This window comes from Acinetobacter kyonggiensis (genome assembly GCF_900107285.1).
GTDB classification, from domain to species: Bacteria; Pseudomonadota; Gammaproteobacteria; order Pseudomonadales; family Moraxellaceae; genus Acinetobacter; species Acinetobacter kyonggiensis.
This window is the reverse complement of the sequence record NZ_FNPK01000012.1, coordinates 57,672-99,608: the sequence shown is the minus strand read 5'-3', so window position 1 is coordinate 99,608 and position 41,937 is coordinate 57,672. Positions and strand designations below refer to the sequence as shown.

36 protein-coding genes, 2 tRNA genes, 3 pseudogenes and 1 CRISPR repeat array (1 of these 42 cut by a window edge) are annotated in these 41,937 nt (G+C 35.4%); of the genes and pseudogenes, 18 read left to right on the top strand and 23 right to left on the bottom strand.

Annotation, left to right across the window (positions count from 1 at the left end):
• Window positions 1–47: 47 nt before the first annotated feature.
• Window positions 48–386, bottom strand: coding sequence for a SirB2 family protein (locus BLV99_RS11165; protein ID WP_092690643.1), 339 nt, complete (start codon window positions 384–386; stop codon window positions 48–50).
• A gap of 13 nt (window positions 387–399) precedes the next feature.
• Window positions 400–711, bottom strand: a complete 312-nt coding sequence (locus BLV99_RS11160) for a BolA family protein (RefSeq protein WP_086164893.1) — start codon at window positions 709–711, stop codon at window positions 400–402.
• Window positions 712–945: 234 nt separating this feature from the next.
• Between BLV99_RS11160 and BLV99_RS11155 the strand changes: the two genes are divergently transcribed.
• Both BLV99_RS11155 and BLV99_RS11150 read left to right on the top strand, forming a co-directional pair.
• Window positions 946–1,021, top strand: a tRNA-Gly gene (locus BLV99_RS11155).
• A gap of 40 nt (window positions 1,022–1,061) precedes the next feature.
• Window positions 1,062–1,137 (top strand) — tRNA-Gly (locus BLV99_RS11150).
• Window positions 1,138–1,439: 302 nt separating this feature from the next.
• Here the strand turns inward: BLV99_RS11150 and BLV99_RS11145 are convergent.
• Entirely contained in the window at window positions 1,440–1,664 is a 225-nt protein-coding gene (locus tag BLV99_RS11145; protein WP_092690640.1) for a helix-turn-helix domain-containing protein, read from the bottom strand.
• Window positions 1,665–1,779: 115 nt separating this feature from the next.
• On the opposite strand from BLV99_RS11145, the gene BLV99_RS11140 reads away from it, so the two are divergent.
• The 5 genes from BLV99_RS11140 (at window position 1,780) to BLV99_RS11120 (ending at window position 4,789) form a co-directional block, all read left to right on the top strand.
• The gene (locus tag BLV99_RS11140) at window positions 1,780–1,989 is read left to right on the top strand and encodes a hypothetical protein (protein WP_004732663.1); all 210 of its coding nucleotides are present in this window, start codon (window positions 1,780–1,782) and stop codon (window positions 1,987–1,989) included.
• 11 nt (window positions 1,990–2,000) lie between these two features.
• The gene (locus BLV99_RS11135; protein ID WP_092690638.1) at window positions 2,001–3,164 is read left to right on the top strand and encodes an Arm DNA-binding domain-containing protein; all 1,164 of its coding nucleotides are present in this window, start codon (window positions 2,001–2,003) and stop codon (window positions 3,162–3,164) included.
• A complete protein-coding gene (locus BLV99_RS11130; RefSeq protein WP_092690635.1) occupies window positions 3,161–3,409 on the top strand; it encodes a hypothetical protein in 249 nt (82 codons plus the stop codon). The genes BLV99_RS11135 and BLV99_RS11130 overlap by 4 nt, the downstream gene beginning before the upstream one ends.
• A gap of 68 nt (window positions 3,410–3,477) precedes the next feature.
• Window positions 3,478–4,032, top strand: a complete 555-nt coding sequence (locus BLV99_RS11125) for a DUF1376 domain-containing protein (protein ID WP_092690632.1) — start codon at window positions 3,478–3,480, stop codon at window positions 4,030–4,032.
• 10 nt (window positions 4,033–4,042) lie between these two features.
• A complete protein-coding gene (locus tag BLV99_RS11120; protein ID WP_092690629.1) occupies window positions 4,043–4,789 on the top strand; it encodes an ATP-binding protein in 747 nt (248 codons plus the stop codon).
• 110 nt (window positions 4,790–4,899) lie between these two features.
• Window positions 4,900–6,548: a CRISPR direct-repeat array (repeat unit 29 nt; unit sequence TTTTCTAAGCTGCCTATCTGGCAGTGAAC).
• 131 nt (window positions 6,549–6,679) lie between these two features.
• Here the strand turns inward: BLV99_RS11120 and cas6f are convergent.
• From cas6f to BLV99_RS11085, 7 genes are all read right to left on the bottom strand, one after another.
• On the bottom strand, window positions 6,680–7,279 hold the full coding sequence (cas6f, locus tag BLV99_RS11115; RefSeq protein WP_092690627.1) for a type I-F CRISPR-associated endoribonuclease Cas6/Csy4: 600 nt from the start codon (window positions 7,277–7,279) through the stop codon (window positions 6,680–6,682).
• A gap of 2 nt (window positions 7,280–7,281) precedes the next feature.
• Window positions 7,282–8,304 (bottom strand): type I-F CRISPR-associated protein Csy3, encoded by a 1,023-nt coding sequence (csy3, locus tag BLV99_RS11110; RefSeq protein ID WP_092690619.1) that lies wholly within the window; start codon window positions 8,302–8,304, stop codon window positions 7,282–7,284.
• A gap of 36 nt (window positions 8,305–8,340) precedes the next feature.
• The gene (csy2, locus tag BLV99_RS11105; RefSeq protein ID WP_092690615.1) at window positions 8,341–9,330 is read right to left on the bottom strand and encodes a type I-F CRISPR-associated protein Csy2; all 990 of its coding nucleotides are present in this window, start codon (window positions 9,328–9,330) and stop codon (window positions 8,341–8,343) included.
• Window positions 9,327–10,595, bottom strand: coding sequence for a type I-F CRISPR-associated protein Csy1 (locus BLV99_RS11100; RefSeq protein WP_092690612.1), 1,269 nt, complete (start codon window positions 10,593–10,595; stop codon window positions 9,327–9,329). Before BLV99_RS11100 ends, csy2 begins: the two co-directional genes overlap by 4 nt.
• 9 nt (window positions 10,596–10,604) lie before the next feature.
• Window positions 10,605–13,967, bottom strand: coding sequence for a type I-F CRISPR-associated helicase Cas3f (gene cas3f / locus BLV99_RS11095; RefSeq protein WP_092690610.1), 3,363 nt, complete (start codon window positions 13,965–13,967; stop codon window positions 10,605–10,607).
• Window positions 13,964–14,926 carry a type I-F CRISPR-associated endonuclease Cas1f gene (cas1f, locus tag BLV99_RS11090; protein WP_092690608.1) on the bottom strand — a complete coding sequence of 321 codons (963 nt, stop codon included), beginning with the start codon at window positions 14,924–14,926 and terminating at the stop codon, window positions 13,964–13,966. Before cas1f ends, cas3f begins: the two co-directional genes overlap by 4 nt.
• Before the next feature lie 161 nt (window positions 14,927–15,087).
• Window positions 15,088–15,351: a hypothetical protein gene (locus BLV99_RS11085; RefSeq protein ID WP_092690605.1), complete on the bottom strand. Its 264-nt coding sequence runs from the start codon at window positions 15,349–15,351 to the stop codon at window positions 15,088–15,090.
• A gap of 310 nt (window positions 15,352–15,661) precedes the next feature.
• Here BLV99_RS11085 and BLV99_RS11080 point away from each other — a divergent pair, with 310 nt between their 5' ends.
• The 4 genes from BLV99_RS11080 to BLV99_RS11065 all read left to right on the top strand — a co-directional run bounded on the left by BLV99_RS11080 (window position 15,662) and on the right by BLV99_RS11065 (window position 21,743).
• The gene (locus BLV99_RS11080; RefSeq protein ID WP_092690656.1) at window positions 15,662–16,159 is read left to right on the top strand and encodes a hypothetical protein; all 498 of its coding nucleotides are present in this window, start codon (window positions 15,662–15,664) and stop codon (window positions 16,157–16,159) included.
• Window positions 16,156–18,336 carry a hypothetical protein gene (locus BLV99_RS11075; protein WP_092690602.1) on the top strand — a complete coding sequence of 727 codons (2,181 nt, stop codon included), beginning with the start codon at window positions 16,156–16,158 and terminating at the stop codon, window positions 18,334–18,336. Before BLV99_RS11080 ends, BLV99_RS11075 begins: the two co-directional genes overlap by 4 nt.
• Window positions 18,333–21,290: a site-specific integrase gene (locus BLV99_RS11070; RefSeq protein ID WP_092690600.1), complete on the top strand. Its 2,958-nt coding sequence runs from the start codon at window positions 18,333–18,335 to the stop codon at window positions 21,288–21,290. The genes BLV99_RS11075 and BLV99_RS11070 overlap by 4 nt, the downstream gene beginning before the upstream one ends.
• A 90-nt stretch (window positions 21,291–21,380) precedes the next feature.
• A complete protein-coding gene (locus tag BLV99_RS11065) occupies window positions 21,381–21,743 on the top strand; it encodes an antitoxin Xre-like helix-turn-helix domain-containing protein (RefSeq protein WP_092690598.1) in 363 nt (120 codons plus the stop codon).
• A gap of 508 nt (window positions 21,744–22,251) precedes the next feature.
• Here the strand turns inward: BLV99_RS11065 and BLV99_RS11060 are convergent.
• From BLV99_RS11060 to BLV99_RS18720, 5 genes and pseudogenes are all read right to left on the bottom strand, one after another.
• On the bottom strand, window positions 22,252–25,686 hold the full coding sequence (locus tag BLV99_RS11060; RefSeq protein ID WP_092690596.1) for an ATP-binding cassette domain-containing protein: 3,435 nt from the start codon (window positions 25,684–25,686) through the stop codon (window positions 22,252–22,254).
• Window positions 25,687–25,688: 2 nt separating this feature from the next.
• Window positions 25,689–26,372: a class I SAM-dependent methyltransferase gene (locus BLV99_RS11055; protein WP_092690593.1), complete on the bottom strand. Its 684-nt coding sequence runs from the start codon at window positions 26,370–26,372 to the stop codon at window positions 25,689–25,691.
• Window positions 26,373–26,380: 8 nt separating this feature from the next.
• Window positions 26,381–27,211 (bottom strand): TauD/TfdA family dioxygenase, encoded by an 831-nt coding sequence (locus tag BLV99_RS11050; RefSeq protein ID WP_092690591.1) that lies wholly within the window; start codon window positions 27,209–27,211, stop codon window positions 26,381–26,383.
• Window positions 27,211–27,753: a glycine-rich domain-containing protein gene (locus tag BLV99_RS11045; RefSeq protein WP_092690588.1), complete on the bottom strand. Its 543-nt coding sequence runs from the start codon at window positions 27,751–27,753 to the stop codon at window positions 27,211–27,213. Before BLV99_RS11045 ends, BLV99_RS11050 begins: the two co-directional genes overlap by 1 nt.
• 230 nt (window positions 27,754–27,983) lie before the next feature.
• Window positions 27,984–28,138, bottom strand: a pseudogene (locus BLV99_RS18720) (transposase); the annotation flags it as partial.
• Between the two features lie 399 nt (window positions 28,139–28,537).
• Between BLV99_RS18720 and BLV99_RS11035 the strand changes: the two are divergent.
• Window positions 28,538–29,230, top strand: coding sequence for a protein kinase domain-containing protein (locus BLV99_RS11035; RefSeq protein ID WP_092690582.1), 693 nt, complete (start codon window positions 28,538–28,540; stop codon window positions 29,228–29,230).
• A gap of 214 nt (window positions 29,231–29,444) precedes the next feature.
• Window positions 29,445–29,650 (top strand): annotated as a pseudogene (locus BLV99_RS18715) (hypothetical protein); the annotation flags it as partial.
• An 84-nt stretch (window positions 29,651–29,734) separates the two neighbouring features.
• Here the strand turns inward: BLV99_RS18715 and BLV99_RS11030 are convergent.
• The 8 genes and pseudogenes from BLV99_RS11030 to BLV99_RS10995 all read right to left on the bottom strand — a co-directional run.
• Window positions 29,735–29,875: pseudogene (locus tag BLV99_RS11030) on the bottom strand (transposase domain-containing protein); the annotation flags it as partial.
• A 562-nt stretch (window positions 29,876–30,437) separates the two neighbouring features.
• On the bottom strand, window positions 30,438–31,022 hold the full coding sequence (locus BLV99_RS11025; RefSeq protein WP_004649611.1) for a TerD family protein: 585 nt from the start codon (window positions 31,020–31,022) through the stop codon (window positions 30,438–30,440).
• Between the two features lie 12 nt (window positions 31,023–31,034).
• The gene (locus tag BLV99_RS11020) at window positions 31,035–31,757 is read right to left on the bottom strand and encodes a TIGR00266 family protein (RefSeq protein ID WP_086164895.1); all 723 of its coding nucleotides are present in this window, start codon (window positions 31,755–31,757) and stop codon (window positions 31,035–31,037) included.
• 9 nt (window positions 31,758–31,766) lie between these two features.
• Window positions 31,767–33,053 (bottom strand): vWA domain-containing protein, encoded by a 1,287-nt coding sequence (locus BLV99_RS11015; RefSeq protein ID WP_092690580.1) that lies wholly within the window; start codon window positions 33,051–33,053, stop codon window positions 31,767–31,769.
• A 105-nt stretch (window positions 33,054–33,158) separates the two neighbouring features.
• A complete protein-coding gene (locus BLV99_RS11010) occupies window positions 33,159–33,737 on the bottom strand; it encodes a TerD family protein (RefSeq protein ID WP_092690577.1) in 579 nt (192 codons plus the stop codon).
• Between the two features lie 21 nt (window positions 33,738–33,758).
• On the bottom strand, window positions 33,759–34,829 hold the full coding sequence (locus BLV99_RS11005) for a DUF475 domain-containing protein (protein ID WP_092690573.1): 1,071 nt from the start codon (window positions 34,827–34,829) through the stop codon (window positions 33,759–33,761).
• Window positions 34,830–34,849: 20 nt separating this feature from the next.
• Window positions 34,850–35,425: a TerD family protein gene (locus BLV99_RS11000; protein ID WP_086184167.1), complete on the bottom strand. Its 576-nt coding sequence runs from the start codon at window positions 35,423–35,425 to the stop codon at window positions 34,850–34,852.
• Between the two features lie 43 nt (window positions 35,426–35,468).
• Window positions 35,469–36,671: a TerD family protein gene (locus BLV99_RS10995; RefSeq protein ID WP_092690569.1), complete on the bottom strand. Its 1,203-nt coding sequence runs from the start codon at window positions 36,669–36,671 to the stop codon at window positions 35,469–35,471.
• Window positions 36,672–36,965: 294 nt separating this feature from the next.
• On the opposite strand from BLV99_RS10995, the gene BLV99_RS10990 reads away from it, so the two are divergent.
• The 5 genes in view from BLV99_RS10990 to BLV99_RS10970 are tightly spaced (each overlapping or abutting the next) and all read left to right on the top strand, a layout consistent with a single transcriptional unit that may run on beyond the window.
• Window positions 36,966–37,982, top strand: a complete 1,017-nt coding sequence (locus tag BLV99_RS10990; RefSeq protein ID WP_092690566.1) for an ATP-grasp domain-containing protein — start codon at window positions 36,966–36,968, stop codon at window positions 37,980–37,982.
• Window positions 37,982–39,103: a phosphoribosyltransferase domain-containing protein gene (locus tag BLV99_RS10985; protein ID WP_092690653.1), complete on the top strand. Its 1,122-nt coding sequence runs from the start codon at window positions 37,982–37,984 to the stop codon at window positions 39,101–39,103. Before BLV99_RS10990 ends, BLV99_RS10985 begins: the two co-directional genes overlap by 1 nt.
• Window positions 39,093–39,872, top strand: coding sequence for an HAD family hydrolase (locus BLV99_RS10980; protein WP_092690564.1), 780 nt, complete (start codon window positions 39,093–39,095; stop codon window positions 39,870–39,872). The genes BLV99_RS10985 and BLV99_RS10980 overlap by 11 nt, the downstream gene beginning before the upstream one ends.
• Window positions 39,865–41,025, top strand: a complete 1,161-nt coding sequence (locus BLV99_RS10975) for a cysteine protease StiP domain-containing protein (protein ID WP_092690562.1) — start codon at window positions 39,865–39,867, stop codon at window positions 41,023–41,025. Before BLV99_RS10980 ends, BLV99_RS10975 begins: the two co-directional genes overlap by 8 nt.
• A protein-coding gene (locus tag BLV99_RS10970; RefSeq protein WP_086184172.1) for an HpcH/HpaI aldolase/citrate lyase family protein crosses the window boundary here: on the top strand, window positions 41,022–41,937 show its 5' portion. The gene runs 17 nt beyond the window's last position; only the first 916 of its 933 coding nucleotides appear in the window; it begins with the start codon at window positions 41,022–41,024; the stop codon falls past the right edge of the window. Before BLV99_RS10975 ends, BLV99_RS10970 begins: the two co-directional genes overlap by 4 nt.

Genomic DNA, 41,937 nt, shown 5'->3' with positions numbered 1-41,937 from the left:
CAGGTTGGACATTTGATTTCTAGAGTTATTCGCATTTCTCTATTTTATCAAAATTCAACCTGCTTTGTTTCAGCATACTTTTTGAAACACCACCCATCTTTTTTATAAGCTTTGATTAAAGATGAAAATAAGACCAGAAATAATACGACTTTGGCATAAAACCACGATTGCACCTCAAAGTTTTTAATGACTAAAGAGGTCAGACCCGTCAAAACAATTAAAGTCATTGAAAGATGTTGTAATGCCACAAAAAGTTTACGTGCTACAGGATTCGGTTGATTGCCCTGAACGCCTACAAATAAAGTAAAAGCGCGCGCAATCACCACACCAATCAGTAAGGTCACACTGATCATATGCACAATTTTAACTGTCAGCTGCATGTCCATTTTTCAATATTCCTTATTTAGATTTGGGTGCATGCGCACATTCAGGGCTAGCAGTCGCTTGACCTTGCCATTCCGAAGCAACAAAAGCATGAATCGCCAAAGCATGAATCGCTCCAGGACTGAGTAAGTCGCCTGCGGCGGCATAAATTTTTTGATGACGCTGTACCAAACGTAATCCTTCAAAAGCATCACTCACCACAACCACTTTAAAATGTGACTCTTTACCTGGGAAATAACCACCATGACCAGATGATTCATTCACCACTTCTAAATGGCTTGGTGACAAACTTTGTAATCGTTGAATTAATTGCTGTTCTAAATTCAAAATAATACTCCCAAAGGCTCTAGTTCTCGCTTCAGTATAACGTGTTCTGATTCAATCTTTTGCCTGTCGTTCCAGAATCATTCATCATTTTCCAGCTCAAATTTTTCTTACGGCTATCAACTTTGCTGATAAAACACCCCACTTTGGGGAAAATGGTTTTATTTTATGCAATTGATACAAGTTTTTTCACAAAATGATTGACCACATTTTCACATGCTGTATTATACACGGCATGCGGGAATAGCTCAGTTGGTAGAGCATAACCTTGCCAAGGTTGGGGTCGAGAGTTCGAGTCTCTTTTCCCGCTCCAAATTTTTTAGTGTAAGTTTTTATTAAAAACTGCTCAATAAGCGGGAATAGCTCAGTTGGTAGAGCATAACCTTGCCAAGGTTGGGGTCGAGAGTTCGAGTCTCTTTTCCCGCTCCAAATTCAAAAAAGCCCTCATCGAAAGATGGGGGCTTTTTTTCATTGATTTTATTTAATTTTTTATCAGTGATTATGTTTATAACCACTGTAGTTGTTCTATTGTTTATATTCTCTCAAAAAATAATTGTGACCACGATGTGACCGAAATGTGCCCATCTTTTATAAATGATCTTAAATTACATTAAATTCTCTTAAAATATTTACAAAATATCCAGTCATTGCCTTTCATTTTCTTAAAGTCTATTTCTAAATAAAAATTTGTGACCATGACCATTTTTTTGTGACCATTTGTGCCCAAAATACTACCCAAGATTTTGATCTTTATTATTTTTTTCAAAAACAAATAAATCCCCGACTTGGATATTTAAATGCTCGCAAATGCGATCAATTGTATCTAAGTCGATTCGGGTCAACTCTCCATTATAAAGTTTATGCAAAGTCGTTTTATTAATTCCAGTACCACGAATTAAATCAGCAACCCGCATTTTTCTTTCTGCCAATAAAATTGGTAATTTACAAATAACCATTAAAAACTCCACTAATCCGATGAAAATTTAATTGCATTCAATTAAATTTAAGGTTATTTTACGTCTATGGATGAATAATTACTTACATCCAATGAATTCTTACAGGAATACAATTATGACATATACCTACCTTACCGCCCAACAACTGGCTGAAAAAATTCAGTACGACGCTCGTACTATTCGCAACCAACTTAAAGATAGCGTGTTCATTGAGGGTGTTCATTACATTCGCCCATTCGGTGGCCGTAAAATTCTTTTTGTTTGGGAACGTATCGAAACTGAAATGCTTAAGTTTACTGGTTTAAGCATGGAAGCGTTGCAATAGGAGTTTAATGTATGGCTACTATTCGTGAAAGAAGTGGAAAGCTCATTGCTGACTTCCGTTATATGGGAATGCGTTGCAGAGAAACCACAACGCTTGAAGATAACGCATATAACCGACGTATTTTAAAAAAACGTCTTGAACAGCTTGAAGCTGAGATTATTTTGGGAACTTTTGAGTACGAAAAGTACTTTCCAAAAAGTAAACGTCTTGAGGAGTTTAAAGAGAAAAGAAGTCAGCAAATTGCTGTGCAAACTAATGTTCCATTATTCAAAGATTATGCACACATTTGGTTCAATCAAAGACGAATTGAATGGAGAGGTTCCTATCAGGAAAAAATTCAAATTGTCATGAAGAAATATTTGATTCCTGCTTTTGGAAATCAGGTAATGACAAAAATTAAAAAATCAGACTTGCTGAATTTCCGTGCCTCCCTCGCCAAAGTGACACACGGAAATAATCAGACAACTCTGAAAGCATCGCGGATTAATCAAATCATGACGCCTTTACGTATGATACTCAATGATGCGGCTGAACGATACGAGTTTGAGTCGCCTTATAAAAATATTAACAATCTGAAGGAAAGTAAGATTGAAGTCACTCCCTTTTCTCTGGAAGAGGTGCATAAAATTCTCACAATGGTGCGTGATGATTTTAAGCCTTATTACACTATTCGTTTTTTCACAGGTATGCGTACCAGTGAAATCGATGGTCTTCAATGGAAAAATATCGACTTACAGCGTCGTGAAATCCATATTAGAGAAGCACTGGTAAATGGTGTTTTGGGTGGAACTAAAACTTATGGTTCTGACCGCACCATCCAAATGAATGATCGGGTTTATCAAGCCTTTCTGCAACAGAAAACCTTAAATAATGGTAAATCCAGTTTTGTTTTCTGCAATCGTGATGGTGGGCCTCTAGATTATCGTTTGGTGAATAAACGTGTCTGGCATCCGATCTTGCGCTTTCTAGGACTGAAGCCTCGAAGAGCCTATCAAACCCGCCATACCGCAGCAACTCTGTGGTTATCTGCCGGTGAAAACCCGGAATGGATCGCACGCCAATTGGGACATTCAACCACTGAAATGCTGTTCCGGGTCTATAGCCGCTACATTCCAAATGTTACCCGTCGTGATGGCAGTGCTTTTGAAGCCATGTTGGAGAGACTGAGCACATGAACAGTAAAGCTTTCTTTGGCGGCGTGGTAGTTAGCCCTGAAGCAGATATGGTCGCGCGTGAATTAATTCATGAGCTACATATTCCCAAACTGCACAATCTGGCTTTTTTGCTGGAGATCAACAAATGTTTCGATGATCACCAGGCGTTGAGACTTTGGCTACAACGACTGCTGGATGATGGACAAGCCCATTACGATGATTTAGCCAGACAGGCCCGCATCCGGCTAATGAGCCTAATTCCCTGATCAAACAAATATATAAGGTCATCTAATTGATGACCTTAGCCCTTCTATACCTATAAAAAGGTGAAAATATGCATAAAGATATTTCAATTTGGATGCCACTCTATATTGGCGACTTACAGGCAAAATTTGCACGAATGACCGCAGAGCAAATTGGTGCAGCACTGCTGTTAATGATGGATTTTTGGAAAAATGGGGCTATTCCTCATGATCTAGCGACAGTCTGCAGCATCACAAAATTACCGCAGCAGACAAAAGCTAGAACTTTGTTGAATACGCTGATGGCATTGGAATTGTTTGAAATCGAGTCTGAACAGATTCATTCAAATTTTTTGACCAGTTTAAGAAGCCAGGCTTTACAAAATCAGCAGATGAAATCTGATAAAGCTAAAAATGCAGCTCAAGCACGCTGGAACAAATCCGCAAGTAATGCTCAAGCATCTAACAAGCAAATGCAAAAAAATGCTCAAGCATCCTCTGAGGAGAACCCGAGCATTGCTCCGACCAATCTCAAGCAATGCCCTTCATCTTCATCTTCATCTTCATCTTCATCTTCATCTTCATCTTCATCTTCAAATTTTGAAGAAAAAAATGATAATTTTTTAGAAAATTCCAAATGGATTTAGGAGAATAACCATGAATATTATGCTTAAAACGCTCCAGATTCGCGCAGAAGAAACGAAAACACTTTGCTCTACCCATCATATACCCCTGATAGAAATTGCTGGTCACAGGCTCTGTAAATTGTGTGCGAAAGAAACCGTCCACCACTCCAATGCAGCTTATGAAAACGAAATGCAACAGCGCTTACTGCAGCAGAAAATCAAAAATTCAGGACTTAATAAACGCCACCTTGACTGTGGCTTCAAGAATTATGTGATTGCATGTCCTGCACAAGACAATGCCATCAAGCTATGTCAGGCCTTTGCACAAAAAATTATTTCTGACCATCATCCGAATCTGCTACTCATCGGCACACCGGGTACAGGAAAAACCCATCTGAGTGCATCAATCATTCGCAACATTCTGTATAACAGTACAAAATCTGCACGCTACTATACTAGTGCAGAAATTGCTCAAAAAATAATGGACACCTGGTCAGATGCTTCACGCTCTGAAAAAGAAGTAATCGACCATTTTTCTAGTTTTGATTTATTGGTGATTGATGAATATGGCCTGCATGACCGGCATGAGAAACGTCTAGAACTGGTACATAAGGTTTTATATAATCGTTATGACAACATGAAATCCACGTTGCTTATTTCTAATTTTACAGTGCAGACCATGCAGCAGGATTTAGGAGTTCGGTTATGGTCACGGTTACATGAAAACAACTTGATTGTAGTGCCGTGCTACTGGGATGATCGAAGAATAAGTAGATAAAAAAATCTTCACTCAAGCCAATTATAATACTGATATAATTTGATTTTTTATTTATAAAGTTCTCAAAATAGAACTAAATCCATTTGTCGTTTTTAACGCCTCTTGTTCGTCTTTTTAAGCTGCCTACATGGCAGTGAACGATAACCCAAGCCAAGCATACAAATTTAAAAACTTCTAAGCTGCCTATATGGCAGTGAACTTTAAGATCAGGTTGTTGTTTATTGATGATGATTTCTAAGCTGCCTATCTGGCAGTGAACTGGGCTAAAGATTTAGGCGCTTCATGGGTAATTTTCTAAGCTGCCTATCTGGCAGTGAACGGTGCGAAAGAGATTATCCAGAGCCATTGAGATTTCTAAGCTGCCTATCTGGCAGTGAACGTTTTACAAAGAAAGCGAGAAGGTTTACAAATTTTCTAAGCTGCCTATCTGGCAGTGAACAGATGGACATTCAACTTCATAAATAAACAAGATTTCTAAGCTGCCTATCTGGCAGTGAACAACTAACTTGGCGGGGTTTTTCTTTTCTTGTTTTTCTAAGCTGCCTATCTGGCAGTGAACGCTCGCGGCGGCAAAGTTAGGCCCACGAGGAATTTCTAAGCTGCCTATCTGGCAGTGAACCTCAGGCAACAACACGCGGTGAAATTGCAGACTTTCTAAGCTGCCTATCTGGCAGTGAACCTCAGGCAACAACACGCGGTGAAATTGCAGACTTTCTAAGCTGCCTATCTGGCAGTGAACACCTTTCTGTAACTTCCCCATACCTTTTGATTTTTCTAAGCTGCCTATCTGGCAGTGAACATTGCATCTGAGTTGGCTAAGAGTAAAGTTCGTTTCTAAGCTGCCTATCTGGCAGTGAACAATATCAGTATGTCCAGAATCAACATGATACTTTTCTAAGCTGCCTATCTGGCAGTGAACAATTTGATTCAATCGACATGAATAAATGCGATTTTCTAAGCTGCCTATCTGGCAGTGAACAATTTGATTCAATCGACATGAATAAATGCGATTTTCTAAGCTGCCTATCTGGCAGTGAACAAGCGCACTTATTCTGTAACCGAAGAGCTTTTTTTCTAAGCTGCCTATCTGGCAGTGAACCTGGCGCAGCCGCTCAAGGTGGATTGCTTAGTTTTCTAAGCTGCCTATCTGGCAGTGAACTCGCTTTACAGTTAGTTGTATTGTTTAATCTTTTTCTAAGCTGCCTATCTGGCAGTGAACGCCTTTCGGACATAAGACCGGATCTCACTAATTTTCTAAGCTGCCTATCTGGCAGTGAACCTAAATGGTAACGAAGCTTTTGCGGCATTGATTTTCTAAGCTGCCTATCTGGCAGTGAACTGATACCGAGCATTGGGACTACGCAGTTTTTTTTTCTAAGCTGCCTATCTGGCAGTGAACAATACACGCGACTCCCTCGCTGCGTAGATGTTTTTCTAAGCTGCCTATCTGGCAGTGAACTGAAACTATAAACAACTCTCTACGTCTGCGATTTTCTAAGCTGCCTATCTGGCAGTGAACGATTTAAACAATGCACTAAAGTATGGTCGAATTTTCTAAGCTGCCTATCTGGCAGTGAACAGAGGCCCCGAAATTCGGGGCGATAGGTTAAGTTTCTAAGCTGCCTATCTGGCAGTGAACCCAAAAAGTTAGTTGGCAATTTGAAATAATATTTTCTAAGCTGCCTATCTGGCAGTGAACCACCAACTCAAGTTTGTAAACCTAATCCAGATTTTCTAAGCTGCCTATCTGGCAGTGAACAGTAATTTTAAAGAAAAAAATAAAGTTATAACAGCAAGTTAAGACCAAAATCTAATAAAAGACCAAAGTTTTTACTCACTGTCATAACCTATTGATTTTATTAAGCTGTTAAAGAGTGAAAAAATATTGGGTTAAAATTCGGGTACTGATGATTCCGAACTTAAACCATAGGTACTAAAAACCTGAGTCTCAGATTGATTAGCATTTTTCTTTTCTATGAAAAGCTTAAAACTTTTGTCAGATGTTAAACTTTTCATTTGGATATAAGGTAAATCTGTAGTGGTAACTACATTGCTATATCGCGCCAATGCTTCATCAAAACCAATATCGCCACGCTTTACACGATGACGCGCCAAACGCTCAGCATTGGTTTTCACTTGCTTACGGCTATATGTTGCATAACCCTTAATATTTTCAGGTACTTCACGTATAGACGTAATATGAACGTAATCAGTTAAACGCTCTAACCACTGAAACATATTTAGGTTTTCTAAAGCTGCTTGATCTTCAGCAAAGATACGAAGTTTATCGCCCAAATGCACTTTTGATTTTTTAGCCTCATCACCATCCTCATAAATATATTTGGGGAAACTTATCCCAATATTTCCTTTTTCATTAGCATTTTTATGTTCCGCTAAGGCAATATGCAACTGGGCATAAAGTTTAGACCAAATGAAATATGGGGAAATTTCAGCTTGATCAATCAAGGTAATTTCCTGATAAAATTTCATAATTAATCATTTCCACCAAATACACCGCCACGGATTAAATTTGCAACAACAAAATGTTGGTCATCTTCAGAAATATCTTCGTTTTCTAACCAGTTAATCAGTAGTGTATAAAAATCGGTTTTACTAATACGATATGCCTGCCCACGATTTGGTACTGAGCCATATGGTTCAACTGCAATAGGTGCTTTTACTGATTCAATATTTTCTATTGTGTACCAATTATCAATCGTTCGAATGGCATTACCAATTTTCTCAGAATGAATACCTGCACACATACCTTGATTAGTTTTAACTTGATATAAGTATTTAGACTTTTGCCCTTTAGGTGTATCCATAACCATCTCTTGAGATGGGAAAATATGCTGTCCTTGCCCAACTCTAGCAAATACAGTTACCTCTAGTAATAAATAATCATCCTCACTAAAGCTTTTAGCAACTAATTCCGCAATCTCGATAACTTGTTTATCAGTAATTTCATCAAAGTTATTTAATGAGTATTGATATGCATCATCAAAACTCCAAATCTGACAAGTTTCAGTATTTTTAATTTCAACTGTTATTTTTTCTGCACCTAGTCGATTACGCCATAAAAAACGCGCATTCACTAAGTTTTGAACGTAACGTTTTGCTAATGTTAAAAATCCAATATTTTTTTGATAAGTTGAGAATTTTTCTTTTAATTTGACTTCAAACTCAGGTCGATTATGCGTAGTAGGCTCAGCAATATTACCTAAAAACTTCACTGTAAAGAAAACTTTTAAGGTATCTGCTTCAAATGGTAGACGCGCATCATCGCCCCAGACTAAATTTGGATCTGTTTTTTCCGCGTCATCAACACCATATTGACTTTTTGTACCCCGATTACGTTTTTCATGCAAATCAATATTTTTCCATGCAGTCGGATTCGCACGCTCTGACCACAAACCTGATTGCATTAATGCATCAGAAGGCTCAATTTTACGATTAAATGCAAGTACGCTTGGAACTTTTGCACTATCAGTTGCTACTTTAGGTTTCTTCGCCATTTTATTTTTTCCTTTTCAATTAATTAGAAAGAGTGTTTAAAAATCATAGTTAAATGCACCATCATTATTTGATGCTGGTTGTAGTTGTTCAATAGGTTCTATCTCAGTTTGAAACTGTTGATTCTGTTGGCATAAATACCATTCATCCTCGATGTGATATGTCCAAATCAAATCAGATAAATTTTGTATTCTATGTGTACTACGCCATTCACCAATACTATGCACAGACTCAACAAATCTAAATGGATATTGTGGATCGCGATGATGTTCCACATCCTGTCCGTTATACAATGGACTAATCCCTTTAAAACCAATCATCAATGGCACAAACCAATCTCTCGGATTTGGCTTATCCTTACGCACCCATTGCACAGTTTGCTGATCTTCATCAATTTTGGATTCAGCTTTATAGGCAAAAAAATCTGTCCATAAATCAAAAAAATCTGAATTTGGATGATTTATTTTCGATTGTTCGACATGCTTTTCTAAAGCGGATGTTGCATCAAGCAATACAAAACTAGGCAGAAGTTTTCTTTTTAATTTGTTTATGTTTGATTCTTCTGTCCAAAAACTAATATTTTTAATATTTGGAATACTTCCACCTGCTAAACGTGCTTGATAAACCCATTTTTTCAGAGAATTTTTATAAATATTTTTCTGTTCATCTGCACCTGATAACACCTGTTTACATTGCAAAAGTAAGGAAACTGTTAAATCCATTTTTCCTTCTTCAATAATTGGTGGTGTTTTATTAGCCTCAGCACGATATTTCTGACCTTGTAAAGTTACAGGGGGACGTTTACTTTGAATAAAATGAACATCATATTGTTCATTAGTATGTAAGGTAAAATCATGGCTAAAAATCGCACAACCTATAATTTCTATGCCGAACTCAGCATTAAATTTACGAGAAAGTACATGGGTAAAGCCTAAAAATCCTGTGATTGCAGGAAAACCATATGTAAAACCTGCAATACAATTTGCATCTTCAACTCTAATTTTTTCTAATAAAATATATGAAGTCATTCGGCTGATTCCACTGTTAATACCGCATGAAAATCTTTTAAAATAGGATGTAAAGTATTAAACCAAATGGCTTTTAATTCTCTACGCTCATATTTTTCCCCCATATTTTTATTAATCCATTTAGCAACTTGTTCTGTAAATTCATCGATATATTCTTTATCTTCATGTTGATTATTTTCAATAGGATCTAAAAATGAACGTAAATAAGGTTCAATTTCCATATCATTCGACCAACCTTTGGTATAACTTTGCTGTATCCATAAAACTTGATGAATGACTTCATCCGCAAGTGATTCGACCAATTCTGTTAAAATATTTCTACGATTTAAATTAATACTCAGGTTTTCTTTTTTCATCACATAAAATAAGCGTTTAATCTCTTTGAATATTTCTAAGCTATTACTTGTACGGCAACGTGCTAAAAATTGTGCCATTGTCTGAGGTGGTAAAGAATCTTTCTTCCATTGTGGCGGATTTGCTTGGAAAAAATATAAACCTCCCCGACGTGTACCATTTAATTTGGATGCATTTTGATGATTACTTTTCGTCACGCTTAAAAAAGCAGTTTTAGGAAAAAATGTATAAATACCGTCATAGCTAACATTCTGCTTTCTGGCTTGATTAACAGGTGTGTCTTTAGAACGACTTAGTGAAATTTTTTCAAAAATTTTATGTGCTAAAGCACTTGATTTAACAGGTGAAATAACATGATAGCTATGATTCACAGGAATATAGACTTGTTTAGCCAATACGTGACTACTTAATTTTTTAGCCACATAGGCTTCAGAAATTTGAGTTTTCCATTGTTTTCGCACCTCAGGATTATCTGAAATTTTACTTAAATAAATTTCATTTTCTGCTAAAAATTGCCCTAAATTTTTCCCCGAATCTATAACATTAAAACTTAGAAATTCAGCAACAGGTGCATAACTTGCATCCGTGTATGCACTATCTACTTCATCGACATTTGCAGTTTGTGTCGTCAGCAAGTAGTGATGTTTTTGTTGTGGAATAGAGTCGACTAAATTAATGGCTTTATTACTAGAATGTGTGAGTTTTGCGACATGACTGACATTCAAACTGACCTTACTCGCATTTTCAGCAATATAATTCATCCAAGATACAATTTCATGGTCACTATGAATCTTGGATAAATGCTCATCTGTAAATGCTTCTTTCAACTTTTTTCGCTCAGCTTCTACTTTTTTATCTATACGTTGCCTTAAAAAACTTTCAATACTGGCATGTACCACATCAACATTCATTATAATCTCCTATAATTTTTTATCTAAAAACACACCTAAAAAAGGGTGATAGTAATATTGAATATTTGCATCATCTAACAGTGACACTTCACCATAATTTAGAACAACTTGCCTTTGTGAGCTTTCTAAAATATCTTCAATTTCTTGATAACGTTGATTTTCATCTGCACCAAACCACATTTGACTATTTTGGTGAAAAGTTAATTTTTTAAAACTTCGAATTTCATCAACAATAGAAAATGTATAGGTTTTTTCATCGTAGCTATTCCATTGCATTTTTCCCGCGCTATTCGGAAGAAGATACAAACTCTTTTCAGCTTGAGATTTTCGAAATGGCTGACGTCTTTGTAATTCACCACTCCAAGACAGAGCATTACACCACCATAATCTTGCATGATTATCCTCATCACGTGCACCCAATAAAGTCATGGTATATGCAGTTTGCTCAAGCGTAACCAAATCATTAAAAACTGGAAGCTCTGCTTTTGATGGTGGTTTGATAAAACAAATACTCGGAACGGCATTAATATATTGGTACTGTTCTATTGCAAGTAAAGTTCGGATTTCCTTGTTTTCATTCAAGTTACGACCGCTTTTATCATTGCCTTCAAAACCAGGTTTGGTAAATGCAACTTTATTATTTTGTAAAGCACGAATATTTTGATTCAGAATAAATAAATTTTCTTTCATAACATTTTGCTTGCGATGTCTTTGAATACGCCCCGCTAACTGCACCAATGAACGCATAGAGCTTGGTTCAGCAATTGCCCAATCATAGTCGTGGTCTCGCCCAACTTCACAGACAGATGTCGCTAATACAATAAAAATATGTCTTTTAATGTTTGGGTATTGATTGATTGCACTCGAAATTTCAGGTTGTGTCCAAATTTTATCTGCAGTTTTTCGATTTAAAATTCTATCTAATTTTTCTTCAATAAAAGAGCGTTGTGCCAAGGTAAATTTACTATGATAAACACAGTAATGAAGCATAGTTTGATCATCAATAGGCTGAGTCAATAAATATTGGGCAACCTGAACAAGCGGATTAATATTGGCAAAACGAATGACACCTAAAGAGATTTCGATACCTTTTTCATTCGATTGATGATGATAAGCATGTGCTTCAGCAATTCCCTTTAGTAATGTATTGACTACTTTTTCTTGAATACTCTGACCTTGTTGAATATCTAATATTTTGGCTTTTCTTAATTTATTTTCATCTTCTCTAAGTTTTTTTATTCGATCATTGACGTAGAGAACATGGTGCTTACAAAATTCAGCCACATTTGAAGCTTCTATATCTTTTACAGCAAACTCATCAAACCAAGCACATACAATCGGTTTTTTTTGCTGATGTCCTAGCATCGCTTGTTGATATTTTTGCCGACCCGATACATAGGACTCATACAATGCAAAAGCCATAGCCGGTGGAATTGTCGCACTGGATAATAAAACTTTAGCACCTAACATCCCTGCCCAATTCACCAAACGAGAAAGTGCAGGTAAATTATCAAGTCCAAACTCATCAGGCTCATCTAAAATTAAATCGGAACTTAGTAATCGTAAAATCGGTGCTATTTGACGCCCGCCTCTTAAACTTTCAGTAGCGGGAATTAAATAATCAATGGTACTGACCAAAATAGGCGCATGTAATAATTTTTGAATTTTGGGATCTTTACTAAACCATGTTTTTAATAAGCTATCAGGTTCTATATTAGGATAATCAACATCAAAACAATCTTCTGTGTCTTCTAAACTCTCACTACCACGCATGGCAAATTCATTTTTTTCTAAATCTACTAATAACTGCTCTTGTTTTTGTGTACCTTTATCTTGTTGCATTGCCTTTTGTATACGTTGGATTGCACTTGAACCAATAATGGTTGCAATATCACTTTCATCCAACTTAAGGTTTTGTTTAAGTGCATCGCCTGTTTGCGTTGTAAGCGTTCTAAGACCTAAAGCAATACTAAAGCGAGTTCCTTTTTCAATATCAGATAAAGCATACATAATACGAGCATTCGCAATTGTCTTGCCCTTTCCTGTACTCGCCATATTAATGCCAAAGAAACCACACTCATTACTGCGTATATTCAATTTTTTGCAAAGTTTGACTGCTTTATCTTGCCATTCACTCAACTGTGGATCAGCATTTTCAAAACCCCGATCCAATATTTGATTTACTCCTAATTCAGGTAATTCAGCAATGAATTGTGGAAGTTTACGACTGTAAATATATGCATAAAAACCGACTGCTAAATTATGTTCATCTAATTTTTGTTTTAATTTTCGCTCACTATCTGTATTAGCATACGCTTGATAGCTTTGATCTTGTAACTCTCCCCTTGCATCTTGAGCAGAATACCAATGATCAGTCATCATCAACATTAAACGCGATAAATGCATAGTTAAAGGATCATTTAACCAATTCAATTGCTGAATTTGACTAATCTGGTTACAGCCTCTTTTTGAAAGTAATTGTGCTTTCAAACGCCATTCTTGACTACGAACAGGTAGACCAAAACTAAATGTCCAATTTTTATCTATTTCTGCTTGCGACCATTCATATTTAATACAATTAGGAGAATTCCATTTCACATCGCATTCAGACAACCAATATTGGGATAAATCTGCATATTGTAATGAACCTGACTTATTGATATTAAGCACAGGTGGTTGATCTTCAAAAAAAGGATAAATGGGTAAACGATGATGACTAACGATGAGCCACGCAACCAATTGTGCAAATTGTGGTAAATGGGAAAATATATCTCCAAGTTTTGATCTTGACTGCATTTTTACTAATTTTTCTAACCATTTATTTTCATCAGAAGACTGTAAATTTCCTAATTGTGCTAACCATTGTTGATCGTTTTGATCGGCAACAAAAGCTTCAAATATTTTTAATGAAATCCATTCGTGTCGGTACGGCTCATAACCTTTTTCAGTTTTAATTTCGGGATTGAGTTTCGCTTGAAATAGATCATTGGCTTTTCCAAAATCATGAAATAAGCCTGCTATTCCTGATGCAATAGCAACAAGTTCTAAATTCTGCCATAAATGTGATGATTTCCATGGCTGTAAACTTTTTGCAGTTCGATTCACAGGCACAATGCCTTCACTATTAAACTTATTACGATTCCCCACCACCCAAAGCAATTCACTTCTGCGTCGCCCACGAATCCAATGGCAACTCACTGCGGTATTTCTGGTGACAGTCTTACGTAACAGCTTCTTAACGGCAATGAAACCTTCTTCTGTAATCACGGTTTGCCAAGTGTTATCTCCAATTCGATCTGCAAAGGCATCCAACACACGATGGGTACGTGATATTGCTTTTTTTTCACATTGAGAAATAAAGGTCACGATCATGCCTCATCTCCATGCGCAGATGACAAAGCCGCAGCCTTCACTTGATCAAACATAAAGTCCAAACACTTATGCTCGGTAAATTTCTGCAAGATCTGCTGTCGAAATTCTTGCTCGGTCATTTTTTCTTTGGCACAAATAAATGCGTATGGCAAAACAACAGCATCTTTAATTAAATCTGCGACATCAAACACCAATGCACCACGACGGGTTTTACCATGCATTACAGCAAAACCATGTGGAATACCCAGTACCCAAAGTGTGGTCGCTGCCAATCCGTAGGCCAAATAATTGCCATGATTTAAAAAATCATTGGCTAAATCACCCTGTTCAGGGTTACGACTAAAATCTTTCAAGCCTGTACATTTCAGTGCAATCTTATACAACTGCTTCGTCATTGCGGCTTCAGCCAGTAATACATCCCCGACTTTATTTAAATGCGAAATTTTTTGGGAAAATCCATCCAGTGCATTTTGAACATCTAGATCATCCAAATAAAATCCTTCAGCCTTTAAATCTCTGTCTTTCGTCCAAGTTTGTTTGATAAATTCGATACGCACTTGTTGAAATTGTTTAGCAACATTTAAACGCTTGTTTTCATCAAACCAAAACTGCATCCATCCTTGCATATATTCAGTAGGACGATATTCGCTTTGCGGGGTCATCCACTCAATTTCTGTGCCCATAAAAAGTGGTGTACCACCACCGCCACAAAATCCAACCAATACACCTGCACTTGCCAGCATTCGCATAGCTGCTTGAGTAATGGATGTTCCTGTACCAAGCATGATGACCGTAGTATTGGCGATCGGGATATTCCAGTATTGATTTTCATTTTTGGCTTCAGTCAAATACAAAACTCGGCCATCTTTTTGCATAACACGGCAATATTCAAGATAATAAACATTGGCACGTTTGGAATGTAATATTGCTTTTAAATCTGATGGATTAAGCTGTTCCATTCTTGTCATCAATTTTGAACGAAAGTTATCGTTAAAATATCCTTTTCCAATAATTATTTAAACAAATTTTATGAGTTTGGCGTCATACATTGACGCCGTATTCTTTACGTTTGATTTTTAAAACTTATCAGAAATCAAAGTGATTAAGAGTTACAAAGATTTTATTTCAACCCAAACTCATCCAATGTTACGGGGTCAAAATTTTCATCAAAAATCTGCTCACCCAAATGTTTTCTTTTTAAGGTCGCCAGTGCATAAAAAAAATATTTCTCACATAACTGCAATTCATATCTTTCCCCGTCATGCTTGGAACCATAGCCCCAATGCGCCGATAAAGCTCCAAACTCCAATTTCGTTGATTGGTTGCATACATCACATACAACATCTGTAACGACTTCTATCTGTTTCAGTTGTTTAATTTCCATATGCGGCTCCTTTTATTAATCAAGTTAAATTTGTCTACATGCTTATTAAAAAATTATTTCTGTTTGGCTTTAATTACCATTAAAAAAAAAATCAGAAATACTATATATAGGGTTTTTATAATTTAACAACACAATATAAGGTATATTCAGCCATTGCTCCCCTACTAAAAAAAACATGAATATATTGTTTTATTTTCAGCCGTTTGGCACAAATATGGGGAAGCATCACTATATGTCTGTAAAAAAGAAAAACGTACCAAATTGCCGCGTACCTGCAAAAAACCTGCAATTAATATGCTACCCAAACTGTATGCATGCCTACCAAGTTTGGATAGCTTTATTTTTTCAGCTTAATGAAAAACAGCAAAACTATCATTTGGATTTTACTTTTAAACAGAATATCGACATCCCGCTCCTGACAACTAATAAACCGGATCTCTATTTTTTTAGTAGTCATTTCAGCTGGATCTATGCCTATTTTTACAACAAGAATAAAAATGAATTTAAGTTCAGAGCTTATGAGAAAAATAATTCCTACGAATTCACCATCCAGGCTTTAAGCGAAGTAAGGGCCTTACTGTGTTCCGGATTACACCACTCAATTCATGGATTAGACGTCATTTCAAATTGGCTAAATGAACAATACTTAGCTGCACATCTTCAGGAAGTTTTCGGTCAGGAAGTTTTAACTATCAATCATCTACGAGAATTATCAGGACTGTCTAAATCCAAAAGTCCAGTAAGTTCTATTTCAAATTATGCAGGCCCACTGTCATTAGAAAAAATTCTGGCGGGCATTTCATCATGAACGGATATAGTTATTTAGAAGATACTCAAGAATTAAAGCTTGAGCCATTTCGAGACTTCTATCAAGCACTGGCGGAAGCAAAACTGGAAAATGATCAGGACTTCTTTAAGCTCAATGATTTCATCCAACCAGCTGAAGTCGTTAAACTAATTAAAATTATGACTCAGCATCCTACTGATCTATCGATTAGTAAATATCCATTGGCGCATTATCTCCTGGCACTGATCAACACCCCATCAGCATATCAATCAAATGCACTGAAATGGGCCATTTTCAATAATCAATGTATTGAATTACTTGATAGCAAAGAACATGCAGCTACTGTAGCTAATCTTTGTAGGCGTTTTCGTTTAGCCAGTACAAAGCGGGAATATCATTGGCTTTACAATTTCTTACCTATCCTTGCTCTCCAATTAGACAATCTGCTTGAGTTTCTAAATAAAGCTGAAAGAGAGAATAAGGAGTTACTTAACCTTTCCAAACCAAAGTTAAGTGCACAGCAAATAGGTCAGCTGGCAGATATCCGCGTTATTTATACCTATGTGCATACGCAATCAGATCGTCAAAAAAGACATCGTCAAAGCAATCCAAGCGCCCAGGAACTTGCTCAAACTGATGTTAAGAAGACATCAAGAATGTCTCTCGATGATGAAAAAACACATCAGACTTATTTTGAACGAGGTATGGCAAAACAGCCACGTGAGGATAAAATTATAGAAAAAGTTGAAGATCATAATTTTGAATTTAACTCACTAGAGCAATGTTCTATTACAGCTCAGATCAATAATCTCAAAAATAAAATTCTGCATCAAAACAAGAATGAGCTAATGAGCAAGTCGAATCCTCGTGTCTTCGATTTGCCTACCGCACAGTACATTATGCAAATTTTATTTGAACAGGCAGAAAACTCTCCAATTCATACCCTGCTTTTATTTTCAGTCCTCAGTCTTACTCATTATAAAGATCTGCCGGTATTTCAAAAAAATTTACGAGTCAGTACAAAAAACAAAGAGGTATCACTGAAACCTCAAAAATGTTTCTTTAAGCAAAGCTTTGAAGTCTCTAAATTCAATGATTTTGTTTTAAGAGAACATAGGTTGAATACCGTGAATTCTTTTACGATTCCTCTGCCTAAATATTATCTAGAAAATCTAAGTCAGTTGAAAAAAATGGATGGTGTTGAGATTGATTTCAAGATACAGGAGTATTTACGAAAAATTAATAAAGGGCTGACCTTCCAGTTAACATCACAAAATCTTCCTCGCTTACTCAGTGATATTGCATTAAATGAAATGGGGTATGAGCTGGAAAGCAAACTACTCAATGGAGAAAGTGTTCAGCACTATATTTCATGCCATTACTCTTCAACACAGATCTTTGATATTATTGATATTTATACTCAAACTCTAACTTTGACTGTTCCTCAGCTGGAAACTGAATATCTTGAAGAATTCAGCAACCCGCATTCTTTTGGTAGTCAGCAAACACCTAATCTGCCATTTGTGAAATCTTTTTTTTACCAGCTTGACCGGCAAGTGCGGGAACATCCCAATCCTTTTGAGACCCTGAAATATTATTCAATCTGGCTGTGGCATATTTGCATGCTGATAACTTCAGCACGGCCGAGTGAATCCTTTCCGCCCAATCTAGATTATATTGACCTCGACAATCAATTGATGGCTGTTGCAGATAAAGAGCAGCGTTATTCGGGTACCATTGGACGATATATACCGTTTAACGATTATCTTCGTGATGAAATACAGCATTACCTAAAGTATTTGAAATACTTTCTGGATCTCACAAAAGCCTATCTGTCCAATGAACAAGTACAAGCAATTCAAGAGGTCTTCGATGGTGAATGCCCCTTTCTATTATTTTACGATCCACAAGGATATGTCCGAAATTTAAAACTTTCTGATATTCAAAAATACTGTACAGAAATAGCCTTTCAGCGCAATTGGACCCGCCACTTCGCTCGTTATTTTTTTGCACAATACTGCAATGAAGATGTAGTCAAAGGCATCTTTGGTCACGATGAGCCCATGCAGGAACTGTTTGACCGCTATTCAGGTTTTCAGACAACAGATTACGATCAAATTAGAGCAGCACAAGACAAGCTGGTCGGAATTTTAGAACTTAAAAGTATGTCAACGTTTACAGGAATAGCGATTACATGAGCAAACATCCACATTCCTTAAAACGTCTAGAAAAACTTAAAAAGAACAAAGCATTTCTTCTGAAATTGTTTAGCGAAAAATATACAGAACTGACACCCGAAAACTATCCAGAAATTTTTCGACAAGTTGACGATCGACTTTTAGAGCACTGTAAGTCAAATATCCAAAGCTACCAAAGGGCACGTATAGAATTTGCTCAATATATCCAGCGTTTTAATCTTTTATCGAATCAAAAGTATCCGGTGCCTGCCGCACCCGTGAGGCACGAAAGGACTCTGCCGCAACAAAATATTGAAACCTTAAAACATGGTAAAAAAGTTACTCAATTTGCCCAGAATATGATTGCTTACTGGACAAAACATAATGACTTCAGTCCAACCCAATCACTTGGCTTTTGTTTGATCAGTTCAATATTATTCAATGGCATTTATAACAATACCGAACTGCAAAAGTTTTTAAAAATCATTTTAAAAACAAATAAATTTCAAAGTTTTTTAAATCTGAATCATATTGTTTCACTCGAGATCCCGAACCGGCATTTCGGTAATCAGCGTATAAATGACCCTGATTTTTCAGTCAGCTATACAAAAACGTTTGTGCTACACGATATTGTGAAATGCTGGATCTATAGACTAAAACATCAAAAATTTGATTTATTTTCAGATATTGAAGATGCAGAACATCTGATCAACGCTTGTATTATCGAATGTTTTCCTGAGGAAAAGGTGCGTTGTAAAGAACTGTTAAAATACGGTTTTTACTATACACAATTCCTGAAAAACAGCGGACTGGATCAAATGTCCATTTGTATCTTAAAAAATGAAATTTGTAGTTCTAGTCCTCTCGAAAAACAATTAGCAGCTTATTTTATTCAGCCTGAACCCGCGCCTACCCATACGATTCAGAAGGTTTGTGAAAACCCTCAGGACCAGCTTAGGATCACTATTGCGTTTGATGTAGCAGATATTTTAGTAAAGATACGTCAAGCTATTCGTTCAGAAGACTATAGCAATCAACTCATAAAGTTATATTCCGGAGAACAATCTCCGGCCTTGGAACGTTTGCTGTTATGGACCATTCTGCGCTCAAAATTAACGGAGCTACAACTGGATCGTCTCAATCATATTATCCAGCAGCAGCAGCGATTTAAGCGCAAGCTTATACGCGCAGATTTTCAGCCAATTAAACAAAGCTCTCTAAAAACCATGTTTTCACAGTTTGCAGTCCATTGGCTGCAGGCAACGCAAGACAAAGATATTTCGTCATTTTCAGATGCTGATTTTGAAGACCTCTATGGGGAAATGCTTTTATTAAAGAAAGAAACAACTAGAGCGACTTTACAAAAACGTCTACAAGAGTTTCATCACAAACAGATCTTATTCTTTAACGCACCCGCTATCGATCTGGATAATTTAATCCAAATAAAAATCTGCAGAACCGCATTGATCTCGCCACGTCTTTTTCACCACATGCTAGAGCAGCTCAAAAATACTCAAGGTATTTCGCTTCAGGATAAAAAGATATTTAAACTGATTTTTATTCTGGGATTCAGAGCCGGACTACGGATCAATGAAACATTGAATATCTTTGTACGTGATCTACTGATTACTGAAGATGCTGTGATGCTCACCATTCGCAATAATCGCAATAAAAATCAAAAAAGCTATTCAGCTTACCGTAAGATTCCCCTCCATCATCTGCTCAAAGCCGACGAATTACGAGCATTCAAAAAGTATAGTCAGAATAGAAAACGTCTGCTAAAAGAACAGGGAAAATCAGTTACACAACCGCTATTTTTAAAACAGTCGCTGGAAGAAACTCATGAAAATGAAGTCAATGCTCTATTGAAACAATTGATCCAGCCAGCTTTTGGAGAGCACAATTTTACTTACCATAGTCTGCGCCATTCTGCATTTAATCATCTCTATCTGATTTTAAAAGATTCAGCTCTTGCTGATGAATTTACCGACTATACGCCAAATGAGCAGCTACGCATCCGTTATGCGTTGCTAAGAAACAGAAATACTCAGCAAACCTGGTATGCACTTTCTCATTTTGCCGGGCACCTGACCCCTGAAACGACCTGTTCAAGCTATCTGCATTTAATGCACCTGGCAATTAGCTACCAGCTGAATCAAATTGAAAGCCCTCTGTCTAAAGAAGCCTACTTTAATATCATAAAACATGATGATTCTGTTAAATTTCCTGTGCAGCAACGGGCGATCAAACAGTTTTTATTTGACCGACTTACTAAAGACCGTTATAAGCAACATGATCATCAATATCAACCAGGGCAACAGAAATCACCTGATTCACTGATGCTAGGAGCTCATGACTCAGAGATGACTTTTGAACTATTGCACCACATTCTTGCAGTAGAAAAAGAGCAAGACCTTCTGTTACCTGAAGCCATTCCTTTGCAAATCGCGCAAAAATTACGTGCCAGAGCTCTGCATTTGAAAACTTCCTGTGTAAACCAAAAAAAATCTTCCCGGCTGTTTACCACGGATTTTTTAAGGAAAACTCCTGCTGCATTAATTACCAGGTTGCCAACCAATCAGGAGGAGAAAAAGGTCATTCACCATATCCAGGAGCGTTATGCAAATGTACAAAGTAAATATAAAAAACAGCTCAATATGATCTACTCAATTTATCTTGAAAAAGTTCAGCCCAATTCAGCCCAGTTAATTTTTGAACTAAATGAAAAACGGCAACTGAAGAAGCTTCTTTCTTTCATCAGCGGCTTATTTCCCAAAAAATATCTCCATTTAGAACTCTCTCAGCAGAGCAAGACAGAGCTCAAAAAAACATTACAAGATTTAACATTACGGGCAGAAAACTTCAGCCTGAATGAGGATGAGACGCGAATTAAGTTTTGTTTCAAGTGTAAATATGCGAAGGCACTCGGTGTATTCAAACTACTGATGTATCTAATGATTGTTTCTCATATTTAGGATGTCTACAGTAAAAATTTGAGTTCTTAAAAACTATCATCAAATCATATAAACTCTATGAATTAGCAGCGTCTGAAACAGAGATCGATCATGCGTACAACATCAGAAAAAACTGTAAAACAGAGAATGATATTAGCTAAGGCAGTTTTAGCTGCTGCTGAGCGCCTTGGTCTTACACAGGATCAACTAGCCTTAATACTTAGTATCGATTCGGTGAAAACTTTAACCTCTCTTGAATTAGATCCCACATCAAAACAGGGAGAACTCGCCCTCACTTTAATCCGTATTACAATATCACTAGATGCTCTGACAGGTGGGGATACTGCCTGGATGCAGCATTTTATGAAATTACCAAATAAATTGACCGCTGACATTCCGATGGAACAGATTCAGAATACTCAGGGATTGGCCACTATTTTACAATTTGTGGAAGGTCTTCAGGCTAAACTTTAAAACTATTCATCAATTATAATCTTTTATTAGTACTCATTTTATCCAGCAATCCCACCTCCGTAATACCCACATAAATCCATTATTTTGTGGTGTAATAAAGTATATAAAAACAAAATATTATGGATTTAAATTTCAAAAAATCCGAAAAATTTGTTTCATTGCTATGCGAGAGACTTCGTAAAGAACGACTTTTTCTGATGGATGTATTTGTTCCAGTAAATCAGGTAAGACCTTTGAATCACTGACATTATTGCTTGAGCAAATTTTTTTATTACAACCATTTGAGAACAGATTAAAAAAGCGGGACAAAAGCCAATATTCCAAAAAATCAAATACAAAACTCATTAACAATCTATGGATTGACATTTATATAAAATCATAAATTTAATGAAAATACATTTTCAAGTTGAAGCAATTCAAAGGTATTGCTACTAAAATAGAATTACGTAAGTTCTGTCACCTTAGTTTGTATCTTTATCTAATTTCCATTATAAAATATCAACACCCCCTAGTCATACTGATAAATGCTTTTACCATTCACTAGATAATAATTAATATCTTGAATATATCCCTCTCCAAAACAATATGGACACTCACAATCTATATTTGGGATGCTTTTATATTTTTCAAGAATTTTAAAAAGACCATTCCAAACTATTCGATCACCCAAAGCATTTTTTCGCCCATCTTTCGAAAGAAAAAATACATATGGATCTCCATAAAAATAATAATAACATTGAGAATCAGATAAATCAGACAACTTTTTATGAAAGTCAAAAATCATTTCTTCCATAAATTTTTTTATACTAACTTTAATTTTATATAAATCGCCTTTGGACAAATTAAATTTCTTATAAAACTCTAGGTCATCTAACAATATCTCATCATTAAATATTGAAATATCATATATCTTTCTATAACCAATTCCTCCACAATAACAACAAGAAGAATAATACTTATTAAAATAATTTTTATTAATTTCCCTAGGACCAACTATAATATTTTCTATATCAAGCAACCTGTTAGTATGATAATAAATCCTATCTCCATTTTTAATAATAATTACTCCACCGCCAATTGTGTTACAAAGATTTATATCATTAGTTTTTAAAAAAATATTTAAATAATTTTTATGGTCATACGTGACGCTCATTTTTTTTAATTCAATTTTTTGATCAAAATAAAAATACTCATCAAATCCAAAAGATTTTAAAGTATTTCTTATAGAATTAAATGCAGTTTTACTAACCGATTTAAAATGCGAAATTTCATCAAAAAATGGGCAAAAGAAATATTCCTTCTCATAACTTAGCGCATTTAATACTTCATTTTCATCCATATAATTTATTACTATAGGATTGCTTTTAATAGAGCTTCTTTCATGAAAGTTTTTAATTTTTTTAAAATAATGATCATCCATCCAGTCGGGTACATTAATTAAAGAATTATTTACAACAATTTGTGGTTCTGATCCAGTTCTATGCTTTTCAGGAAAAGTATAGAACTGGATATAATTACAGAAAGTGATTTCACCACCTTCTGGACCAGATTTTGGACCAATCTGAATTAAAAAATCTGAGTTCTTTATAAAGTATTCATTATGCTCCACTGCAATAACGGAACATTTCATTAAAAGTAGATCATCTATTAATTCTAAAAGCATAGTAATATCTGTATTACCCAATCCTTTGGAGGGCTCATCTAAAATCAATAAAGTGTCTTTATTTTTATTATTTTTGAAAAATTCTAACAAAAATTTTGCTAATTTAACTCTTTGTGCTTCTCCACCACTTAAACTAGAAGTTGTTCTTCCTAATGATAAATACCCAACCCCAAGCTTAATAAGTATCTCACTCAGTTTATTAATTTTTTTACTAATGTTTAATTGCAAAATTTCATGAAATGATAAATTTAGCAATTCATAAATATTATATTTACCATAAGAAACTGATAAACTTATGAAATTAAATTTTGTTCCAAAACATTTCTTACATATGGTCTCATCGCTATCACTTTTACCACGACATAATTCACAAGATCCTTCTATTGTATTTGGTGAAAAATTACTAATAGATAAATTTAATAATTTCGATGCATGTAAATTAGCGTAGATAGTTCGTATTTCATCAAACACCTCATTATAAGTTGCAACTATGGATCTGGAACTTTTATATAAGTCTTCCTGTGCCATATATATGACATTTAAATCTTTATGATTTTTATACTCATTCTGAATGCTTGCTATTAAACTAGATTTCCCACTACCAGATACCCCAATAACTGATGTTAAAACATTTAGTGGAAAATAAAAATCAATATTTTTTAAATTATTATTACTTACATTTGAAAAAAATAATTTTTGATCACTAGATAACTTATTTCTTAATATATTCTTCCTTATTTTATAATTATAATTATTTATTAAACTACCTCCATTAACACCTGACTCTGGACCAATTGAAATTAGCATATCACAATTTTCAATTAGATATTCTGAGTGTTCTATAAGAAAAATAGTATTATTTTGACTCTTTAGTTTATTTATTACATTAATAATTTTATTTTGATCTTGCAAAGATAATCCAGATGAAATTTCATCAAATATTATTATCGAATTACTAACATAATTAAAAAGTGCATTCAATATTTTTAATCGTTGCAACTCCCCCCCACTCAGCGTCTTAGTACTTCTGGATAATTTCAAATAAGATAGGGACAAATCTTCAATCATATTCAATATATTTATGATTTTTTCATCTCTTAAGAATATTTTTTTCAAGTCAATGAAGTTCAAATCATTAATTTGAAAGATATTCAAGCCATCTAATTTAATACTTAAAGCATATTTATTAAATCCTGTCCCTTCACAATCTAGACACATTTCCTTTCTAATATATTTTAAGATTACTTCGTGATTCTTATGATTAAGAACCTTTTCATTAATCAGTTTTTTTAGTTCATCCCGAATGTCATGTCTTAGACTAAAAAAATCAACATCATTTTGACCATCTCGTATTATTTTAAAAATTTCTTTATCTTGTAAATAAATATATTTATAAGCTTTACCATTATGCGGGAGGTTTATAAATTTTTCACTTACTGAGGAATTATTAATAAGTGATTCAAAATCAACAGTATCTAAAAAAGACTCACCATTGCATTTTGTACAACAACCATTTATTTTGCTAATTTTTGATCTTGTAAATAGTGATTTTCTAATTGACAAATATTCCTCATCACAAATATTACAAAAAGTTTGAATAGAAAAATCGTATATCATCTCTGAGTTTTCTACTAATAATATTTTTTTAACCTCTATATCATCTCGATTCAATAAACTACTATTAATTTCACCATAAATTGACTCATTCTTATATGTCCCATCCACCTTGATATTTATTTTTTTTATTTGATCATTGTAGAATTTCTCAATATTAAAAGCATTAATTGTTTTTATATTTATTTTTATGTCATCTTTCGAGTCCTTTATTTTATATAATATTTTTAGTTTAGTATTATTTGTTGATAAAATTTTTGAGAATACATCTTTAATATCACAAGTTGAGGGAACATAATTTCCACAAGAACAATGTATTTTCCCAAATTTGACAAATAACTGTTTTATAATTTCATTTACACCTGATACTGTTGATACAGTGGATACTTCTGACTTTAGTAATGATTTCTGGTTTATTCCAATTACTTTATTCAGATAAAAAAACTTCTCAAAATCGGGTCTACAATACTTATCATAATCTGTTGCTCTATTATTTATTATTTTTTCTCTACGGAAATACTCTTTTAATATTACATCAAACATTAAAGTACTTTTACCTGAACCACTTATACCTGTTACAGCTATTATTTTATTTATTGGTAGTTCCAAGCTAATATTTTTTAAGTTTTTTTCATTAGCATTAAGAAGTTGAAGAACTTGCGACATCCCTATTCATCCCATGAGTATTTTAGTTTTAGCATAACAAATAAAAGTTTATTATTTTCTGAAGACTCTATTAGATCTTCAATTTTTAGAAATTCCCTCTCCTCATCATAAGAAAAAACTAAGGGATAAACAATTGGTAATTTTTTAACTGCTACTCTAAATCCCATATCAAAAAATACCTTTGATATTTCAGATGGTGAATAATTATATGCATTATATTCTTCTTCAACATCTATTCTAACTTTCCGTCTTTCCCACGTTGGATTATTTATATGACACCCAACAGTGAATAAATAATACCCACCTTTTTTTAATTTATTAAATATTTCATTTGCATGATTAGTTAAGTCTTTAATTGTATAGACTACTTCTTGCGAAAAAAATAAATCTTGGCTTTCATCTTCTATATTATCAAAATTATCATAACTAATGAAATTAGCATCTATTCTTTTTAATTTGCAAGTTTCAATAAGTTTTTTTTGTTTCTCAACACCTATAATATTTATACTAGGATATTCATGATTAAATAATTCAACAAAACTTCCATCACCACAACCAAAATCTACTACATTTTCGACTTTAGTCAAATCTACTAATTTTTGGCATTCTAAAATCATTGAATGCCAAAAACTAAAATTTGACTTATTTTTTAAATATCTCGGTATACTAAACGTACTCTCATTCATATTTGGCTTCAAATTGCAAAACTAACAAATATTTCTCGACTAAAAATTCTACTACCAATATCTATACCGATACTACATTCTGTACGATCATGCAGTGTTGATTTATTATCAAAAATTAAAATATCTCCTTTTTTCAAGAAAATACTTTTTTTAATTTCATTACAGTGCTTCAAAAAATCGTAAATCATCTTACTTTCGCTATACGCTTGAATTTCATTAGTAGATTGATAGTGATACTTAATTCTATCCAAATCAAATCTAACTTTATATTGATTATCTTCAAGATATAAAATAGGTTTTTTAATCTCTATTACCTTTTTATCCATACTTTCATAATTTATTCCTAATGACCTAAAACTAACCTCATGTGTCATTAACTCATCTAACAACTCTGGTGCATCGTATTTCAGCTTTCCTATTAACTCTCTTATAACAACAATACCATTTTCAACATCAAATACTGGATCTTCGGTTATTACTTGTATGAAACCTATATTTGGTTGTTTCTCTAAATCAATTGCATCATCGTTGTGTAAGGTAAGTTGATGGCTAGCACACCCTGTATAAGAGCAATCTACTTTAATACCTGTATATTCTATATTCCCATAATATTCGCCAAAGAAATATACAAATGCTTCTAACTGTTTTGCAGTACTAAATGGCGTATTCTGTAGTACAATAAATTTTTCATTTATTAGCATTTTTTTTAAACTATCAATTAAAAACATAAAATCTTCCTTCTCAAGAAGATTTTTATAAATTTCCATTGGAGTATTTGATATTTCTAGCCAATCTTTGAAATTGGCATAGAAATCATTTGATAAAACTACATTTGGCATTAACGGCAACTACCGCCATTTCCAGAACGACAACCACAAGAAGCTGATAATTGCCCTTCATAGCCCAAGTATTCACGCGCAAAATGCTGTTTATATAACTTCTTCGTTAATTCAAATCCACTTTCTAAAACCGTCTCACTTTCCTGTTCAGTTAGTCCAAAATAAGGATAGTGATGAATAAACTCCCCTTTAATTACTTGACAATCTGCCATATACTTTCTAGTGTCTAAAATATGAACATGCCAAAACTCATCTACCAACTCACTCGGAGCGAAAGATAAGTTTTCGTAATGAACTTGCAATGTTAACCATTCTTTATATAGCTTTACACTATGGTTGATCTTTTCATTAGTCCAACCATATTCTTTTTCTAGTTTATAGCAATGTGGAACAAAATTAAGGCTATTAACTTTTTCAAATGTTTTGTTAATTAAATTTTGATCTATAAATTTATTATCAGCAAGAACTGTGTTAATTGCTTCTCTAGAATTTTTTCTAAATAACTCAGCTTTCTCAAATGTATAATCTTTAAGCAGTCCCATTTTTATCCTCATTGTAAAGTGTTGATATAAATTTACATATTATCAAATAAATTAGTTTATACAAACTCTATACAAATAATCTTTATCCCTTTCTCCGCAATGCATTGGAATATAAGGTGATAACTCCCCACCATCTTTGAAAAATCATGAATTCAAATGATACGAAGTGTTGTCTTAAAATTAAATCACCCCAATTTATAAACCAGAATTCGATGTAATTGGACGTATTCTCAATTAAGCCAGATCGTTGTTGAAGCAAGGTAGATCGCTGATAAGAAGTTTTGAGCCATTTATCATAGCGTGTGGCAATACCACGATACTGCTTGAGCTTGGCAAAAAAGTTCTCGATCAGATGTTTTGCCTTGTAGAGATATCGGTCATAATCATGCTGATCAATAGAATTACTTTTCGCCGGCATCACAACTTGACCCTTTGCCTCTAAAATTGGATCAATGACCCGATCCTTGGAATTGCAGACTTTATCCATAAGCCAGGTGCAATACATTAGCACCATTTAAGTAATGGACCTACCTAGCAATGAGATAAATCCTGTCGGGTTACCTAAAGCATCAGTACGGGCATGAATTTTGGTGCTTAAGCCACTTTACTGCGGCCAATCGCCTAATTTTTTTCCCAACACTGTAATATGCTCCATGGAAAAGCTCTTGTTTATGGAATTTTGTCTTAATAAGCAATATTTTTAATGATAAGGGATTTCTTCATATTTTTAGGTTGAATTCAAGTTACTTAATTATTTAACTAAAAATATTTTTAGGATTTTTTTATGACTACTATTACTGACTTCCTTCATAAAAACGGGTATCGAATTACTGAAAGCTCACCTAATGGATACATTAATGGTTATATTGCAGAAAAAGAAAACTCAACTTACTTTATAAAACATATCAATGATAGACGTAGAAATAAAAAGACAATTAAAGATATTCTGATTGAAGTTTCTAAATTAAACCATTCTAACATACTAAAAATACATGATATATTGACACTAGATCAAAACAATATTTTTTGCATATATACACATATAAATGCTCTAACACTTAACAAATATATAAAATCAAAATATTACAATACCTATGACAAAAAGTATGAAAAACTAAAAGTAATTTTTATGAGAATTGCCAAAGCAATCGATTATTTACATAAAAATAAAATTGTCCATGCTGATATTATAGGTGCTAACATCTTAATTGATCAAAACAATAGCCCTATAATTATTGATTTTGATTTTGCATTAAAAACAACAAAAAAACTCAGTCTTGAAAAAAGTATAGATATACTAAGTTTTAAAGTAATGGTTTTCCAAATCATATTTGAACAGATTTTTATAGGAAGTAAGTATAAAGATTACTTAGAAAAAGATATTTTACAAAAGCATACGTTTATTATTCCTAGGATAAAAAAGTGCCAGAAAAAGTATTTTTCAACTTGTGAAGAATTCATAAAATATCTATTTTAGCCTTTAAATTCTAGAAATTATCATATAGGGTAACAATGGTTAGCCCAAAATCATAAAATAACCTGAAGCCTATTATTTTTAGGGGGATTACCCAAGGCACCTCCCCCTGAAACTATAGCTGATTACTTAATTTAGTAGCACATCAAAAACCTTATAAAATGGTATTTTACGAATATATTTACGTGCTACAGCCTTTAGAATTTAGCTATCTTACTCAAGCTATCTGCATTTAATGCACTATGCAATCAGTTATCAGCTGAATCAAAATGCACAGCCCACTACCTAAAGAAGCTTATTTCAATATTCTAAAATATGATGAGTCCGTTAAAATCCAGTTCGGCAACGGGCAATCAAGCAGCTTTTTTAAAACTCCCCAGAGACCGTTACAAACTTCAAGATCATCAGTATCAACCACTACAATAATATTCCACTGATTCATTCATGATTGGCGCAAATGACTCCGAAAGTAAGCATCTCTGATAAACCCCTTGCTTGATTTCAATTTCAGGCGGGCTTCCAGTGATGTGGTAGCAGTTCTTCAATCTGGCTCATTTTCTGCATTGGCAGTCTTTTCAGCACCTCACTCAAATAAGCATACGGATCCAGTCCATTCAGTTTTGCAGACTGGATTAAGGTCATGATATGTTAAATGGAATATAAATCACCGGCATAAACATTAATAAGAATTATCTTCAACAGACCCTAGTATATTTTTATTATTCATCATTAAAATAAGCCTTGAAATGTAGGTGACTTTTAGAAAACCTAAAACCCAAAATGAAGTGACCACAATAACATTAAATGATCTCAATTGATCAAAATTTCACCCCATAAAAATTCACACACTACCAATAAAATCAAATACTTATACTTAATGTTATTTAATGGAATAAATCTCGGCGACCTTGCCAAGGTTGGGGTCGAGAGTTCGAGTCTCTTTTCCCGCTCCAAATTCAAAAAAAGCCCTCATCGAAAGATGGGGGCTTTTTTTATGTTTAAATATATTTAAATTCAATATGTCTGATGCAGATTGATTCTTTCTTGGCGCAAGATAATTTAACTTAATCCTGCTTAAGTGAACGACTCTAAAACTTCAAATTTAATGGTTTCACCTTAAAAAATTTATAAAACAAAGTCATATATACTTAAAAAGCCTGACAAACCAAGTTTTTGATTCATCAAGCCACTTTAACGAAATTAAACTACTTTATAAAATAGGTAAAATGGATGGAACCATATCCTGAATGGTTTTGCCATTACAGGTTTCGCCTAATGCAGACATTTTCCATGCACCATTGTGACGATAAACTTTAGCAATAATTAACGCGGTATAATTACCTTTTGCTGAAAGATTATATTTTGCAATTTCAACATTGGTTGTAGCGTCAACTACACGGCAAAAAGCATTTTCAACTTTTTCGAAAGTTTGCCCACGGAAACTGCTGATGGTAAATACAATTGATTTTACTTGGCTCGGAACTTGAGTCAGATCCACATGGATCGCTTCATCATCACCTGCGCCATCACCAGTACGATTGTCGCCAGAATGCTTGATACTGCCATCACGACTCTGTAATTGACCGAACCAAATGCTATCTAACGCTTTGTTGTTCTCATCAAAAACGATTGCAGAGGCATCGAGATCAATCGAATCCCCGCCACCACCGAACATACCCAGTAAACCGCCTTTTTTTGCGACATCCCAACCTGCGCCAAGAAATATTTTAGTTAAAGATGAACCATCACCTTTCTCTAAAGAAATTTTTTGACCTTTAACTAAACTAATGCCCATTGATAATTCACCTCAGTTTGAATTTGAATGACCACGACCTAAAGCCGTAGCTAACCACTGTAAATAACTCGCACGATTACGTGAACACACAATTACTTTGCCATGTCCACGAAACTTAATCACTAAACCTTCACCACTCGTAAAGCTATTGACGATATTGCCAACAAAGCCACCACTGCCCGAACTTGGAATGCCAATATTATAATTTAACGATGCATCCCAAGCGGTAACATGACCATTGTCGATGGTGACTTCACCTTGCTCTGGTGTAATATCCAGTTCGAGTAAGGTTCCACTACCAGAAATACAGACTTTACCCTGCCCACTGGTTTCCATGACCACAAAACCGCCCGTGCCCCCAAACAATGCACCACCTATATTACTTTGCACTTTTGCTTTGATCATGGTGTGTTCGGTTGCTGCAACAAAAGAGCCATCAGATAAAATATACTGCCGTTGACCCACATCAAGAATCTGCATATCACCATCCAAATTTGGTGATAACAAACACTCTCCAGCCCCCTTAACGGCTTTAATTTGCTGTTGAAACAAAGACTCTCCAGAGGTAAATTTACGCATAAATGCTTGGAAAATTCCGCCACGTAATTTACCGCCAACTTCAAGATTCTGTTCAACCATAACCATGGCATCAGATTCACAATAGATTGCTTCACCTTGCTTCATACTGACATGTAAAAAGGGTTCTGGACTGCCAACAAGATTAAATTCTGCCATTATATTTACCTATCCACTCACGATATTTTTATTTTTTGCTTCTGTTAACCATATCGGAAATTCCTGAAGTAAAAAATCGTATAACATTGATTCAGAAATACTTTTAATATTATCTATTTTAAAGAAATTACAATTATCTACCACTCTGCCTTCCATGGTATCTAATTTTTCTAACACACCGTAATTTCGCCCCCCAATACCTACAAATTGCCAAAATATCGGTTGTGATGATGCCTCTTGTAAAATTTTCTTAATTTTTCTAGCTTCAGAAACACCACCATCAGAAATAAAAACAATATATACAGGTAAGTTTGATGAACTGTCTTTATTAAAATAAGCCAATACTTCTTCAAGAACGGCAGGCTCATTATTATAGCCAGCTCCCGCATTCCATTTTTTATAGCCTCCTTGTTCTGAAGCTATATAGTTATTTAAATTATCAAGACGCACATCATTTAAACGAAGTGCTTTTTCTGCAAATGCCCAGCACTCAAAACTCCCATCATCATCAAAATTCAAAGCCAAAGGCATAATTCGATCTAGCACTTGTTGTACATCACCCGATTTATATTGTTGGTTCATTGAACCTGAATAATCGAGAACCAAAGCAACACGCGCTTTGATGTCCAACAGATTGTTTTTTTCTAAACTCATCAATGATTTTTTAGTGAGATCTAATAGATGTGGCGCCACATTTTCAATTTTATCTAAAATCACTTTTTTCTTTAAATCAAGTTTAGCAGCGGGATGAATAGGAGAAGAGATCTCTTCAGCAACCTGCCCTCCAAAATAAGCAACTAACGCCTTTAATCCGCCATTAAAACCTTGTCCAATAGCAGCCATTCGCCACAGATCATTTTTAAAGTAAATTTCAGTCAGCATGACCGCTTTTTCTTGGCTAAAATTTGATGGATTTAATTGGTAATTGGCCAAAACTTCGCCTTGCTGATTCACAAGAGAAATTTGACCACTTTGAATATTTTGCATCATGGCTTGATCATTCGCCACTGTTGCACAAATCACAAATCGTGGGGTCTGTGCTACGTTGATTTTACTTAAATCAAAAGTAAATAAATTGGCGTTTTCTTGCTGATGATATTGCACTTCACCGTAAGGTGTCTGAGGTTGATTATAAAAGGTCATATAATCATCATTGAAAAGTTTATCGTTTTGTCCCACAGCAAAACTGGATATATCGACATCAAATGATGCGTTAAAGTGCACACGTAAAGTAAATTTCGTATTATTTTGAATCAGTTGATTTAGCGCTATTTTTTGTCCAGAAACTAACTGCATTTTGATTCTCTAATTTAGTACTTGAAAATAATTCAATATAAATAGATCTATATCAATTACTTTCAAGTACTAAAAGATGACTCTTTTAGTACTTAATTTATTTACTTAAACTGCAACACCATAACTTCCTGCTAAAGCGCCAAGACCACCATTAAAGCCTTGACCGACTGCTTTGAATTTCCATTCACCATTGTGACGATATAATTCACCAAAAATCATCGCAACTTCAGTGCTACCATCTTCAGATAAATCAAAACGAGCCAATTCTTCTGCATTCGCATCTTGGTTAATCACACGGATATAGGCTTTATCAACCATACCGAAGTTTTGACCATTTTGCTGTCCTTCATGAATTGTCACAGCAAAAACAATTTTTACAACTTCTTGAGGAACCTTAGAAAGGTCGACAGAAATTGTTTCATCATCGCCCTCACCATCGCCAGTACGGTTATCGCCTTTATGGTTAACCGATCCACATGGTGATGTTTTTTGATTGAAGAAAATAAATTCACCATCTAAACGAACTTTACCGTCCTCACCCGTTAAGAATGCGACAGCATCTAGATCGAATGCTTTACCATCAGTTGCGCGTGGATTCCAACCTAAACCCAAGTCGACTTTATTCATTGTCGGAGCAGTTTTGGAAAGATTGATATTTCCGCCTTTTGATAAATTAATAGCCATTTTTGTTTCCTTAACTTTCGTTTATGAAGATTGTTGCTTTTTACTATATGAAATTGAAGAGATGACCGCCCAAACAATAAAGGCAACACCCACCAATCCTGTAATAACCTCTGGAATATGTAATCCTGTGCCGCTCGCCAGCATAATGAACGCAAGTGCACCAATTGCATAATGTGCACCATGTTCTAAATATACATAAGCATCAAGCGTACCTTTTTCAACAAGGTAAATTGTCATTGAGCGGACAAACATCGCACCAATGGCAAGACCCAGCATAATAATTACCACATCACTGGTAATTGCAAAAGCACCGATTACACCATCGAAACTAAAAGATGCATCTAATACTTCTAAATATAAGAAACCACCAATACCACCTTTGACAATCGTGCCTGTTGCAGTTGTGCCATTTGATTGCTCAGATTCATCATCATTGCTACTGCCTTCTAATAGATGACCAATGACCTTCACCCCCACATAGACGACAATACCCCAAATTCCAGCCATCACTACCACCAAACGTGATGCATCAGGGATGTAGCTTGCGAGAATAAGTAGAACCACCAATGAAATGAAGACTGAAATCGCTTGAATATTGCCTAAATCGGCTAATCTTGATTCAAGCCAATGAAACCAATGTTCATCTTTTTCATCATCAAACAAGAAGTTCAGAAATACCAACAATAAGAACATGCCACCAAATGCTGCGATTTCAGCATGATGAGCCATCAGTTTTTCTGAATAAGACTTGGGATCATTTAACGCCAATTGAGCAACTTCGATCATGCTCATATCGGCGGTGACACCGACAATAAGCAACGGGAAAATGAGTCGCATACCAAAAACAGCAACGATAATACCCACGGTTAAAAACAGGGTTCGCCAAAATTGGTTCCAATGTTTCAATACAGAGGCATTAACGACTGCATTATCAAAGGAGAGTGATACCTCCATGACCGCTAAAATTGCAGTAATAGCCAATACTTTGAACATTGCCATTAAGCCTGCTTGGGGGCCATGAGTAAAACCCCAATATGCCGAAATGGCCAAGCAGATAATGCTAAAGATGATCGAAAAACGGAAATGTTTCATTTTTCACCTAAGAATAGCGTTTAAATACTGATGCCATATTGACGGCACATGGCACTTAAACCACCGTTATAACCTTGACCTACAGCTCTGAACTTCCATTCACCGTTATGACGATATAACTCGCCAAAAATCATCGCTGTTTCTGTCGAGTAATCTTCATTTAAGTCAAAACGTACAATTTCAACATTCGTTTGATCATTGACGACGCGAATAAACGCATTTTGCACTTGTCCAAAATTTTGACCACGGCTTTCTGCATCATGAATGGTGACGGTAATGGCAATTTTTTGCACTTCAGTGGGCACTTTAGCCAAATCAATTTTAACGGCTTCATCATCACCATCACCTGCGCCCGTACGGTTATCGCCAGTATGTTCTACAGAACCTTCTGGAGAGCGCGTTTGGTTATAAAAAATAAAATCTGTTTCACCACGAACTTTGTCGTTTGCGGCCAATAAAAATGCCGAAGCATCCAAATCAAAATCTACGCCATCAGTAGCCCGAGCATCCCAACCCAGCCCAATCAAGACTTGGTTGAGTGATGGATCAGTTTTACTTAAAGATAGATTTCCACCTTTATTTAATGAAATCGCCATAATTTTCCCTCTTCTTTATTACATGTAAATTAAATTGATACAGTTAATCTTTTGAACCTTGAGTCCAACGGAAACCAAAGCGATAAAACTTATCTAAAAATTGTTGGTCTTTGAAATAACGGACTTCTCGATTGGCTTGAATTTCGCCATTTATATTTTTTAATTCTACAATTGCACAAGTCGTTAATTGATTACCTTCGGTTAAACGCACCTCAATTTCAGGTTGATCGGGAAGACGAATGGTGACTACACCATCTGTTGCGGCCCATTGTGCTGCACCTTCATAAATATAAGCATAGATCACAATGCGCTCAATCCGATCCCATTGATTGCCATTAATATATAAATTTTCACCATTAATCGATGCGCCCGTGCGGTCATCTGCATCTAATTTGATATAAGGGACTTGTTCAAAATGACCAAAGCGATTTCCAAGGGGTTGAACTAAATCAATACTGCCATCTTTAAGCTGCACCATTGCACCCAAATCTAGGTCGATTGAATTGGAACGGGTTAGTTTTTGAAAAAAGGATTCGGATTTAGGTGCGGATTTATTCCAGTTTAAATTCACCAAAATTTTGCCAAAACCTGTGCCTTTTTTGGTTAAATTAATTCTAGAATTATTTTTGTCTAACTTAATTTTTGACAAATTAAGACTCGACTTTGTTGGTGTTGGTGTTGGTGTTGGTGTTGGTGTTGGTGTTGGTGGAATGTTACTTTGAGTCTCTTCAATCACGACACCAAAGTTTTCAGCCAAAGGTTTCAAACCGCCATTAAAGCCTTGATTGATAAATCTAAATTTCCACTTATCGTTATGCTTATACACCTCAGCCAAAATTAAGGCTTTTTCAGTTTTGGCTTGAGTCTCTACGACTGCATTGGCGATAATTTGACTCCCCGATAAAAGCTCCATATGAATAGGCGATATTCGACTAAAATTATTCGGTTCATTGATCGTTGCACATAAGGTGACTTTTTGAATTTCTGGATCAAGCAATGCTGTATTAATTTTAAGTTGAGTTAAATAGGGATCATTTGATGTAGATTGAACCAACACAACACTCTGATTCGGTGTTTGAGCTTGTCCATAGAAAATCATATCTTGGTCACCGCGCACTTTTTGCGTACTTTGTGCTAAAAGATATGCCGTAAGATCAAGCTCAATTTGTGTAGAAACACTTGTTTTTATTAATATTTCAACAGTCTCAGAGACTAAAGCAATATTCCCACCAGCAACAAGTTGCATAGACACCCTCTTAAGAGATCGTAATATTTTTTTAATTCATTAAATATATGAATTATTAATATAAAAATTGAGATTACTCGTCAAAAAACGAGTTAAATAAGCTTCTATTGTTTTAACATATTTTTTTTAAGCTCAATAGCAAAATTGAGTTTTTTAATCACTTTCTGCAATTGCATATTTGGCCTTAGAAAATCATTGCGCCAACAGCATGAAAAATTATATATTCCTGACGCGGTATATATCAAAAGCACAAATTAATAATTGTTATTCAAGAAACTTGAGATCAAATCAACTGTGAAATCGCACTACAACATCTGGATTGCTGAAAGTTATTCCTGTCAAAATGACATTATTCAATTATTAAAACGCTCAAATTTAACTGACCATCTGACAATTTTTTGTTCTCATAGCAAACAACGCCCTGAACTAAAACTGCACGCAGATCATTTTTTTCAACAACCTCCCGTTGAAGACAGCGCAACTTGGCTTTTAGAACAATGTAAAGTGCATGCCATTCAACTTCTATTTTGTGGAAAACACGGTCAATTTATTGAAAAATTTCGTGAAGAATTTGCTCGTCATGATATTCAACTCATAACGGGTGCCATTGGCGTTACACAACAGGAAAACATTAACAATAAATTTTTATTTGGACAAATTTGTGAAAGTTTGAACTTACCCAACATTCCTGCCACAAAAGTGGATAATCCAGTTGGATTAAAGCAAGCGATTGAAGAGTATCAACAAAAATATTCACATATTTGTGCAAAACCAGTGTATGGCGTATATGGTTCTGGTTTTGTCCAACTGTTGAATGACGTTTCATATTTTAAGCAATTTCAACTCAATACGCAGTGTAATACGCAACAATTTATAGAAGCATATGCTCAATTAGATCAACCTATTGAATATTTAATTATGCCTTTTTTAACTGGGCAAGAATGTTCTGTCGATATTGCCTGTAGCCATGGGGAAATTTTAGCCTTAGTGACTCGAATTAAATTTAAATTTTATCAGGAATGCTATATCGAGCATCCTTGTCATGAAATCTGCAAAGTTCTGGTCCAACATTTCCAATGTGATGGATTGATCAATGTGCAATTTAAGCAAAACAATCAGGGTGTATGGCATATTTTAGAAATTAACCCTCGCCCCGCAGGCGGTTTTGCCTATACACAACATACGGGTATTAATTTAATTGCAGAATTGATGGCTAAAAAATTGCAATTAGTACTGCAACACACTGAACTGCTTCCCGTCGTTCAAGTTTTACCCATTACACAAAGTATAAAAATGGATTGCAAGCATTGATAAAACATATTGATTTAAGTCGTGGTCGTATTAGTGTGACTGTGAATCAGCATCATCCACAATGGAAATTGGATGATTTGCTCAGCTTTGCAGAAAGAATTAATCCCAAACGTGCATTTTTATTTGTTTCTAAAGTTCTTGGAAAACATATCCCCGTTGCACCGTCGACTATGCAAAGAAGTTATCAAGACCTTGCTGCAATCGTTCCTAAAGATCTGCCCTATCCAATTAGTGTGATTGGTATGGCAGAGACCGCAGTGGGTTTAGGGGCAGGCGTTTATCGCGAGCTCAAACAAGATTTTGGGCAAAATGCCATCTTTTTAACCACCACGCGGCATCCAGTTGAAACGTTGCCTACGCTAGGTTTGTTTTTAGAAGAACATAGCCATGCACAAGATCAATTTATTTTATCCAGCCATGATCCGCTTAAGCATCAACATATTATTGCATCAAAAACGCTCATTTTAATTGATGATGAAATTTCAACAGGAAAGACCTTTAGAAATTTAATCTTGAGCCTGAAAAAATCGGGTTTACAACAGGTAGAACGGATTATTTTGGTGACTTTGGTCAATTGGGCGGAACAACATTTAGTCACTGATGACTTAGGAATTCCTGTTGAAGTCGTGTCATTATTACATGGTCATTGGCAGTGGCAGCAGAACCAACAACATATTGACATTGATATGCCAGATGTTAGTTCAACCCAACAGCAAGCACAAAAAATTATTGCCCCTCATGATTGGGGACGTGAACCAACCTTTCTCAATTGTAGCGCTTGGCAAAATATTCAGCCCACTCGGCCTAATGAAAAAATCTTGGTCTTAGGTTCAGGGGAGTTTAGCTGGATTCCATTTTTGATCGCCGAGCAATTAGAGCAGCAAGGTGCTGAGGTCTATTACAGTTCAACCACGCGCTCTCCCATCAAGCAAGGTCATGCCGTTGAAAGTATTTGTGCATTTAAAGACAATTATGGACTGAATATTAATAACTATGCCTATAACGTTAAACATCAACAGTTTGATCGGGTTTTATTGGTCATTGAAACAGCACAGAATAGCGTTGACCCTCTCCTGTTTGAACAAATAGAAAATTTGGAAATTATTAGTTATGAATCCTAAGCCGTTAATTTTTGTTGACTTAGATGACACGCTGTTTCAAACAAATCGTAAAAGTACCCCGACACCACTACATAAAATTGCCACACTAGATCAATTTGGCGAGCCGCTGTCTTATATGCTTCCCAAACAGCAAATTTTCGTGAATTGGTTGTTGGCATCTGCTGATGTTATTCCTGTGACTGCACGCTCAGTTGCAGGCTTGCAGCGCGTACATCTTCCTTTTTTGCATGGTGCTGTATGCTCACATGGTGGAACCATTTTAGCGGCAGATCAGCAAGTTGATCAGGAATGGCTTGCTATCCAGCACAAGGCAGCAGCTGAACTGGATGAATTACTGAGTAATTTACCAGCGCTCTTGCTCGATTATGCCAAACCATTTGGTTCAATTCGAACTTGGACGATGGAAGAAAATGGTGGGAAAGTTTATACCGTTGCCAAGCAAAATGATCCTGCGCCTTTATTCCTGCACCAAATGATTGAAAACTTACCCGCTGAAGTACTTGAACACTGCTATGTGCATATCAATGGCAATAATTTGGCGATTATTCCCAAATTTGTGTCTAAACAAAAAGCGGTGGAATTTTTTATCAATAAATATGACCCAAATCGCGAACGTGCCATTTTAGGTTGGGGCGACAGTTTGTCTGATGCAGGCTTTTTAGGCTGCTGTGATTGGTTTGGTATGCCTAAAAATAGTCAGCTGGATAAGTTTTTAATCCAAAATCTAGTACAAGATCATCATTCAAAAGGATATTTAGGACATGTATAAAAACCATGCGTTACCATCTAGTCTTAAAACACTGGGTTTCCATGGCTCTTATCGACCTGAAGATGTGACCTTTTTGCTCAATATTGATGAAATAGACCCGACACCAGTCGCTGAAAAAGAATACCTGATTCAATCAGGAAAAAAACATTACTCCCAAATGATTAGTGTCGAGCATCCGCCTACAGATGAGCAAATGCGACATTTTGAATACGCCTTTGAGCAAGGTGCTGAACGTCTGGCAAGTGATGTGCAGAAGATTGGCAACTCACTGATGGTTCGATTTCCCAAGCAACCGATTATTTTAGTCAGCTTGGTTCGCGCTGGTGTGCCTTTAGGGGTACTACTGAAACACTATATTCACAAGCATCAGGATTGTGAGCATTACGGGATTAGTATTATCCGTGATCGCGGTATTGATTTTGCAGCATTGCAGGCGATTATCGAACAACACGGCGCGGAAAATATTGTTTTTGTCGATGGCTGGACAGGTAAGGGTGCAATTTGTCGAGAATTAACCCAAAATTTGGCAGATTATCCGGCATTATTTGATGCAGGATGGGAGGTTCCTCGCCTTGTGACCTTAGCCGATTTAGGCGGTTATTCATGGCTAAGTGCCAGTTGTGAGGACTGGCTGATTCCGTTTGGGATGCTAGGATCTGTGATTTCAGGTTTGATCTCACGGACTATTTTAAAAGATACCATCGATTTCGATCTGGCAAAAAGAAATTGCTTCGATCCAAATCATTGGCATAGCTGTTTAGTTTATCAACATCTGGCTCAGCATGATATTTCGGTCGAGTTTACAGACAAAATTTTAAATATTATTCAACAAAATCCGCATACCGATTTGGCAGATTGGAATAATCACATTCGACTCAAGCAACAAAAAATTTGTTTAGACACGATTGATTGGATTTCTGACACCTATATGATTAAAAATATTAATCATATTAAACCCAGCATTGCAGAAGCCACACGTGCTGTATTAAGACGCATTCCTGAAAAAATATTAATCCGTGATCCATCCAATCCGCATGTACAATTGCTACTCCATTTTGCCAAAGAACAGAATATTCCCGTAGATATTTTAGGTGCCAAGTTAGGTCCATATCATGCAGTGACTCTGATAAAAAAAGTCGAGAAAAATAAATGAAACAACTGCAACATGCGATTGAACTGGGTGCAACCATGTATATTCCTGCAACCCATGAGCAATTATGGAACGTGACTGAAGGCATTAAATTTCCGATACTAAAATCTATTGCGGTCTGTTTAGAAGATGCCGTATTGGAAAAAGATGTTCAAACTGCAATGGTCAATCTAAAGCTTTTATTACAAAAGCGCTTAGAGCAACCCAACTTAAAAGCACCTGCACTCTTTATTCGCCCTAGAAATATTGAAATGGCGAAACACATTGTCGATTGGGACTTAAATCACACTTACAGTGGCATGATTTTACCCAAGTTTACGCTGCACGATCTAAAACAGTGGATGGAAGTGCTACCGCCCAGCATTAACCTAATGCCAACGCTTGAAACCAAAGAAATTTTTGATATGGGGCATAATATGGAGCTTAATCAAGCACTCAAATATGACTTTCATAAAACCCTATGTCTAAGAATTGGCGGTAATGATCTGTTGTCCTGTTTGCATTTACGCCGTCCTAAAAACAGTACAATTTACCAAACGCCAGTGGGCATGTTAATTTCACAATTGGCAGGCTTATTTATTCCATCTGGCTTTCAACTCAGTTCACCAGTCTGTGAACATATTGACCATACGCAATTGCTGATGGATGAATTATGCCAAGATATGAATAACGGGATTTATACCAAAACCGCCATTCATCCCTCGCAAATTGAATATATTCATCGCGCCTTTCAAATCAATAGCGAAGAATTTCATGAAGCAGAGCAAATTTTATCGAAAGATGCTAAAAGTGTATTTAAAAGCCACGGCTCCATGTTAGAACCAGCGACCCATCGTAATTGGGCAGAAATGATTTTATTACGCTATAAAACTTTTGGTTTATGTAAGTCTCAAGCATCTATCCAAGATAAATTCA

What these genes read in the sequence shown, in the direction of transcription:
- BLV99_RS11005 (WP_092690573.1), bottom strand. Translation starts at nt 34,829, where the DNA reads ATGAAACATTTCCGTTTTTCGATCATCTTTAGCATTATCTGCTTGGCC.
- BLV99_RS11120 (WP_092690629.1), top strand. Translation starts at nt 4,043, where the DNA reads ATGAATATTATGCTTAAAACGCTCCAGATTCGCGCAGAAGAAACGAAA.
- BLV99_RS11145 (WP_092690640.1), bottom strand. Translation starts at nt 1,664, where the DNA reads ATGGTTATTTGTAAATTACCAATTTTATTGGCAGAAAGAAAAATGCGG.
- cas6f (WP_092690627.1), bottom strand. Translation starts at nt 7,279, where the DNA reads ATGAAATTTTATCAGGAAATTACCTTGATTGATCAAGCTGAAATTTCC.
- BLV99_RS11135 (WP_092690638.1), top strand. Translation starts at nt 2,001, where the DNA reads ATGGCTACTATTCGTGAAAGAAGTGGAAAGCTCATTGCTGACTTCCGT.
- BLV99_RS11060 (WP_092690596.1), bottom strand. Translation starts at nt 25,686, where the DNA reads ATGTCGCAAGTTCTTCAACTTCTTAATGCTAATGAAAAAAACTTAAAA.
- cas3f (WP_092690610.1), bottom strand. Translation starts at nt 13,967, where the DNA reads ATGATCGTGACCTTTATTTCTCAATGTGAAAAAAAAGCAATATCACGT.
- BLV99_RS11080 (WP_092690656.1), top strand. Translation starts at nt 15,662, where the DNA reads ATGCATGCCTACCAAGTTTGGATAGCTTTATTTTTTCAGCTTAATGAA.
- BLV99_RS11055 (WP_092690593.1), bottom strand. Translation starts at nt 26,372, where the DNA reads ATGAATGAGAGTACGTTTAGTATACCGAGATATTTAAAAAATAAGTCA.
- BLV99_RS11050 (WP_092690591.1), bottom strand. Translation starts at nt 27,211, where the DNA reads ATGCCAAATGTAGTTTTATCAAATGATTTCTATGCCAATTTCAAAGAT.
- csy2 (WP_092690615.1), bottom strand. Translation starts at nt 9,330, where the DNA reads ATGACTTCATATATTTTATTAGAAAAAATTAGAGTTGAAGATGCAAAT.
- BLV99_RS11100 (WP_092690612.1), bottom strand. Translation starts at nt 10,595, where the DNA reads ATGAATGTTGATGTGGTACATGCCAGTATTGAAAGTTTTTTAAGGCAA.
- BLV99_RS11015 (WP_092690580.1), bottom strand. Translation starts at nt 33,053, where the DNA reads ATGCAGTTAGTTTCTGGACAAAAAATAGCGCTAAATCAACTGATTCAA.
- BLV99_RS11010 (WP_092690577.1), bottom strand. Translation starts at nt 33,737, where the DNA reads ATGGCTATTAATTTATCAAAAGGCGGAAATATCAATCTTTCCAAAACT.
- BLV99_RS10995 (WP_092690569.1), bottom strand. Translation starts at nt 36,671, where the DNA reads ATGCAACTTGTTGCTGGTGGGAATATTGCTTTAGTCTCTGAGACTGTT.
- BLV99_RS11025 (WP_004649611.1), bottom strand. Translation starts at nt 31,022, where the DNA reads ATGGGCATTAGTTTAGTTAAAGGTCAAAAAATTTCTTTAGAGAAAGGT.
- BLV99_RS11125 (WP_092690632.1), top strand. Translation starts at nt 3,478, where the DNA reads ATGCATAAAGATATTTCAATTTGGATGCCACTCTATATTGGCGACTTA.
- BLV99_RS11045 (WP_092690588.1), bottom strand. Translation starts at nt 27,753, where the DNA reads ATGGGACTGCTTAAAGATTATACATTTGAGAAAGCTGAGTTATTTAGA.
- BLV99_RS10975 (WP_092690562.1), top strand. Translation starts at nt 39,865, where the DNA reads ATGTATAAAAACCATGCGTTACCATCTAGTCTTAAAACACTGGGTTTC.
- BLV99_RS11130 (WP_092690635.1), top strand. Translation starts at nt 3,161, where the DNA reads ATGAACAGTAAAGCTTTCTTTGGCGGCGTGGTAGTTAGCCCTGAAGCA.
- BLV99_RS11020 (WP_086164895.1), bottom strand. Translation starts at nt 31,757, where the DNA reads ATGGCAGAATTTAATCTTGTTGGCAGTCCAGAACCCTTTTTACATGTC.
- csy3 (WP_092690619.1), bottom strand. Translation starts at nt 8,304, where the DNA reads ATGGCGAAGAAACCTAAAGTAGCAACTGATAGTGCAAAAGTTCCAAGC.
- BLV99_RS11085 (WP_092690605.1), bottom strand. Translation starts at nt 15,351, where the DNA reads ATGGAAATTAAACAACTGAAACAGATAGAAGTCGTTACAGATGTTGTA.
- BLV99_RS11140 (WP_004732663.1), top strand. Translation starts at nt 1,780, where the DNA reads ATGACATATACCTACCTTACCGCCCAACAACTGGCTGAAAAAATTCAG.
- BLV99_RS11065 (WP_092690598.1), top strand. Translation starts at nt 21,381, where the DNA reads ATGCGTACAACATCAGAAAAAACTGTAAAACAGAGAATGATATTAGCT.
- BLV99_RS11035 (WP_092690582.1), top strand. Translation starts at nt 28,538, where the DNA reads ATGACTACTATTACTGACTTCCTTCATAAAAACGGGTATCGAATTACT.
- BLV99_RS11070 (WP_092690600.1), top strand. Translation starts at nt 18,333, where the DNA reads ATGAGCAAACATCCACATTCCTTAAAACGTCTAGAAAAACTTAAAAAG.
- cas1f (WP_092690608.1), bottom strand. Translation starts at nt 14,926, where the DNA reads ATGGAACAGCTTAATCCATCAGATTTAAAAGCAATATTACATTCCAAA.
- BLV99_RS11165 (WP_092690643.1), bottom strand. Translation starts at nt 386, where the DNA reads ATGGACATGCAGCTGACAGTTAAAATTGTGCATATGATCAGTGTGACC.
- BLV99_RS11075 (WP_092690602.1), top strand. Translation starts at nt 16,156, where the DNA reads ATGAACGGATATAGTTATTTAGAAGATACTCAAGAATTAAAGCTTGAG.
- BLV99_RS10980 (WP_092690564.1), top strand. Translation starts at nt 39,093, where the DNA reads ATGAATCCTAAGCCGTTAATTTTTGTTGACTTAGATGACACGCTGTTT.
- BLV99_RS11000 (WP_086184167.1), bottom strand. Translation starts at nt 35,425, where the DNA reads ATGGCGATTTCATTAAATAAAGGTGGAAATCTATCTTTAAGTAAAACT.